The following is a 57671-nucleotide window of genomic DNA, read 5'->3' as shown; positions in this document are numbered from 1 at the left end:
CGTCTGTTTCCTGATATAAAAAATCAGACGGTGATTGTTTCAGCTCCCGTATATAGCCAGATTCATCTGGAAACACAGGGTTCTGTTCATATGATTTACAACCGGGGAAATTTTCTTTTCTTTTTAGAAAGACAGAAGGATATCTATATCTGGATGTTAATCAACTACCTGGTAATTGGTTTTATTGCCGGGATCCTTCTGTGGGTCTTCTTTGCTGTATTTACTTTTATAGGGATCAAGGAAGGCTTGAAACAACTGGATAATCCACCTGCAGGACCCTTAAGTCCTAAGAATTTTATGGCATCTCCATCGGCTTCTATCACGGCTATTTTGAAGGACGAGGTTTTTCAGGCCACAAGGAAACATGATATTGAAATAGAGGTTGAATCCAGGTCTGAATCAAAAGAAGAAAAAGATGCAAAAAAGCAGGTGGAACAACCGAAAAAGAAAGAAAGGGTTTCTTCTTCAAAACCGGGGGAAGAAAAGATAAATGGTGTTCGTGAAAAAAGTATACCTATTCCGGATGAAGGCTCTTCCGGTACTAATATTTCCGGACAAAAGAAAGAAAAAGAAGTGCTGGACGCAATATATTTAGACTAATGTTAGATCTACATACAAATGAAACTCAATCATCCAGGGTTCTGGTGATAAACTTAAAGGGAAGTCTGGATACCTCCAGTTCTAATGACTTTTATGCGTATATTTCGGGCAAGTTAAAAGAAGGTTATTCCAAGTTTATTGTAAGTTGTGAGGAATTGAATTATATTTCATCTTCAGGAATTTCCATTATTTTACGCATAAAAGCTTCCCTGGAAAAATATAATGCCAGCCTGATTTACGCTCAAATCAATAAAGAAATCAAATTATTATTTCGATTCTTTGGTCTGGATAAGAAGCTATTGATAGCAGAAAATAAATCCAGTGCAAGAAAAATGCTGGATGATATTATTGAAAAAGAATTAAAGAATACTTCAAATTTTAAAGTTTCTGAGCCGGCATCTATCGCTTTTTCTAAAAAAACAGATTCTATTTCTATTCCATCTACAGAGCCCGGGTTCGAAGCACTTTCTGGTGAAGCCGAACGTAAACCAAAAGAGAAAATAAAACTGAAGAACGAAGATGATGGAGTCTATGTAGTTATTACAGAACCTATTCTCGACACCTATTCGGAAGAACCTATTGATACACCTTTCATAGAAAATGAAAGTGTAGTAGAATTAATTGAAGAGGATTCAGTTGAACTCGAAAAATCTATCCGTAAAACGGATGATATAGAGGATAATCCTCCGGAAATTGAAGAATTTGAAGAAGAAATAGATGATAACCTGGAAATATATTCTACAGAAACGATTCAGGGTAATCTCAAAAATCGAGCTTTATTAATTGAAGATGAGTCTGAAGAAGATGAGGAAGGGGTTTTAGATGCTCTTGAGCTATCTGAAACAGACGGAGAATCTGAGGATGACGAAGATTTCGGTCTGGAAGATATTTACGAAGAAGACCTTGAAGACATCTACTCGGACGACCTGTTTGTTCACAATGTAGAGGAAAAAGCCAGAGACCTGAAGTATCTCGAAGAAGAGAGAAATCAGGGAGAGGAAGAAGGCTGGGAGTTTTCTGAAGAGGAAGAATCTGAGGATGACGAAGATTTCGGTCTGGAAGATATTTACGAAGAAGACCTTGAAGACATCTACTCGGACGACCTGTTTGTTCACAATGTAGAGGAAAAAGCCAGAGACCTGAAGTATCTCGAAGAAGAGAGAAATCAGGGAGAGGAAGAAGGCTGGGAGTTTTCTGAAGAGGAAGAATCTGAGGATGACGAAGATTTCGGTCTGGAAGATATTTACGAAGAAGACCTTGAGGACATCTACTCGGACGACCTGTTTGTTCACAATGTAGAGGAAAAAGCCAGAGACCTGAAGTATCTCGAAGAAGAGAGAAGTCAGGGAGAGGAAGAAGGCTGGGTTTTTGCAGAAGAGGAAGGATCCGAGGATGACGAATCCACTTTTTTTTACGAAGAAGATGATATTGATGAAGAAGATCTTCTGGAAAGAATTGAAGAATTAAAATGTTCTCATAGAGAACAATTACAGGGTCTTGAGGAAGGCTGGTGTTTTCATGATGATCCTCATCATGTGCACATTCATGAGAGTAGCTTAAAAGAAACGAAAAGCGAAGAAAATGAAAAAGGTGAAATTGTCCTTTTAAGTGCTGAAGAAGAACGAAGCATTCACTCCTATTGGTGGGGAAATGCGGTGGATGAAGCACAGTATGAAATTGTTGAACTCAGTGATGAAGAATTGCAAGAAAGAGTACTATCCGAAAAGCTGAAGTTTGAAACCTTTTTATTGGCAGAAAAACCTGCGCTACCAGAGAAATCTGAAGATGAATTTGTAATTGACCTGGATGAATTTTCAAATGAAAAGCCTCAGGCTAAAAAAGCTGAGGGTATTATCCTGGAAACAGTGGAATTATCTGAAGTGGAAGACGGACTGATTGATCTGGATATTATAAAATCCTCCGAAAAACTTTGAACGAAAAAAAAACTGCCAGCAGTGCGAGAAAGAGCATTGCTCTTTCCTTTTATACCTTTATGTCTCGTATCCTGGGCCTTCTGAGGGATCATTACATGGCTACTACCTTTGGTACAGGTTGGGTTGCCTCAGCTTTTTCTGTTGCATATCGTTTTCCTAATATGTTTCGTAACCTGTTGGCGGAGGGAACTCTCTCTCAGTCGTTTATGCCTTTATATTCTGAGTATACGAAAAAAAGCGAAGAAGAGGCGGCAGTTATGGCGGGTTCGGTCTTATCCTTTCTTTTCTTTTTATTATGTATCTTTGTCAGTGGTTTTATTTTATCTGCTCCTTTTTTCATTCCCTATCTGGTGGGAGGAACTGAAAAATACTCCGGGCTTGTGATTGAGTTATCTTCTATTTTGTTCTTTTTTATAATGACTTCCAGTCTTTCCTCTATTTTCATGGCGATTTCCAATACCAGGGATAAATTTTTTGTTCCCTCCCTGTCTCCTATTCTCTTAAACATTGTTTTTTTAATTATCCTGGTAATTGTATTTCTCTTTATTCAGAACAGTCTGGAAAGGATAAGAGTTTTAAGCTATGGGATTACTCTGGGAGGAGTTTTACAACTTTTACTCCAGTCTTTTTATGTAAAGAAGCTGGGTTACTCACCTGTTTTAAATTTAAACTGGAAACACCCGGCCATAAAAAAGATTTTTCAGTTAATGCTTCCGGCAGCTATTGGGGGTGGATTTTATCATATCAGCCTTTTGACAGATGTTTTTCTGGCGAATTATATTCAAAATCAGAATCCGGGACTCGGAGCTGTGGTCAGTCTGGATTATTCTCAAAGGCTTATTCAGTTTCCAACCGGAATTATTGGTGTTGCTCTTGCCACAACGATTTTACCCACTCTTTTAGGTTCTCTCAGAAGGAATGATATAAATGAGATACCGGAAGAGCTAAGTCATACTCTTTCTTTTTCTCTATTCTTGACCATACCGGCTTCCATTTGTTTTCTTTTTTTGGGAGAAATAATTCTGGATTCCATTTATTTTGGTGGTAAGTGGGATCATAAAGCTACCCAGACTGCCCTGATGGCCTTGAATTACTATTCATTCGCTATTCCTATGTATAGCATGAATAAGGTTTTAACATCCTCCTATTATGCTTTTAAAGATACACGACATCCTTTAAGAATAAATGCGATTTCTTTTAGTTTTAACATTGCATTTAACCTTTTAATCATCCATTTCATGAAACATGCCGGACTGGCCCTTTCATCGGCCCTTTCCGCGAGTCTCACCTTTATCTTACTTTTCCTGGGTTTAAAGAAGCACAGTATTCCAATTCCTGTTTCTAAGTTCTGGAAAGAAAATGTGCTTTTATTTTTTCCAATTCTCGGCTTGATCCTGGTTTTAGCCCTTTATCGCTTCTTTTTTCATTTGGAAGTTATGAATTTTATTAAATCCATCGGTTTTTCGCATGGAAATACATCGAGACTGTGTTTATCAGGAATTATGTCCTTTGCTATCCTGGTTTATCTCTTTATTTGCCACCTGAGTGGATTGGAAGCTTTTAAAGTATTGAAAGATCGATTTAGGCGGAAAGTTAAAACCTGAAATTGATACTGAAACCGAATTGTTTGCTATAAGGCTCAAATGAGGGGTTTATCGGGGTTTCGTGAAAAAACGGATTACTAAAGAGGTTTACGGAAATTTTTTTATTCCCCGAGAGTTCCTTTCCGTAGATTTCAAAGCCGTGATAGGCATAAACCAGTCCAAAGAGCCCGGCTGCTACCATATAGTTTTGTCTGTGGAAGCTGTAAGCATTGCTGGGAGAGAAGTTTTGAAAGAGATACACCTGGCTTCCTAAGGGAATAAGGTCAATATCATTTTGTTCGGCTGCAATCGCCTTACTGTAGTAGTAGGGGATGGCTGCACCAAAGATTAAAAACGAAGAAAGAAGAAATCCGCCTTTTATTTTGTTTTTTGTTTCTTCTCTTTCCAGTTCTACCCAGCCGGGAATTGTCAGCTTGAGTCCATTGTAAAGCCTTACGTACAGGGGATCTTTATAGGGGCCCTCAAATACAATTCCTTTTAGTTCTTTTTCCTTGTATTTTTTTTCTTCTAAAGTAATTTCACCGGATTCTTTGTTTACTTCTTTAAGTTCCCCTTCCTGCAGATCTTCATTTTTCAGTTGAAGCTTTAATTTTACTCCCTTGTGAAGGACTGTAGAAAGTTTTTGAGAACGATTTTCTTTTTTTGCCTGTAGTTTATAGATTTCACTGGCATTATAATCCAGAACTTCTTTCTCTCCCTTTGGAGTTTCTCCGATAAATACAGCCCTTTCAGCATCCAGAGCAAAAAGCTTGGCTTTTTGAATGGTGTTTTTATCGGAATACAGGATATATTCACTGGGTAGGCCTACGATATCAATAATGAGTTCTTTTACTTCCCTTCTTTTAAAGGTTTTCTCGTCTGTAAAATTAATATTGAATGTTATTTCTTTTTTTGTTTCTGAAATATAGACTCCTTCGTATTTTTTTCCATTTTTCAAAATTAGAGAATCAGCCTCAATACCCCGGATACAGATTAATAGGGACATAATAATAGTTGAAATGTTTAAAAAAAAATGTTTCAAAACCCTGATACCTTTGAATAAATTAGACTGATAAAGAGTATACTTTTAATAGGATAAAAGACGAAGAAAGCAGCGGATTTATTAAAAAGAAAAAATTTCCGATAATAGTAAATAAATAATGGATTAAAAGCCGGAATTGGTTTAGTGACTTTTTTGTTCATAAATGTACTTTAAAATCGCTATAAGCATATTATATGCTCTATGAAAAGTCTACTACTATTTGTTAAACGCCTTACTACGAATTCTGAGCATTTTTTAGAAAAAAGATTGAAAAAGATCGAGTTATCTGTATTAATTATTCAGCAATTTTATGAACAAGCCTTCTAAAGGAAAAATATCCCGCTCACTCAGTTTTCAGATAGGCTTACTTTATAGCTTTCTTGCAGCTGTAAATATCACTTTTTTTTCGGTGATGATATTTGAAAACCAGGCAGAGTTAATTAAGGATAAATTTATTCTCGAGTCCAATATGCTCGCAAGTAAACTTGCGACCGAGATCGAAACAGAAATATCTTCCAAGAATTATGTCGTAGATAATGATACCATCAAGACAATTGTTGAATCCAATGCCGGGAATATAAAGTATATTTCTATCGTAGAAGCACCTCCGGTCAATACGGATCCTTTGAAGAAGGATAATAAAAAGACGGAAAGCCAGGAAGGTAAACCTGAGGAACTGAAAGTTTTATATACATACGATAAAACCGAAGAAAAGAAAAATTATATAAATCAGGATTTTTTAAAGAAATCAAAACAACTTCAGAATGATAGTATCAATACTTCAAAGTATATTAAAGAAGCGGATACGGAAGATATGAAAATCCGCCTTTTATTTCCATTCAAGGGTCAGGGAGATTTTGAAGTAAAGCTACTCTTTAATGTACAGGAAAAAGAAAGAGTAGATGTTAAGAATGGAAAAAATATCTTTATCTATACGTTTATTGATTTAAAATCTATTGATGAATTACGTTACAAGCTCTGGCTACAAATTATTACAGCTTTAATCTGGGGAATTGTGTTTCACACATTATTTGCGATTTATGTCTATCGGGTTATTTTTATTCGTGTTGGGATTTTAAAACAGAGCAGTGATAAAATGGGGGAGGGAGATTTACATACCAGGGCCAAATGGAAATTTAGTCGTGGTGATGAGTTAGACGATCTCGGGCAATCCTTTAATTTTATGGCAGAGAAAATTGAGTCCAATGTTAAGGAAATTCAGGATAAAGCCAGGAAAATTGAAGAGGATTCTAAAGTTATTACTCGCTTAAATGCTGAGATAAACCAGGAATTAGAAATTGGAAAAGAAGTTCAGGAATTATTTTTATCAAAAAAAGTTAAATATAAAGCATTTAAATTAGCTATTTCGTATAGACCTATGAGGGAAGTGAGCGGTGATATTTATCATTTCTTCAAATTTCCGAAACATAAAAATAGTCCGAGAAGTTATAGTGCATTTTTCTTTGCGGATGCATCCGGTCATGGGGTTTCTGCTGCTCTTGTTACTGTAGTAATGGTCATGAGTATTGATGCAATTGTCAAGGAGAGCTTTCATCCCGGATATGTAATTCGTAAGTTAAGCGAAATGATGAGTAATAGACTTCAGGCCTCTTTTTTCGCAACGGCTGTTTTCTTTTTAATTAATGATAAAGGCGATGTATATGTGAGTAATGCCGGACATAATGCTCCCATAGTTTACAGACCAAGTACAGGAGATATGCGGTTTATAAAAAGTTCCGGACCTCCTCTCGGAATGTCAGAAGATCATCCTTATAAAACAGAAAGAATAAAGACACAGGCCGGTGATAAAATATTTATATACTCAGATGGATTGACAGAATCACCTAATGAAACAGAAGAACAATTTTCTGAAGAACGAGTGATTGAACTCATTAAAACTAATATTGATAAACCAAACAATGAAGTTCTGGAAATTCTGGCGGAAAAACTGGATGAATTTAAAATTGAATACCGGGATGATGTGTCTATGCTTCTCCTGGAGATTCCAGAATGAGAAGAATTATTCTTTTTATACTATTATTGATATTATTATTCACCTCTTTTGGTTTTGTATCCTGGTCCATTGTACGCATCAAGTTAAAAGAGTTAAAGTATTATGTAGCCAAAGATCAGCTATTAAACTTGCAATTTTCTTCCGAGTTATTACGTGATAAGTTCAAGCAATTAATGTTGTACAAAGATGATTATAAGAAAGAGATCGCTTTAAATATACAGGATTCCACAGTTTTAAATGCTTCGAAAGATGATATCAACATTGAACTGGATTATGCCGATCATACAGGCTTAATGATTGTCAATGGAGTAAGGAGACTTTCCTTTAAAGATTCATTACGATTTGTAGAGGATAAGGAAATTGTCTTGAAGCTACAATACGCCTTTTTTTTTGAGAGAGCTCATAAGTATAAGCAGGCCATAAAAAAGTATGAAGAGTTATTGAAGAATATTGATAATAAAAAAAGTGAAGAATACGCATTTACTCTTTTACATCTTGGCTTTTGCTATGCATTATTAGAAAATACTGATTTTGCACTCCAGAAATTAACTGAAACTGAAAATGATTTTCCGGGTACACACTATTCTCAGAGTGCCAGAATCATAAAAGAATTACTTTTACGCGGAAAAGAGAAGAAAGCAGAAATTGCAAAAAGTACCGTATCCGGTGCTGAAAAGATTCGCCGCTTGTATAAAAACGGATTTTATAAAGCAGTTTTAACCGAATATTCTAAGCTTCGGCCTGAAGAAAAAACGTATGCTCTCGATTATATTAAGGGAAGAAGTTTAGAAGAAACTTCTAATATTCCTCAGGCAATCAAAGAATATATCCGCCTTGTAAATCAAACTGAGGATCCGGAAGTGGCCAGACAAGCAAACCGTCGCCTTGTCATGATCAGTAATATTTATCAGAAGAACGATACTTTGGCCAACTTTTCCAAGCAGAAAGCCGAAGAATTGAAAGATGATGAAATGGTAAAAAACGTTGAGAAAGGTAAGAACCTGATAGTAGCTCCTAAAATCCTTAAGAAATTAGAAAAGGCAGTAGAGAAAGGAGATGTAAAAGCAGAGTTTGTAGAGGAGTTAAAAGAAGATAAGGTAGTAGAAGAGAAGAAAATAGAAACAGAGATCGCCGAAATTATTGAAGCTCCGGAAATAAAAAAAGTCATAGAAACCGTTGCTCCTCCAAAAGAAGTTGAAGTAAAAAAGCGTGATTTACCTCCTGCTATATCTATTACTCTTTTAGATGATAGAGTAATCCACGGAAACCAGCTACTCTTTTTAGGAAATCATGTTGAAATTAGCTCAGGTAGCTTTTCAATAAAAATTCAGGATTATATGGTGTCCGAAATTATAGCCAACGAAAATGCAGATATTACAGTAAAAATGAAAAACGGAAATACACTGAATGCCAGGCGGATTTTCTTAACCGAAAACTATATCGAAATTACAGGCCCGGACGTGAAGAAGAATTTCCCACCGGGCTCTATAAGTAAAATTAATGGTTATAGAAATTAGGATACTTCAGTCTCTGTTTGATAGATTTTAAAAAAGCTATCAAGAGAGGAAAGCCGTAGTACTGCCATAATATCATTTGTGACTGATAGTAAGGCAAAGCTTAAATCATCACTTTTCATTCTTTTCTGAAGGTTAGCAAGCATTGCAATTCCTGATGAATCCATATGTGTTACCTTTGACATATCAAGAATGAGAGACTCGATTTCTTCATCATCGATTTTTTTATTTATCTCTTTCTTGATCTTTGAGGCGGAATAGATGTCAAGATTTCCTGATAACTCAATGATCTTATGGTTCCCTTTATCTCTTTCTGTTAACTCCATGTTGATACCTTTAAGAATTTAGTTTAGTTTTAAAAAAAATACAGTTTCTTTTTCATGAACTTTGTAATATAAGTTCTCTACGGGTAAGCCCATATTTTTCATGAGGATAACCAGCATACTCAGGCCAAGTCCTCCTCCTTCCCGGGTTTTGACTTCATCGGTTAGAATTTCTGCTACCTGGGAAAATTTCCTTCCCCTTTCTAACATAAAATCAACATTTCTTACTTCTTCCCGGGTCATAACTCCCTGGTTTTTTACCATAATAAGAATGGATTTATTAATTAATTGAAAGGTAACTTCAGCAGTAAAATCAGCATGACCCTCGATTGTGAATTCATCCGGCATTGTTTCTGCGAAAGAATCTCTAAATTTTTCCAGACCTTTATCATGTTCTTTTACTAGATCGATACCACTTTGAATGTAGAAAATTCGTTTTCGAGTAGCCTTGATTGCATTTTGAACCAATTCTTTTAAGGCGGCCTGGGCAAGCTGTTGATAAGCTTCCATTTTCTGTGAAATAAGTATCTGACCGAGAACCAGATATACTTCTCCCAGTTGATCAAAGGAAAAGCGTTTCAAAATAATTTTAACAGCTTCGCCTTTGCTAAATGCTTCTATATAGTCATTAGGTTCTACAAATACCTTAATATACATTCTATGCTTCTTTGCCTAAAAGAGTTTCAATTAATTTCTTTAATATCCTTTTCCCCTGTTTTTTCAAGAAATAATTGCTGACAGGAAATTTTTTTATTAACTTTATCCCTGTTTCGTATTCTTTCAAAATATGTGGAAAAAGTTCTCTGGATCTTGTGAACCGGTGAGGTATAATAAATATCCTTACAGACGGTTCGGACCTTATAAGCCTCTCCTCTTCTTTCTAATTCATAGATTCCAAAATTATCTCTTCCTGCTGAGTGATAAATAAAAACAGCTTTTCCTTTATCCGGCAAGCCTTTTTTTACTGAATCTAAGAATAAATCAAATTGTTTTTGGCTTGTGTAGATGGTATCAATCGCATTACTTAAATATATCACCGGAATTGTATCTTTTTTTGTTGTGTAGTCACCCGAATGCAAAAAGGAAAGCTGGAGATTGATAGTCTTTATACTTCTGTACCGAGCTTGAAAAGCACTAATAAATTTTTTACATACTGAATGATGGCTTTTAAAGCATACTGTATTCAGGTTTACATCTGTTGAGGCTTCCATGGGTTTTCCATCAAATCTGGCTATCCAACCCAGTCGTAAATTGGGTAAGTCTTTTTCTATTTCTTCTTCTGTGGTAAATTTTCCTTTGAAGAATTCCTCCAAAAGCTGCCAGTGTGCCTCATGAATTCTCCAATCTGCATCTATCATATTTAGATTTTTACAATTTAGTTCCGTGTGCATGAGGTAGGGTTGAAGAAAACCTACACTATAGCAGTCCAGTTTGCCGGGAGGATATAAATAGGAAACCAGACGAAAATCTTTCTGGGGTTTCATATCATTCATTTTAAAGAAGTTCCAGCAACCTGCAATCAGTTTGGGAACCGGATGGTCCCAATATAAAAAAGGGGATTTTGAGAAGCTTTTATCAGAAAGGAACGTGCGTATAAACTCTTTTTTATAAGGAATCTGGCCCCATACCATTTTGCAAACTTTATTATGCTTCAAAAAGAGTTCCCGAAAAATATCAACCATTTCTGTTTCGGAATATATACTTTTTTGAATATCCACAAAAAAATTTCTGTGGTCCTCTGAGACTTTTAAAAATAAATTCGGTTTTTCTGCTTTAAAATAAAAGGAGGGGAAGAAGAAGCTATCTCCTTTTTTTTCTGGAGAAAAACATCGAAGAAAGAAAATTAGGCAAATGAGTATAAGGGAGATACCTCCTCTCAGATCCCGGCTCCATTTATGAAATTATGAATCACGTCTCCTTCCTCCTCATTCTTTGTATTGGAGGATTTTGCCTCCGGATATCTTTCTTCTAACTTCTCAATTTTATCCACCAGGATGGAAATGACACGGGCAATAGGGTTCGGCAAAGCATTATGATCCAGCATATGTTCTCTATCGAGGGTTTTTCCGTCAGGGTTTTTGACTATATAACCGGGAAGACCTACTACAGTACAATTTGGAGGAACATCTTTTATGACAATAGAACCGGCCCCGATTCTAACATTGCTCCCAATGGTGATATTACCGAGAATCTTAGCACCTGAACCTACAACGACATTTTCTTTTAAGGTAGGGTGCCTTTTTCCGTTTTCTTTTCCGGTACCACCGAGGGTCACTCCCTGGTAAATCAGGCAGCCTTTTCCGATTTCTGCTGTTTCTCCAATTACAACTCCCATCCCGTGGTCGATCATAATCCCGCTGGCAATATTAGCACCCGGATGTATATCCAGACCGGTTAAAAAACGCGAAAAGGTATTTATAAATCTCGGAAGTATCGGGATATGCAATTTATAAAGAAAATGTGCAATTTTATGCAGCCAGAGAGCGTGAAGACCCGGATAGCAAAGAATGATTTCAAGAGTGGATCTGGCTGCCGGGTCATTTTGTTTTATGGTTTTAATGTTTTCAAACATAAATAATCAGATTAATTTACCTTGAAAGCATTTATAAGTTCGCTTAACTTTTCAGATTGCAGGGCGAGTTCGGAAGTGGAAGCTGCCATTTCTTCTGAAGAAGAAGCTGTATTCTGAGCCACTATATTCACCTGCTCGATTGCATTGGCAATTTCTTTTGCAGATAAATCCATTTCTGTGGTTGCCCTGGATATTGCTTCAGCCATTTGAGAAAGTGTCTGTACAGATTTCATTACTTTCTCATTACTGCTGGTTTGTATTTTTGTCTGACTGGCTATATTATCAGACATACCGGCAGCTTCTTTGGACTTTTGCAGGATCTTCACCAGAGATTCTACAATCTGACCCGTGATAGATTTCCCATCATTTACTTTGGAGATACTGTCAGCAATTAACTCATCAATTTCATTAGTGGCTTTCTGGGAACGGGCGGCCAGTTTGGAGATTTCTTCTGCTACAACAGCAAAACCCCGTCCTGATTCGCCGGCCCTGGCAGCTTCTATAGCTGCATTTAAAGAAAGCAGGTTTGTCTGGGTGAATATATCGTTAATTACCACAATAATTTCGGAAATTTGCTCGGAACTTTCTTCAATAGCTCCCATACGTTTAACAGACTCGTCGACTTTCACCTGACCATCTTTGGCTTCAGAAAGCACGGAATTGGATCCATCACTTAAAGAGCGAGCGGTTTGGGAAACTTCGACTATAGAACGAGAAAGTTCCTTCATATATTTCCCGGTTTCCAGAACTTCCTTTTCCTGGTCTCTGGCACTCTGGGATACATAGGAAATCGATTCGGAAATTTCAGTTATAGCAGAAGCTGTTTCTTCCAGAGAAGAAGCCTGGTTTGTAGCTCCATCGGCCAGATTGCGAGAAGTGGCAGAAAGTTCTTCTGCGGATGAGGCGAGATGATCGGCTGTTTCTCCTATATTTTTAATCAGGGTACTTAAGTTTTTGGCGGCCTTATTTAAGGCTCTCATCAATTTACCAATTTCATCACCGGCATCATTGGCGATATTAATGGTCAAATCCCCTTCGGCAAAACGGTTTGCCATGGTCTCTGCTTCTTTAATCGGAATAGCAATGGTTCTGAGCATTACAATAGCCAGGATAATGGCAATTAGAACACAGACCCCCAGACCTCCCCACAGAACCCCTTTTACAGAGGCAGAAGTAATGCCAATGTTTTGTTTTCCATCCTGGAAAGCATCGGAGGTGTGCTTACTGAAATCATAGGCTAATTTCAAAATAATCCCGTCTAATTTGGCTTTATCTTCAAATGCTCTTGAAACTCTTCTCTCTAATTCTATTTTTCGGTAGTAACGAGTTTTGTAATCGAGAAGCTCTCGTGTGGATTTTTCGTAGATATCGGTGGTTTCTTTAAACTCTTTCAGGTTCAAATTGATTTTATCAAGAATTTCTAAAAGTTTTTTCTCCAGATCATTCTTTTTGAAAATCTTCTGGTTGGAACTTATATACGTTTGAATTCCTTTTAGATCATTTTCTATAGTGGTTTCACTTTCTTTGATAGCCTTGAAAAGTTCGTCGAGTTCTTCTTTTTTTGGCGAGTGCGTAATTTGAAGAACCTTATTGCGACGGAGAGTAACATGATACTTCATCCGGGTTAAGCGGATTTCGAGGTTCTCGTATATATCGGATATACTGGTAACTTCCTTTTCCATTCTACTCAGACCGGAAGTACCGAGAATTGCAATGATGAAGGTTAAAATTTGAAAGAAACCTACAAATACGAAGATTTTTGATTTTACACTAAGATTTTTGAGAGCAGCCATAATTTACTTATCGTATATCCATCCTTTTTTATTTATCCGACAAATATTTTTATAGGGAAGGTAGAATTTTATCAACCGATTGGATTGCTGAATTCATGCTACCCGTATCATCTCCAAGGTGTTCGCCGGCAAAAAATACCCTCCTGAAGGCGGTTCGTAGAGCCTCCCGTGCAGAAAAAGCTGCCGGGGAATAAATCGAACAGGCTCCCTTGATATAAGGCTCGTACTGCCAGCATCGGCTGGCGAATGTACTGACTTTATTCGCTTTAAATATATCATACTCTGAGGCACTAAATTCAATGATTTTTTTTGCCTTTTTGGGAGAAAGGTTATAAAAAAGTTCCGAAGTATCTCCACTGTTTACTATCGTAAGAAGTCCTTTTTTTTGCAATACATCTTCCTGTAAAATATACATCCAATTTAAAGAAGAAGTACTGATTAAAGAGAAACCTTCTGTCAACCAGATTACATCTTCCATGACGGAAACTACTTTGGACTGACGACTGTAATTGATTTGAAGAGCTGCAAATTTTAAATCTTTGGGAAGTTCCGGACTCCAGTTTATTTTATCCAGAAAATGAGCCGGAATTGTACAGATACATTTTGAGGCCTGGATTTTTTTCCCGGTGGAAGTAATAATTTCAACTCCTCTGTTATTTTGCCAGATAGCCACTACAGATTCTGACTTCAGAATATTTTCATTTCCCACTTCTTTTTCTAATTTCTGAACCAGTTGGGAACTGCCTCCTTTTATTTTAAATTGATAGTCCTGTCCACCTTTCCAGAGAAGAAGGCGGGGAAGTCCGCGAGCCGCTGAAATCCCGGTTATGCTTTCTCCGAAGAGAGTCCTGAGTTTTAACTCAACCAGCAAAAGATCTCTGCCTTTAATCCCCTGATACTTTAAATAATTATAAAGGCTAATTTTATCCAGACCTTCCAGTTGTTTTTGATTCATCCCGGAATATAAGTCCTCAAGGCGCTTGATGATTTCTGTGGTTTCTTTTGTAAGGTAGTTTTCTGCAAAAGGTAGGAATTCTTTTCCTACAGAATAAAATTCCTGCCATCTGTGTTTCTCCAGTTCAAGGCCCAGCTCTGTGCAAAGTTTTTGAATAAGAGTATGGCTTTTATCAATAAACTCACCACCTAATTCTCCAATAAAACCACTTTTTTCATCGAAATAGGTTTGAATGCGACCCCCGGCTTCTTTTCTTGCTTCGATGAGAACGACTTTATGGCCCTGTTTTTGAAGTTTATAAGCTGCATATAAGCCGGAAAGACCGGCCCCGATGATACAAAATTTTGCTTTCCGGGTTTCTCCTTTTTTGGGTGGCTCTTCCGACAGAAGAGAAGATACAGCAAAGCCTGAAGCACCCCAGATTACTGCTTTTTTTAAAAAATCCTTTCTTGTCTGTATCATAAACAGATTATAGCATTTGAAAGTATAAGGTTCGCTACAATCCTTTTTTTAATTTATCTTTTTTGATTCTTGAAAGACTTCTACCTTTCTAAAAATATTGAAGAAATGTTTTAATCGAGGAGATAAGATGAAAAAAGACGAGATCGAAGAAGTATTACGAGAAACTTTTAAACCCGATATTCTAAGTATCGTAGACTATTCTGAAGAACATTCAGGACATGCAGGAAATCCTGAAGGTAGTGGAGGCACACATTTTAGAATACGCTTATACACACCCCTTTTTAAGGGCAAATCTCTTCTCGAACAACACCGTCTTGTGTATAATTGCCTGCAGGAATTCTTTCAGACCGGTTTACATGCTTTGCACTTAGAAACGGGTTTTTTAGAGGAGAAATGAAACATTTTTTGTTGCTTTTCTGTCTATTTTTGTCCTGTTATACTTCTAAGAAACCAACGATCCCGGATTATCTGGCACTGTTGCATGAAGGAAAAACGATTCGGGTGAATATCCTGGGTGATTCTTTATCTCAGCGTTCCCGTGCGTTTGGTTTGCAGGATAAGCTCGGAAGTTCTTATTTGGTTTTTGATTATTCAGTTGAGGGGAGAAATGTAAGGGATTGGTTTTTTGATGTAAATGTGGTTTTGCAAAGTCGGGCTGATATAATCCTGATTGAACTCGGTACAAATGATGCTATGAGTTTAAGTTCAGAGGAATATAAATATTATATACTGGAACTGATTCAATATATACAGAAGAGATCTTCTGCGAAACTTGTCTTAAGTACTGCACCTCTCTCTAATATGCAGAGTCTTTGGGATGTCATCCGAACTAACAATTCTTTTATTCGTAGTTTACGAACTGATCATACAATAATCGAATTGGAGAATGTTTTGATAGATAAAGAAGGGTTCAGCTTTTATCCTCTCGATGACCCGATACACCCTTATCCTGCCGGCTATGAAGTCTTAGGTGAGGTTTTAAGAAAAGAATTATTATCACTGAGGTAAATTTCTTCTTGCTTGATTCCTACTATACTATTTTCTTTTTTTAATATGGATCTACAATCGATTAAAATCAAATTAAAAGATGTGGTAAAAGAACTTGAACCCTGCGTCAATCATTACCTGAAAAATTATTACGATCTGGGAGATGCTGCCAAAAGATTTATGAAGGCAGAAGCCCTATTACAATCCGAAATAATTCGCATTGGAGCTTATCTTCATGCCAATAAGTCTCTTCCGGTTGAAACCCTGGAAATCATGTTTTTACTTCTAAAAGAATTAGACCCGGCCTGTAAACATCCTTCTTCTATAAAGCAGGATATAGATCTGTATATTAGCAATACAAAATCGATTGGGAAAAATTTAGAAATTAGTTCATTAGAGTTACCCGTACTAATGAAAGTTGTAAGGTACTATGACTTTGATCATTTGAGCAATAAGTTTGATATAGTATCTAATTATTTATTCCAGCTTTTAAATCTCATGGTCAAATCTGATAACCGGGTTACCGATACAGAAAAATTTTTTCTGGATCATTATCGAAAAGTTTTACATGAACCCATTCCCGAGTTAGAAAAAAAATATAGGGATAGTATGCCTGACATTTCAGCGAATATTTCTTCTATCTATAATGATTTTTTTTCACCTGCCGGAGAAAAGAAAAAGCTAATTTATGTAGATGATCCGAGAGAACCTAAAAAGGAAGAACCTGTTAAGGACGAGATAAAGAATAAGGGAAATGTGGTAGAACCGGAATTAGAAGAAGAAAAATTGGAAGATCTGCTTCTTGAATTGGAAAAACTGATAGGTTTAAAAAATGTAAAAGAAGAAGTTACGAATCTTGTAAATATATTAAAAGTAGAAAAAATCCGTAAAGAGAAGAATTTGCCTATTCCTTCACGAAGTCTTCATATGGTGTTTACAGGGAATCCGGGAACCGGTAAAACTACTATAGCGAGACTCATAGCCAGAGTTTTCCGTTCTTTAGGAATATTAGAAAAAGGGCATTTAGTTGAAACGGATCGCTCCGGACTTGTCGCTGGTTTTGTAGGTCAAACTGCAACTAAGACTTTAGAAGTGTGTCAGAAGGCACTTGGTGGCGTTTTATTCATTGATGAAGCGTATGCTCTATCAGAAGGAGGAGAGAATGACTTTGGAACAGAAGCCATTAATACGCTTTTAAAATATATGGAAGATAATCGGAATAATTTTATTGCTATCGTTGCAGGATACACGAATAATATGAAACGATTTATAGAGAAAAACCCCGGTCTTCAATCCAGATTTAATAAATACATTGAGTTTCCCGACTATACCCCGGAAGAGCTATTAGAAATTTTTCATATTTTTGTAAATAAATCTAAATTAATTCTAACGAAAGATGCGAAAGAAGCAGTTCTTAAAATATTCCGAGAAGCTTATGAAAAGCGTGATGATAAATTTGGAAATGGTCGTATGGCTCGAAACTTATTTGAAAAAGTTTATTCGAGGCAGGCAAATCGTCTGGTAACTATTACTGAATTAAATGATGAAATTTTATGTACTATAGAAAAAGTTGATATAAGTGAAGAAAATAAAGAAGAGAAGAGTTCAGAGAAAAAGACAACACAAATCTCAAGCGAAATTACAGATACAGAAGTAAACGAGAATGAATAAAACAAAGTTAACAATAGCCTGTGTGGGAGCTCATCCTGATGATGTTGAGTTAAGTATGGGCGGAACAGTTCTCAGGATGAAAGAAGCCGGGCATGAAGTAATATTAGTGGATCTTTCCAACGGAGAACCAACTCCTTACGGAAGCGTAGAAACAAGGAAAACTGAAAGTGAAAATTCGGCGAATCTTTTAGGTGTGAAACGTATTCAATTAGACTTTCCAAACCGCTATATTGAAGATAGCATTAGTAATAAAAAGAGATTAGCTGAAGTTTTTCGAGAAATAAAATGTGATTATATATTTACTCACTATGAATATGATTCTCATCCTGATCATGGAGCTGCTTGTAAGTTAACCGAAGCTGCAAGGTTTTACTCCAAACTTACCAAGTCTGATATTAAAGGTGAGCCGTTTTATCCGTATCAGATTATATATTATTTTCCTAATCATATTCGCATTAATTTAAAACCTTCTTTTTGTGTGGATGTGAGTCCTTTTGTTGAAAAGAAACGTGAGGCTTTGAATTGCTACGAATCCCAATTTATAAAAAAAGGAAATGGTAAGATGATAGAGGATACTATTCTACTCAATAGTTTTTATGGTTTAAGTATCAATTGTAATTATGCCGAACCTTTTTATATTCGAGAAGCTCTGGACATCCTGAAAATTTCCAGCCTATTTCGCTGAGTGAATATGCAGGAGTATCAAAAGTTTATCTGTGAGGGTTCTATAGAAGAAGCAAAAAATGATATTCATAAATATTCTAACAATCTAAAAGATCAGACCCCTTCTTTTTTTTATCAGGAAAAATTTAATTTACTTCGAGAGAAGGCAAGAAAAAGCTGCTTTAAGAATCTCGGACTTGAATACATAGATAAACCTCTGATTTTTACGGGGCATCAACCCGGCTTTCATCATCCGGGTATTTTAATCAAAGATCTGTTTTCCCATTCACTGGCTAAAGAAGTGAATGGGTATGCCATACATATACTGGTAGAGACGGATACAGAAGAATATGAATATTCCTTTCCTCATGAACTCAAATCCGGTTTTTTAGAAAAACGAAATATTTCTTATTTGAATAAAGAAGGTTTATTCTTAAATCCCTCTATTGATTTAGATTTTTTTTCAAAGCTCTCTTCCTGTATAGAAAATTCCATAGAGCACCTTCCTTCTTTTTTTTCTCAAGAAAGAAGAAACTATATTTTAAAAAATCTTAAATTTATTTTACAGTCTCTATATAGCAAAAAAGATTTAGTATGGATCAGTGAAAAGATTAGGACTGAATTTTTGCATGAAAATGGAATCGAAGTCTATACGATTCGCAGCACAGAACTCCTTGCTTCTGAAGCATTTCAAGAGTTTATGGAATGCATATATTCCCATGGAGGAAGTTTTCGAGAAATTCATAATCAAGCTTTGAAGGATTATCGAATAGAACACAGGATTAAAAATCACGCACAGCCATTGCCAGATCTTACCGGAGCTGATTTACCTTTTTGGATTTATGAAAATGGCAATAGAAATCGTTTATCTGACAAAATGAATATACAGAAAGAAACCATATTTCCCTCGGCTATAACCTTAAGTATGTATGTTCGTATGTTTTTGGCTGAGTATTTTGTCCATGGAACCGGAGGAAAGCGTTATGAAGTGATAGGAGATAAACTATTTGAGAAATTTTTTTCTTATAAGGCATCTTCTTATTCGGTTGTCAGTTGCACTATGAACTTGCAGATACCTGAAGAAATTTTGTCTAAATGTATAGATAAAACTGAATATACGAAAATTCAGCGTGTCTATGAATTTTCTCCTGAAAAATTTTTAGAGAAAGATAACCCCCTGTATTTAAAGAAATTAGAACTTTTAGGAAAATTACAAGAAGCAGGAGCGGATAAGAAGTCTATAAATAAGAGTATTCAAGCTTTACACCAAGATATCAGGTTAATTTTACAGGATAAAAAAATACTACCTTCAGAAGAAGAGTTAAAAGAATACGAAACCACAATGAATCTACAAAAGGAAAGAACATTTCCATTTTATTATTATAATATTCAGGAAATGTTAAATATTTTTGCTTAGGTTTCCGGGTGTAGGGCTGAAGGCCGGGATATTCCAAATCCCTGCGCAAAGTCTATTCCTAATTTAATGAGTTCTTTTAGAACCTCATCATTTTCAACATATTCTGCTATTGTTTTTAAACCTATGATATGACTGATTTTATTAATTGATTCGACAATGGCGTAGTCCATCGGATCTTCCATCATATCACTGACAAAAGAACCATCGATTTTTAGAAAATCTACCGGCAGGCTTTTTAGATAACCATAGGAGCACATTCCGGAACCGAAGTCATCCAGAGCAAAACTACTTCCTTTAGAGCGTACCAGATTAATGAAGTCTATAGTTTTTTTCATATCGGAGAGCGCACTGGTTTCTGTAATCTCAAAACAGAGAAAATCCGGTGATATTTCAGAAGATTCTATCTTATCAATAACAAAATCAAAAAAAGTATCATCGCTTAAACTGGCTCCGGAAAGATTTATGAAAAATTTTACCTTACCCGGAACTATAGCCTTTTTTGCATATTCCGTTTTTATATAGATTAAAACATTTTCAATAACCCATCTATCAACAATAGGCATCAGGTTATAACGCTCTGCTGCGGGAATAAAAGCCCCCGGTAAAATTAGTTCTCCATTATTTCCCCGCATACGCAACAAAAATTCATAGAAAGTTCTCTCATCATTCTGTAAGGGAATAATTTCCTGTTTAAAAAGAACCAGGCGCTGTTTAACAATTCCCTCATTCAAGCGGCTGAGCCAGCGGAGTTCTTCCCTGCGGAAGGTCATTTCACTGTCTCCGTGGGAATAGACCTGTAGGCGATTTCGTCCCGCGTCTTTAGCAGCATAGCAGGCTATATCGGCCATACTTAACATTTCGTTAATATTCTCATAACTCGATGTTATTTCTAATGCTCCGATGCTTCCGCTTATACTGAACATTTTGTCCAACCAGTTAAAGCGAAAGTCACTTAAGATTTTTAAAATATTATAGCCGATTTTTTTTGCCTGGTTTATTTTGCAGTTTTTTAAAAGAATAGCAAATTCATCTCCACCAAGTCTTGCCAGGATTGCATTTCTTCCGATAGCCTGTTCCATAATCAAGGAAACCTGCTTTAGTAATTCATCACCAGCAATGTGTCCGCAAGTATCGTTGATGACTTTAAATTGATCGAGATCGAGATACAATAAGCAATGAGTATCCCCCGTTCTCTTTGAAGAATCCAGTATATCTTTTAAACTTCTTTCCAGTTCAAAACGATTGGTTAAGCCGGTTAAAGGGTCGTGATAGGCCATGAAGCGAATCGTTTCTTCTGCGATTCTTTGACCTTTTCTGGATTCGGCTTCGCGAAGTTCTCTTTCGATGACAGGTCCAAGTCGCATTAAATTATCTTTCATTATATAATCACTGGCTCCTGCCCTCATGGCATTGATTGCAATTTCCTCGCCGATTTCTCCGGAAACAATTATGATCGGCAAATCTTTATCATACTGCCTGACAATTTTAATTACTTCATTAGAGTCAAAGAAGTTAAGGTTATGATCGGTGATTACAATATCAGGATTAAATGATTCGAGGGTATAGGCTAAGTCCTGTATTTTTGATATACGTTTAATCTTAAAGTGAAAACCTTCTTTTTTTAATCGCCTTTGTAATAAGATAGCATCATCTTCAGAATCTTCTATTAGAAAAATTTTAATATCTGTCTCTTTCATTATACCAAGTCTCCTTGACAAAGCTTAACAGGCTATATATACGGATTATCCATATAATCGATAGTATCCGGGAGAGAAAAGAAAAAAGTGGCTCCCTTATCCGGTTCTGACTCTGCCCAAATTTTACCGGAATGTTTATTAATAATTCTGTATACTGTTGCAAGGCCGATACCCTGGCCTTCAAAATTTTCTGAATTATGTAAGCGGCTAAATGCAGTGAATAAACGGTTTGAATATTTCATATCGAAGCCAATTCCTTTATCTTTTACAAAGAATACTTGTTTATTATCCTGTGCTAAAACATTAAATTCAATAAAAATGGTACGCCGAATACCTGAATATTTCCAGGCATTATCTAAAAGATTGGATAATAAAATTTTTAAAAGCCCTTTATCACCGTAGGCAGTTAGATTTGGAGCTATAAAAATATGAAGTTCTTTTTCTTCTGAATTTGAGGTACGAAGCTTGTCTATAATTTCATTGGCCAGTTGACTTAAATTGACTTTTGTAATTTCCATAGATTTTCTACTTAAATTAGAAAGTACTAAAAGATCGGAAATCAATTCATTCATTTCTTTTACTCTGGCACGAAGCCTCTTGCAGTAAAAAAGTCCTTCTTTATCCAGAGCTTCTGTATATTCTTCTATAAGGGCTTCGCTATATCCGTCTATGGCGCGTAGAGGAGCTCTTAAGTCATGAGAAACGGAATAGGAAAAGGCTTCTAATTCCCGGTTTAAGGCTTCGAGTCCTTTTGTTCGTTGCAGTACCCTTTCTTCGAGAGATGCATTTAATTCAATAAGACTCTCTTCTTTTTCACACCTTTCAATCTCTGTAGAGATCCAGCCGGAAAAAATTGTGAGTAATTCATGAATATAGGTATGCGAGGCTAAAGGATTTTTATAGAGTGCAATGAGTATGCCAATAACCGAATTTTTCGAGTTAATCAGGGGAACGCCGATATATGCAGAAAGATCGGTGTTTGCATGAAATAGAAGTTCTGAGAAGTTCTCCGGTAGTTGTTCGGTGTATAGATAATTTTTTTTACTGATCACGGATTCACAGGGAGTGTTTTTGAGTTCATACTGAATGTTTGGAATGATTGCACCTCTGTGATATAAAGCAAGGGTTTCGATATTCGTTATTTCAGAATTTACTTTTCCTATATAGGTATAGTCAGAATGAATGGTTTCCGAAAGTGACTTTACCAGGGAAGTAAAAAAAGCTGCATTATGTTTGTGATAAATGGATGAAAAAATTTTTTTAATAGATTCTTCTGTAGTTTTAAAACCTGTTACTTCATGGGAAATACTACAAACGGATACAACTTTTCCATTTTGGTCCTGGATAGGAATTTTCTGGGTATGAAGGATATATTCCCTATTATGTAAGCGAAATCGTTCTTCTGTATTTAGGCTTAAACCTGTTTCTAAAACTTTTTTATCATTTGCTATAATGGGCTCGGTATGTAGAAAGGGAAGAATCTCAGTACAATGCTTCATTTGGTATGACTCATTCAGACCGGCTAATGAGAGAAGGCTTTTACTCAAAACCGTATATCTACCTTCCTTATTTTTTATATAAATAAAAGCTGAGGAGTTTTCAATAATTGCCTGTAGTATCATTTCATCCAAGGATAATATCCACCTGAAACTGAGTTTTCATAACATATCCTTTTCCGTTTTTCGTCTTAGGGTCAATAGCAATATTTTTGGAAGCTATTTTTTTTCTTACAGCGTGTCTTAAAATAGACTTATCTATTAAAGAAAAGCAAGCTGCAAGAGCCTGCAGCTTCATTTTCAGACAGGCTCTTATGAATTTAAAATTTTCTCCAGCTTTTTCACCTGGGCAACGCCGGGTTTGTAGGAAAGAGCTTCTTCTGCAAATTGCCTCGCTTCACGAGTTTCTCCAATTTCAAAGAGAAGAAACGAAAGACTTAAGAGGTTAGGTAGATGATCCGGTTTCATGTCGTATAAGAACCTGGATGAATTGATCGACATTGCCAGCTCGCCAATTCTTTTTTGAGAAACGGAAAGGTAGTACCATAGATCTGCCTGTTCGGAATCCTGTTCAAGGTATTCACTGAGCAGATTGGCTGCTTCTTTATATTGTTTATTTTTAAAGTATAAAAGTCCAAGAAGTCTTGCAATTTTTTTACTGGAATTCCCGTTATGATAGTTTTCTCTCAAAATTTCTATAGATCGTTCTATTTCACCGGATTCATATTTTTCCTTGGCTTCTTTATACACTTTCTCCAATACTTTGGATTTTGTAATTTCTTCACTCTCGGAAATATTATGGTATATGTTCTCTAAAGCTGTGTTTGTATTGAGTGAGTTAAGTTCGAAAGATTCTTCTTCCAGTATACCTTCTTTGAAGCCAATTCTTAATAAGGAAAGGTCATCGGTTAATTCACCCGTATTTTCAATAGAAGCCACAATTTCTTCGAGGATTCCATTGCCCTTTTCCACATGCCTTAAGAATAAAAATTCATCTTCATTTAAAGTTTTAAAAGGTTGGTTTGGACTCAGGTTTATATCGTCTCTGCCGTCCGAACCGAGAATCAGTACATCACCCGGCTTCATTCGAAAATCATATACTTGAAATTCGATTTCCGAATCCAGACCTAACTTTCTTAACTTCAAATCATTTTCAATAAAGGAGGCTTTACCATCTCGAAATAAAACAGTAAAAGGGTGTTCTGCGTTAAAATACCAGCAATCTCCTGTTTCGTCATCTACAACAAAAAATACAGCAGAGATGACCATAGTTCCGTTGAAAGATTTAAAGACAGAATGAACTTCCTGATAGGTTTTGCTTAGCCATTCAGCCGGGCTTAAGTCTAAAATCCTATCATTGGCGGCAGAGCGGGCAAGGATAGAATTCATGACTACTCCCATAACCAGAGAACCCCCGGCACCCTGCATGGATTTCCCCATTGCATCTCCATTGATAGCTACTGTGTATCGCTTATAAGACTCTTTTTTACCGAGTCGAAGATTACCGGTTAAACAGATATCACCACCTAATTCCGATTTTCGATTTCGAAATTCGAATTGCTTTTTCTGATGAATAATAAAATCCGTTTTTACAAAACCTGATTTATTGGCGTTATAAAATAAAGGTTTTGCTAATAAAGACGTTAGAAAATAATCTCCATCCTGCTGAACCTTTAGCTTATGTACTTCTTCCATTTTATCCTGGACTTCCCTGGTTCTATCCTGAACCTTATGTTCAAGATTATCTGCATAGTCCTGTAATTCTCTTCTAGCATCCCGAATCGAAACCACCATCGAGTTAAAAGAAGTAGCCAGGAAACCAATTTCATCGTGACTTTTTATAGGAACTTCGAGTTCCAGATTACCGTGGTTTACTTTTCTTACACCTTCTAAAAGATTATCAAGAGGTTCCACGAGACTGGTGCGGAAAAAGCGGGGAAAGGTAATCAGGGTAACAATACTGGCAAAGATAATAATATACCATACTTTTCTTGCTGTTCTATCGGTATGCTGTCTGTATTCATAATAGCTGTATCCAACTTCGTACAGAGTATTATCATGGATAAACAAGAAGTGTGTAAAAAGTTTACCGGCATTTCGGTATCCCCGTTTATAGGATTCAAACTTTCTCAGGTTGATTTGCTCCAAAGCCAGACGCTTGAGTTCGTCTTCACTCATACCGGAAAATTTTTTATGGATCTTTTGCTTTTGTGCTTCGAATTCTCTTTCTTTATCTGTAGCTTCAGCCTTATAGATTTCTTCCAGGCTAAGCTTGTATTCATTCTGTCTTGAAAACAGGAGTTCATATTTATCCTGAAAAACTCCTCCTTCTAAGGGCCGGGATAGAACATATTGGATGCCTTCCGGTAATACCTCAAACTCTTTTTTTAAGATATGCTCCCTGGCGTTTTTAACCTCTGTAATCCTCTGGTTGTCATAATCGGACTCGTTTACTTCAAGAGCAATTTTACCTACAAAACCCATAACCAGAAGAAGGGTTACTAGGGTGATTCCGAGAAGCTTTACCATGAAGCTGGTAGGTTCCGGTGAGTTGTTCAAATAAGTAAGAACAATATAAAAACTGACAAGGAGAGAGCCTGTAGCATACAAAAATGCATACTGGTCGTAGGTGATAACCCCGGTTTTATGAAGACTATTGATAATTCCAATACCGATTAATAAGAATAAAGCTTTCGTATAACTCTTGGTAGCTTCCGCATCCTTGCCCTTAGGAAAGAAGAATTTATATACTCCGATTAGAAATTTATTTTTGAGTTTTCCGTGATACTCGGAATAACGAATGGTTTTGCGAATTAGAATATTCAAAGATAGTATAAATTCTAATAAGATAAAGACAGCCATAATTTTTCCGGCATCAAAATTGTAATGATGGGCTTCGAAATCGTAAAATTTTTCTATATTTAGATTCTGATAAAAGAAAATAATATAAGTAGTTATTGCTATGATAAAGGCCAGACCGGTGATATATTTAAATTCCCTGGGATTCTCATTTCTTGGAAAATTATAAGAAAAGCCTACAAAACTGGCATTTCCTATGATTACCAGGGTTGTTAGATATCTATGATAAGCTCCTAATTCATGAAAGGTGGAGTAGGCCATGAAATATCCGAAGAACATTCCGGTAAAACCTAAAAAAAGGCCTGCCAGCCATTTCGTAGTATCGGATGCTCCTCTTCTGGTGCCGAGAAATATAGACATAATGAAGCTGATTAAAAAACAGGCAAATACACCGATTGAATAGTAAGAGAGCAAAAACCAATCCATAAATGTTCCTTGTAAACCGCAAACAGTATACAATCTCTTGTACAAGAAACAATAAATTTTTTAGTAAATTTTTAGGTTTTTGAGAAAGTATTCAGGAAATGAAATCCTGGATAAAATAAGCCGTGCAGAGAATTAAACTTTGAAGAAATAGATAGGCTCCCAGTTTTAAAATTATAAAAACGGGTAAAATATTCAAGCTGATAAGCATAACCACCAGGCCTGAGTAAGCACTGACAGAAAATAAAAAACCGAGGGTAAGACCTCCATAGATTCCTCTCGGAACAACAGGACGTAGAAGATCACAAAGGACCCCAATAAAAGCAACGGAAATTATATCAGCAGTAAAAATGCCGGTCCAAAAAAATCCCGGAAGGAAACGGGTCATGAGTTCATTTGCAGTATTTGTATCTGCTGAAAAAAAGAGCAGCCGTAATGGGAAGGCAATGACTTCCCATAATACAAAAATTACCGCAAAACGGACTAAATACACATGAATAGCGTTACTCCGGGATTCGTTTTCCACTATCTACCTACGATAAACACCATATTAGTTGTAGCTGAGCCACCAATATTCAGCATCAGGCCGTTTTTGGCTCCTTTCACCTGGTAGTCCCCGGCTGTTCCGGTTACCTGCTTGTAAATATCGAGCATCATCCTGACTCCGCTGGCTCCTACCGGGTGTCCGGCACCAATAAGACCACCGCTCGGATTAATCGGTTTTTTACCTTTAAAATCAATCGTTCCGTCTTCAATGGCTTCGTGTTCCTTTCCGGGTTCGGTAATGCCGAAAGCAGAAATTGCAGCGTATTCGCTCGAAGTAAAACAGTCATGAGTTTCAAAAACATCTATATCTTTTACATCGAGGTCAGCACGCTTGTAGGCATCTTTTACAGTTCTGCGGGTCCAGGGTAGTACATACTTGTCCCCTTCTGACTCAGCAACCTTGGCTTCGAAAGTAATCGGAGCAACTCTGTGTCCCCAGCCTTTCATGGTAGGAATATCATCTACTTTCAGATCTCTTTTTTTGGCATAATCTTTCGTATAATCTTTAGAAGCGAGAACCACAACAGCCGCACCGTCTGTTACCTGAGAACAGTCGGTAATGCAAAGTCTTCCCCCGACGGACATATTGTTAGGGCCACCTCTCTGCACTGCATGTTCTTTGTTCATAAACCAGGTTCTGGTTTGAGCTTTTGGGTTTCTTTTGGCATTATCATAGTTAATTCTTGAGATTTCTGCCAGTGCATCCATAAAGCGGTTTTCTTCTAATTTATATCTTTCTAAAAGGACGTCAGCCAGTTTTCCGAAAAGTTTCGGGAAGGGAAATTCCACTCCCTTGGCTTCTTTTTCATAGTAGGCAGCTGTTCCGAGAAAATCCCCACCTACAGCGGAATTGACCGTTTTCATAACTTCAATGCCGACGACAATTGCTACATCGTATTCTTCAGCACGGATTTTAGTAGCGGCTGCATCGAGGGCTATAGAACCGGAAGCACAGGCTGCTTCAAAACGACCACCCGGAACTCCGTAAAATGCAGGGTGAACTTCTGTTAAAAAGGCTCCAAGATGTCCCTGGTTTGCGTACTGTTCTGCATCGAAGTTACCTACGAAAACAGCTACACGGTTTTCTTTATTTAATTTTTTAATTTCTTCAAAATCGATGCCTACTTTTTCGAGAGAGTCATACATTACTTCTCTCATCATAGACATAAAGGTCTTGCCTTCTTTACTCCAGTTTCTCTGGAAATCAGTCTGTTCGCCGCCTAATACATATACTTTACTCATGATTTACTCCTGCACTCATTTAGACTTACGCCCTGAAAAGGCTTCTTGCATCCAGTTTATCCTGGAGTTCGTAAAAAGATTTCTTCTTCTTGGCATCAGCCAGAACCGGCGGAATTTCAATTCCGGCATTGGTTAAGAAGGTTTTTGTTTCTTCTACACCACCTAAGAAATCTACAAAAGCCGAGGCCGGCACCCAGTTAAAACCAAATCCCATAGCCGCATCTCCATTCTCTTTATTTTCTACCACTTCACCTACTATGGAGAGAGAATAGCTGATGTAACGGGCAATAAAATAACGGCAAAGTTCAGCTTCTATGCCACTGGCTTTTTTGATGGTTTCCATAGCTCCGCTGTAATCAGAACTTTGGATTTTAGACTGAGCTTCTTTTACAAAAGGAATATTAAATGCTGGTCTGGGTTCGTATTCCCCTGTAGCTATGTTGTAAACCATCAGAGAACGTTTTCCGTCCGGAGTTTTTAAGGACTTATATAAACCACCCCCGGTTTTACTTCCTAATTTACCTTCGTCTATTAATTTTTGAATATATCCGGGAAGTTTGAAGGTTTCTTTAGCACTATCGTTTGTATTGGCATAGATATTATCTACAATAGCTTTATGAATATCGAGACCTACGAAATTAACAGTTGCCAGAGGAGGCATAGCTCTACCTGTAAAGCCACCCATAATTTCGTCCATCAGGGCTATTCCACCTTTATCCTGGTGTTTTTCTGCAAAAATGGCTACCTCGTTCATCAGCTGAAAACCAATACGGTTTCCGGCAAAAGCAGGAGTGTCATTTGTATAAACAACAGCCCTTTTCAGGGTATCATCAAGGTAAGCACCTAATTGTTTGGTAACTTCCGGGTCATTACCGGGGTGGGTTACTAATTCACAAAGAATCATTTTATAAGGTGGGTTGAAGAAGTGGGTTCCATAATAGTGCTTTTGTCCATCTTCGTCAAAGCTCTTTGATAGACGAGCAATTGAGAGTCCCGAAGAAACAGTTGAAACTATGGTTCCCGGTTTTCTAACTTTTGCAATCCTCTTATTTAGAGGTTCTTTGGCTTCATAGCTTTCCGCCACAAGTTCAAAAACCCAGTCAGACTCGGCCACTGCTTTTTCTAGGTCATCTTCAATTGTTCCGGGAATCATCCTCGCTTCAATTGTGTCTGTCCTTACTGAACTGATTGCTTTTGCAATCCCTTCTTTTGCTTTTTCTACACTGCGGGCAAGCATGTAAACTTTTGCTTCTCCGAAGGATGCAATAACTCCGGCACTACCTGCACCCATAGAACCATTTGCACCGATAATGGTTACTGTTTTAATTTCTCTCATAGCCTGTTTTCCATTCTATAATTCTATTACTCAAAAAATAAAATTCGTGCTATTTGAAAAGAGATTTTTTCGAAAATAAAGCTGAGAAATATCGTATTTTAGGAGTCTCCTTTTTTAGAACTATAATAAATTCGAAGGGAAATACAATGGAAAATAAAACATTAAAAGAAGAATTTATAGCTCTCAATGGAGGAGAACGATTTTTATTGGGTACCAAAGTCGGTAAAACGGGCAATATTCCGGAGGAACTGGCTTTAAGTCGAAATGAAATTCGAAAAGGGCTTTTTTTCTGGTTTTTCCGGAGTTCTTTAACGGAAGAAGAAAGGGAAAAAGTTCTGGCAAATATTGAGAGAACCTAAGATATTTTTTAGCATCCCTCGCCAGCAAAACTTCATAGATTTATCCATTGCCCATTTCTCTATTCCCCCTTTCCTGTGGCTTGTGCTTGCTATCCTACCACTACTGAGCTATCCTCTCTCTTAAGGAAAGAACTAAGCGAAAGCCAACATCGATACTATAATAATCAGGTATCCAGTAGTAACGATCTGAAACGCGGCAACGCTCCAGACCATAGTTCGAGCCACCACCCCGAAATACGCGATAAGGAGCCTTCTTTTCGTTTTTCGGATCTTTTTCAGGGGATTTAGAGTAGTAATCCTTATCATACGTATCCTCCACCCACTCCCAGACATTCCCAATCATATCATACAGTTCGAAAGCATTGGGCTTTTTCATTCCTACCGGATGAATTTTTCTTCCTGAATTATTTCGATACCAGGCATAATCCCCTAATGTGGAAGCATCCTTTCCAAAATAATACCGTGTGGTAGTTCCTGCTCTCGCAGCATATTCCCACTCTGCTTCAGTGGGCAGTCGATACCTGTATCCCTGTAATGAATGGTCGTGACCATTCATTACTTGCTCATTTAGCTTTTTAATAAACTCCTGAACCTCAGGCCAACTCACTGTTTGTACTGGACAGTTATCTCCACAGGTATTTAATTTATTTTTACCCATGATATCTCTCCATTGTTTCTGGGTCACTTCAAATTTCCCCATATAGAAGGGCTTTGTAATTTTTACCTTATGCAAAGGCTTCTCATTTTCGTGACACTTTTCATCTCCAGGACTGCAACCCATACTGAATTCTCCGGCAGGGATCAGGACAAATTCTATGCCCGAAGAGTTGGTGAATGTTTTTCGGGACTCAGCCTTTTCTTCTTTCTTTTCTTTCTCATACTCCACCAGTCCACCGAAGACCCAGCCAACTTTCTCTCCGTAACGAACTTTCAACCACCTACCCGGAATGTCGTAGATAGTTTCCTGAAGACCTGTTGTATCATCCAATACTTCCAGCTTCTCTCCAAAGGCAATATGGCCTAATGTTTCACTTGAACGTCCTGCTTTCTTTCTGAGCTTCAGTCCGAAGTTCTTGTCGATTTCTTCTCCATCAGTTTTCTTCTCAACATACTTCGTCACCTTTGTCTTCTCGTAGCTGATAAAACCCCCGAAGGCCCAGCCAGCCTGACCTTCATAGACCAGCTCATACCAGCGGGAAGTGATACCGTATATCGTCTCTTCCGGACCTTCGAGGCTTGTGATTCTTACTGCCCCATCTACAGGAATGATGCCCAGTTGCTTTGAAGAGGTTGTGGGTTTCTCCCGAATGCGTAAACCCTGCTTTTCGGTCACCTTTCCCGTAACAATCACCCGTTCCAGCTTTGTTACCCTGCCGAGCTTCTTGGCTAACTCGGAGTAGGCCTTTACCTTTCCCACACCCACCACAGTCTGGCATGTAGTCAGTGTAAGAGTAAATATTAGAAATATAATTTTCATGAATACAATCCTTTTCTTATGGAGAATTTATTTGCAAGAATATCAATCAACTCTCTAAACCTATATAGACTTTCTTATCGGAAATAGCCTTTAGCAAAGGTAACATTAGGGCTTGATAATCAGGGATTGCCATCCTGACTCTCTTCCTTTAATATAATATTTTTAGCCAATAAGCTGAAGGTGATTATTGATACTTCTCTTTTAATGTTTTAATAAAACCTTTCAAATTGTCCAGCAATTTAGGATCTTTTCGGAGTTAGTCCCCTGAATCGTTAGGGTTTACAAAAACGGAACTCGCCAGAAAATAGTTTTGGCAAAAAAAATCAACAGGAGAGTTCCGCATGAAGAAGAATAAAACCAGCCATCATTCCAGTCAAGAGGAAATTTTACCTCTGGAAGCCTTTCGTAAAATAGCCCATAATGAGCTTTTAAGCCTGCTTCAGAAAGCCAGTATAGAAATCATTCAACAGTTTATTCAATTGGAAGTGGAAGAGTTATGTGGGAAAGTTTTTTCTCATAAGAAGAATGATTTATGCCACAGAGGCGGAAGCGAAAATGGTAGTATCTATATCCAGGGACAGAAAGTTCCTTTACGAAAACCACGAGTTCGCAAAGGAAATGAAGAGCTTCCATTAAAGAGTTATAAAAATCTCAGAAAGATGGATAATATTTCAGATAGAATATTAAATGTCTTATCAGCAGGTGTTAGTTCTCGGAAGTATGAAGAGGTAATTGAGAAGTTATCAGAAGATGCTGGTTTATCCAAAAGCTCTGTTTCGAGACAATTCATTTTAGAATCGAGAAAAAAGCTTGATGAGTTTAAGAACAGAAAATTTGAAAATCATAAATTCTTTGCAGTATTCATAGACGGAACTAATGTGGGAGGTCAATCTATAGTAACAGCTCTTGGAGTTGATATTGAAGGAAACAAGCATTTCCTTGGATTTTCAGAGGGTTCTACGGAGAACTATGAAATTACAAAAGAACTTTTAGTGTCTTTCCGGGAGAGGGGTCTGAAATTTACAGATAAAGTGATTTTTATTTTGGATGGTTCAGGCTCTTTAAAGAAAGCCATAAAAGAACAATTTGGAGATAGTGCAGTTATCCAGAGATGTACCAATTAGAATCGAGAAAAAAGCTTGATGAGTTTAAGAACAGAAAATTTGAAAATCATAAATTCTTTGCAGTATTCATAGACGGAACTAATGTGGGAGGTCAATCTATAGTAACAGCTCTTGGAGTTGATATTGAAGGAAACAAGCATTTCCTTGGATTTTCAGAGGGTTCTACGGAGAACTATGAAATTACAAAAGAACTTTTAGTGTCTTTCCGGGAGAGGGGTCTGAAATTTACAGATAAAGTGATTTTTATTTTGGATGGTTCAGGCTCTTTAAAGAAAGCCATAAAAGAACAATTTGGAGATAGTGCAGTTATCCAGAGATGTACCAATCACAAGCTCTGGAACTTACTCGCAAAGCTTCCAGAGAAACACCATGAGGAATGTAAGCTTCGTTATCGAAGAATCTTTTCTTGCAATGAATATAGTGATGCTAAAGAAGAATACCTGGGTTTTGAAACCTGGCTAAGTCGAATAAGTTATTCTGCTTCAAACAGTTTAAAAGAAGCAGAATATGATCTATTAACTATTCATAAAATACGAATGCCTGTGGAAATGCGTAAAACATTTTTAACAACGAATACAATTGAATCTGGTTTCAGTGGCCCCAAATCGTTAATGAAAAGAGTCAAGAAATGGAATCTGGGAACAGATATGATTTCAAGATGGGTATCTGTTAATTTGCTTTATCAAGAGAAAAGGTTTCGCAAGATAAATGGAGTTAATAAAATTAATATATTTTTAGCTGACTTTTTAGAACAACAGCTTGACAAAAAAGTAGCTGCATAATATCTTATATATGTTCCGTTTGAACTCTAACGGTATGTGGGACAAGCTCTCTTTTCGGGCTTCCTGAAAAAGCTCCTCCTCCTCCTCCTCCTCCTCCTCCTCTTCTTCTTTTGTCAGAGCTTCTTTACTTCCAAGATCGAACATTTGACCTTAACCATATATTCTTTAAACAAGTTGTTGTTGGTAGAATTTAGCATATTAGAAAGTTCTACTTTTTTGACTAAAGTCCTCCTAACTCTCATCTCCTTTCCTGCGCAAGCGAATTAGGAAAGAGGCCGGGTGATAGGTAAAAAGCTTGCAATGAGATATAAAGCGTTTTCCCGGCCGGATGGTTCAGCGTCCGGCTGAAAGATGCAGGAGTATGTAATTACTTGCGTCGCCCCCATGTTTGCTTGCTCCCGAACGAGCAGGCCTTCCAGCAGGCATCGATGAAGGTATACTATACTACCTGGTAATATTAGCTCTGCATAAAAGCTGTATACTTCCGGTAATTTAATCATACAGGAAGTAATGGATATTTTAAAAAGAAACTTCAAAAAAACGAATATTCTAAATTCTTTATCTTCTTTTTTTGCTTGATTTAGGGGAAGTAAATACAGAAAAGAATAAGGCACGGTGGAAATAACCTGTGCAATACATTATCAAAGAATAATATATGAAAACTTTATAAATACAAATAGTATGTATTACAGGACTCATGAATGACAATATATGCCTGATTTAATCTCTTCTCCTTGATTAGAGTAATAGCTTATTGGAAATAAATTTGGGTTGACCGAATATCTTTAATTTATTTCTTAGAATCAGAATAAATAAAAAGGTTATATATGATAAAAAAAAGAATATTAGGTTTCCTTGGTTTGCTGATAGTGGGACTCGCTGTTTTTGTCTTCTTTGTCAATCATTCGCTGAATCAACGGTTTGCAAAAAAGTACACAGTATCTAATTCAGAGGTAGCCATAAACAGGACAGAAGAAGCCCTTCAAAATGGGAAGCGACTCTTTCGCGCCAGAGGCTGTGCGGACTGTCATGGAACAGATCTCGGTGGAAAAAAGGTAATTGATGCTCTTCCGGCAGGAGTACTTTTTGGAACCAACCTTACCAAAGGAAAAGGTGGCACCGGCGGACAATTAAAGGATGAAGACATTATTCGCGCCATTCATAACGGAGTAAGTCGAGATGGATTTCCCCTGAAATGGATGCCTTCCGAAGAGTATACGGGCTTAAGTGCCGAAGAACTTTCCGATCTCACAGCCTACATCACTTCCGCAGCTTCTGTAGATAGAGAAACCCTGCCCAGTAGCTATGGCCCGATCACAAGTCTTCTTCTATTCAATGGGGAGCTAAAACTCGCTGCTGAGCTAATCGATCACAACAAAAAACCGGTAAAAGGAATTGTTCCGGAAGTAAGCAAAAATTACGGGGAATACATCGCTAACACCTGCAAGGGTTGTCATGGTTCGGATTTTTCCGGAGGACCAATTCCGGGCGTTCCTCCCAGTTTTCCGGCTGCTTCCAATATCACGAGTGATAAAGAAAAAGGAATCGGTAAATATACAGAAGCCGATTTTATTACAGCTATGACAAAAGGCAAGCGACCGGATGGGAATGAGCTGAATCCTTTCATGCCCTATAATAATTTTTCCCAGATGACAGAAACCGAACTAAAAGCCCTCTGGCTCTTCGTGAAAGAAATTCCGGCAAAAAAAGAAAGTATCCGAAAATAATTTTTAAGAAAATAGAAGAAGTTTTTTTGTAAATATTACTGGACAATTATTCTCTATAATAATAATTGGTAAGCAGGATGGGCGATTAGCTCAGCTGGGAGAGCATCTGCCTTACAAGCAGAGGGTCGGCAGTTCGATCCTGTCATCGCCCACCATCCTTTTTTCCCTCAGGAAAATTCATGCAAAGCTCCCAAAAACAAACCGATAAAAACTTAATGATTTCGGTTTCCGGTATCAGGGGCAAAATTCCTTCCGGTTTAAATTTCGAGAATATTATCCGATTCACCAGGGCTTTTTCTGCCAGTATTCCTTCTAAGAAGATAGTTATAGGTAGAGACTCAAGACCGAGTGGACAATTTTTTGAATCACTGGTGAAAGGAGTGCTTTTAGGAACCGGAAAAGATGTCATTTCTTTAGGTATTACAACGACTCCCACAGTCAAGGCTGTGGTGAATGCAAGCAAAAGCGGGGGAGGCATTATGATTTCTGCCTCTCACAACCCGATAGAGTGGAACGCTTTTAAACTCATAGGAAAGAACGGCTTCTTCTTTAATAAAGAGCAGAACGATCTGCTTATGTCTTTTTACGAGAGAGATGAACTTCCTGAACCCTTATTTAAACCCGGTTCTCAATTAGAAGAAGCCTCTGAAATCTATTTCGAACTTCACCTGAATTCTGTCTTAAAACGTATAGACGAGAAGCAGGTTCGAAAAAGGAAATTTACTGTCTTAGTAGATGCGGTGAATGGAGGAGGAAGTTTTGCCGTACCGGCACTTCTCCGAAGACTGGGTTGTACCGTTATTGAAACAAACTGTCGGCCCGATGGTTCCTTTCCGAGACCACCGGAACCTACTCCCTCCGCTCTTAAAAAAACAGCTATACTGATGAAATCCTGTGGTGCAGATATAGGCTTTGCTCTTGATCCGGATGCGGATAGGCTTGTGATCTTGAGCCCGCAGAAAGGAGCGATTCTTGAAGAATACACCCTTCCTCTTGCGATTCAATCTCTGAGTCCGTATAACTTTAAGCAGAAGAATGTAGTGGTCAATCTATCTACCAGTTTTGTTTCAGCTTCCGTTTTGGAAAAATACAACAAAAAGTTGATACGTTCAAAGGTTGGAGAGGCGAATGTAGTAGAAGAAATGATTCAGAGCAAAGCGTTTTTTGGTGGAGAAGGGAACGGCGGAGTCATTGACCCGGAGATAAACTCTTTTGGTAGAGACTCTCTTTCCGGTATTGCTCATATCTTAAATTATCTGAGCAGAGAAAAATTAACTATTGATTCCGCTCTCTCCAAACTTCCCGAAATTCACATGCACAAGGAAGCCTTTCCCCTCGGTAATATCAACCTGGTCGATGGAAAAAGCCGCCTGCTGGAGAGTTTTCCGGGTTATCATCTTGACGAAAGAGATGGAATTCATCTCGAATCGGCTGATTCCTGGGTGCATATACGACCTTCTAATACAGAACCAATTATTCGTTTGATTGCAGAAGCCAGAACAAAAAAGGATTTGAAAAACCTGCTACTTAGTTCGAAAAGAGCTATAGGGAGCCTGTGAAAAGGAAAAATGAAAGATAAAATCCAGAGAATACTTATTGATGAATCTCAAATTCCTGTTTCTATGCAGGTTAATACCCGTTATCGTTCCTTTTCCGAGCAGAAAACCGGTATTTTTAACCTTGTCGAGAGATGCAGGCTGGAATATCCCCATGCAAAGATTTATTATAAGCATCAAAACCCCTTATTCACAGCTCTTTTTTTAAAACGAAACCCGGATGGCTTTGCCCATGCAGAAGAAAACGTCGACCTGATTTTTAAACCGGAAACAGAAACTCCCTGGAACCTTTTAACCGAAATTCCGGGTCGTATAGATACGGATATTTCCCTGCACAAAGAACTAAAAAAATGGAGAAGCAAGTTTAAAGTAAAACTGGAAGAGTTTTCTGTCATAGGCAAGAAGAAGCAATTATATATTCATCCTTCAGCTAATATTTACCCCGGTGTTGTATTTGATGTAAGCTCCGGTCCTATTGTAATAGACCGTCATGTAAGAATCACTCCCTTTTCCTTTTTAGAAGGCCCTCTGTACATTGGAGAAAATTCCATGATCGATAATGCAAGAATTACCGGGGGCTGTATTATCGGACATACCTGTAGAATTGGTGGAGAAGTTGAAAACTCTATGATTGGAAACTTTTCTAATAAACACCATGAGGGTTTTTTGGGGCATTCTTTCCTCGGTTCCTGGGTGAACATAGGTGCTCTGGCCACCACCTCCGATTTGAAAAATAATTATGGTTTTATCAGGATAAAAATCGGAGAAGAACAGATCAATACAGAAACCATCAAGTTTGGTTCTATTATCGGTGATTTTTCTAAAATAGGAATCGGAACCATGTTAAACACAGGTTCTGTGGTAGACATAGCCTGTAATCTTGTAGGCCCGGGTTTTTCCGGTTATATGCCTCCTTTTAGCTGGTTACAAAAAGACAATCGTTATCGCCTGGATTACTTTTTAGAAAATACAAAAAAGGTAATGGCCAGAAGAGATTTCACTTTAAGCGAAGAAGCCGAAATACTTTTAAAGAATTTATACGAGTCCTGAGAGATGACAGAAGAATTAAACCAATTTTTCCGGGAAGGTAAGTTTGTTAATGTGGATGGTACCAACATCTTTACCATCGACAAGGGCAAAGGGGAAATTGTTCTTCTGCTTCATGGTTTTTTTTCTACTTCTTATTCTTTTCGTAAAATTATCCCGATACTCTCTCAAAATTTTCGTGTCATAGCCCCTGATCTTCCCGGTATAGGTTTTTCTGAGGAAACCGGAGAAGTTTATTCCCATCGGATGCTGGCAAAGTTCTTATATAAATTTCTTTCAAAAATTACAGAAGGGCCGGTTCATATAGTCGCTCATGACTATGGTGGCCCGATTTCGTTTTTACTGATCAACGAACACCCGGAAAAGGTGAAAACGATAACCGTTCTCTCTTCCTTTTTGAACCTGAAAAAGTTAAGTTTTTATTTTCCTTTAAATATACTCAGTGTTCGTTTTTTAGGAAACCTGTTTTCTTTCTTTCTATCCTCTTCTTTTTTAAAGACCATCTATAATACTAAACTTGTATCCAAAGATTGTAAAATTGGAGAAGAACTGGCTTCGGACTATGCCCATCTTCTTCTGGAAGGGAATAAGAAAAATAACTTCTTAAAAATGTGTCAGTGTGTAGATAGAACCCTGTATGCACAGAGAGACATGGAATCGGGCTTACAAAAAATGATAGGAGGCAGGCAGGTTATCTGGGGAAAAGAGAAACCCTCGTTTAGCGTTGCCCAGGCTGAATATATCAAGGAAAAACTACGCCTCGGTTTTACAAATTATATAGAAGGAAAACACCTTTTGATGGAAGAACACCCCGATGAACTGGCCAAACGGATAACCGTTCTGGTAGATAAATTCTCCAGGAAAGCATAATATGGATATAATTCATTCGAAGATAGACACGGATTCTCAATCCTACCAGGAAAACTATACGGAACTTTCTAAAAAAGTCCAGGAAATCCGGGAATTTTATGAAAAAATCAAGGAAGGTGGTGGGCAGGAAAATGTCCGACTGCATAAGAGTCGGAACAAGCTTACCGCAAGAGAAAGAATTCGTCACCTGATTGACCCGGGAACCGCTTTTCTGGAACTCTCTCCTTTTGCTGCGGAAGGAGTCTATGGAGACGAAGTTCCGGCTGCTGGGATTATCACCGGTATAGGTCTGGTTCATGGAATCGATTGCATGATTGTGGCCAATGATGCCACGGTAAAAGGCGGAACCTATTACCCACTTACCGTAAAAAAACACCTGCGTGCCCAGGAAGTAGCCCTACAACACCACCTGCTCTGTATTTATCTTGTGGATTCCGGCGGAGCTTTTCTTCCCCTTCAGGATGAAGTCTTCCCGGATAAGGAACATTTCGGACGAATTTTTTATAACCAGGCGGTCATGTCAGCGGAAGGAATTCCCCAGATTGCCGTTGTTATGGGAAGCTGCACGGCAGGTGGAGCCTATATCCCCGCCATGTCAGATGAGTCTGTCATTGTAAAAGGCAATGGTACTATCTTCCTGGGGGGGCCTCCCCTTGTAAAAGCGGCTACCGGAGAAGTGGTTACAGCTGAAGAGCTGGGAGGGGCCGACGTGCATTGCAGGACTTCAGGTGTAACCGATCATTATGCGGAAGATGATCCGGATGCCCTGAAAATCACGAGAAATATTGTAAAAACCCTGAATATAAAAATTTCAAAAAAAGAAATGGTATTTGAAGAGCCCCTGTATCCTGCCGAGGAAATTTACGGACTCATTAATAAAGACATCCGCAAGCCCTACGATGTAAGAGAAGTCATTGCAAGGCTGGTAGATGGTTCACGTTTCCAGGAATTTAAAAAACTCTATGCCACTACTATCATAACGGGCTTTGCCCGCATCTACGGGCAGGAACTGGGGATTATCGCCAATAACGGGGTTCTTTTTTCGGAAAGTGCTCTGAAGGCCACTCATTTTATAGAACTCTGTTGCCACAGGAAAATCCCGCTTTTATTCCTTCAGAATATTACAGGTTTTATGGTCGGAAAAAAATACGAGAATACCGGGATTGCAAAAGATGGAGCCAAAATGGTTCATGCGGTTTCCACAGCCAATGTACCCAAATATACAGTGATTATCGGTGGCTCGTACGGTGCCGGAAACTACGGGATGTGCGGAAGAAGTTTTAACCCCCGTTTTCTCTGGATGTGGCCGAACGCCAGGATTTCTGTTATGGGGGGAGAGCAGGCAGCCAATGTGTTATTAACTGTAAAACAGGACAGGCTTGCCAAGAAAGGAGAAAGCATGACGGAAGAAGAAGCTTTCCAGTTCAAAAAACCCATCCTGGAGGATTATGAAAGAAGATCTTCTTCGGTTTATAGTTCTGCCCGTCTCTGGGATGATGGAATTATCGATCCCGCCGACACAAGAAAGGTTCTGGGAATTGCCCTCAGCTTAAATCGTTACTCCAAAATAAAAGAACCCAAAACCGGAATATTCAGGATGTAAAATGAAGATTTTAATAATTTTATTCTTTAGCTTATTAATTGGATTTTCCTGCCAAACAACCGGAGGGAAAGAAGAAACCGAAAAGAAAAAAGAGTTTCTTGTGAAATCTGCTGTGGCTCCGGAGCTTGAAATAAAAGAAAAAATCTTGTTCTGCTACCGAAAGCTTTCCTCCTCCGGAGAACTTTCAGGAATGGAGGGTTTTCTATGCCCGGATTACCTCCTCACCGACCCGGCTCCCTTTCCCGGCGGTGGTTTATCGGGTAGAACTATCTTTAGCCTTGCCTTAAAGATACTGGGAAAGGAAAAGCATTCTGCTATCGAAATTCGCTCTTACAGTAAGGGAGACAACGCCTACGAACCGAAGCTTCCGGTTTCAAAGCTTAGCGTAGATAACTCGGATAGTGAATTTTACAATGAATATATAGTTGAAAGCGAAGAAGCGATAAAAGCTGTATTTGTTGATATTCGATTGAAATAAAAGTATTTTCTTGCTTCATTTCCTTCAATAAACCGAATAGAAGTCGGAACAAAAGACCGGCTTATGTCGTAAAAATTCGATAATAGGTTTGACGATTTCTTCCGAGTAAACTAGAGATAAGATGCACATGAAAACAATTAGAAAGACCTTCTTGCCCTTTGCCCTTCCCAGTATTTCTGAAGATGCTATTGAGGAAGTGAGTAAAGTCCTGCGCTCCGGCTGGGTAACCTCAGGCCCCAAAGTTCAGGAATTTGAATCTCTTTTTGCTGAGTATACTTCAGCACCGGAAGCCATAGCCCTGAATTCAGCTACAGCCGGACTTCATCTCTGCCTGGAAGCCATCGGACTTACCGAAAAAGATGCGGTTTTTGTCCCGGCAGTTACCTTCACCGCAACAGCTGAGGTAGCCTGCTATTTTAAGGCCAGGCCGGTTTTAACCGATGTAGATCCTGTTCATAACCTCATGAGTCCTAAGACTCTCGAAGAAGCAATTGAACGAGAATGTGTGCAAAAAGAAGGAAGGCTTTACCATAGAGAAACGGGAAAACTTTTAAAAGCTGTTCTTCCCGTACATCTGGCCGGCTACACCTGTGATATGGAAGGAATCATGGAAATTGCGAGAAGATACCAACTTTTCGTAATTGAGGACGCTGCCCATGCTTTTCCGGCGATTCACAAAGGGAAAATGATAGGTACCTGGGGAGATTTTACGGTCTTTAGTTTTTATGCTACCAAAGGAATTACTACCGGGGAAGGGGGAATGGTGACAAGCCCTCATGCAGATTATGCAAGAAGAATTCGTCTGATGCGCCTGCACGGGATGAACCGGGATAGCTACAATCGTCCGGGCTGGTACTACGAAATTGTAGAGGCAGGCTTTAAATACAATTTGACCGATATTGCAGCGGCTATCGGCATTACCCAACTTAAAGAATCCGATAGATTCTGGACAAGACGAACCGAAATCGCTCATACCTATATAGAGGCTTTTTCTAATATACCGGGACTCAAACTCCCTTCTGACGATGAAAATGGGGTTCATTCCTGGCATTTATTTCGAATTGAATTAGACCCGGAAGTTTCGGGTGTTTCAAGAGATGAACTTTGTGAAGAATTAAGAAAACGTAATATTGGATGCAGTCTGCATTTTATCCCCCTGTATGAACATCCCTATTATCGAAGAGAATTCGGGTTTAATCGAAATGACTATCCGAATGCCGGTGCCATGTATGAAAAAGCTCTTTCTTTGCCTCTTTTTGCCGGGATGAACGGAGAAGATGTGGAAGATGTTATTTCAGCCGTTCGAGAAATTTTACTCGCTTAAATATTCGAATGCAAAAGTTAAAGGTCTTATCCGGGAGTTTGAAAGGCAGGGTTTTAAGTACACCTCCGGCTATTAAAGGAAATCAAAACTTTACTCCTTCCCTTATCAAGGAAGCTGTTTTCTCGATTCTGGATTCCCTGGAAATGGAGGGCAAGTTGAATAAGCAAACTTCTGTATTTGTGGACCTTTTTGCCGCATCAGGACAAATGGGGCTTGAAGCCTTCAGTCGGGGTTTTTCCCGTTCTGTACTTTTTGAACTTTCTTCCGAAAGGTTTCGGGTTTTAAAGAAAAATATGCAGGACATTGCTCCTGATTTAGAAGTGTATCACAGGGATGCTTTCCGTTTTTACAAAGAGATAAACTGTGAAAATGTGGAGACACTGGTTTATTTCTTAGATTTACCTTATTCTTTTTGGAATGGTTCTTCTAAAGAGAAGATTTATAAACTTACCGAGAACATTTTAAACTCTTCCCTGCCGGGAAAAAAGATGCTTATCTTGCAAGCCGGGGAAAACCCGAATTGGGAAAACTTTGAAGTGAAACGCTACAGGAATAATTACCTTTTAATTAAAACAGATGCTACATTTACTTAGAACCTATCGTAAAGAATTATTTTCGCAAGTATACCTGCCCTTTTTATTTTCCTTATTCTTTTTTGTTTCATCGATTGCCCTGAACGCATCCTTTCGTTTAATGGGGGTTGACTTAAGCGAGGAACTCGGTTCTATTTTAAATAAGGACTATGCGGGATATTTCATCCTTACCTCAGCCAAAGTTTTCCTGATTTATTTTTTAATTCTCCATTTTTTATTATTTCCTTTTAAACTTCGATTCCAAAAAACAAATAAATCCACTTTTTTTCTTTCCTTTTTTTATCTGAGCATACTGCTCGGTTTGGGTTTTTTGGGTTCGGTCTGTATGTATCCGCAGCTCTACGGAGACTTCTTTTACTTACAGCATCCCTACCTGCTTTCTTTTTTATATTTTATAACGAACTATTTTTCTCCACATTTGTATTATTCCCTTTTCGTATTCGTATACGGAAGTAGTTTTTTGTTTTTGTTTTACTCGGCTTTCAAGAAAGGAGAAGAGCAAATTTTATCTTATGTTGTGTATCTCAGTCTGTTTCTTCTGCTCTATATTTATTCTTCTCTCATCCCATTAGTTGTATTATTTTTATTATTCCCCTTATATAAGATGTTTCAATTATCCAACAAAAAACAAGTAGCCGTATTATTTTTGATTTTCATTTCCTTTCTTTCATTTTATTATTATGATAACCGTAGTACAGAAACTAAAATAACAGCTTTAAATAAAGCTCCTCTGATATGGATAGTCGCGGACAGTTTGCGCGCAGATAGAATTTCTTTTTTGTATAAAGGAAAAAGTATTACCCCGAACCTGGATCGTTTCAAAAAAGAAAGCCTGAGTTTTGAAGACCACCACGTAACTATTGCCAGAACTTTTCCGAGCTGGGCGGATATGCTGAGCGGTGAATATTCTATGAGTCATAAAATTCGACACATGTTTCCTTCTAAAGAAGAGAAAAATAATTTAGGCTCCGGTTTTTTCCCGACTCTTCCGCAGATATTAAAAGAACATGGTTTTCATACAGCTGTATTTTCTAACTTTGCCGGAGACATTTTTCCGAGGGCTAACTTTGGTTTTGATAAAACAGAAGCTCCAAATTTTTCTGCTCTTGTTATACTTGTACAGAAGGTTTTAGAACCCCAGGTTTTTCTTATGCCTTTTTTAACCGGAGAGTTTTTGGGCGGAGGAAAGTTTTTTAAGGAAGTGGATGGGCTTCCCGGCCTCGGGGACGGAAGACGAATTCTTCCTGAGATTCGAAAGTATATTCGAAAGAACAAAAATTCTCCTTTTTTCCTGACGACTTTTTTTTCCGTTACCCACTTTCCCTATTCCCCGCCTTACCCGTATTATAAACAATTCGGAGACCCAAATTATCGGGGTCAGTATAAGTTTTTTAAGTTTGTAGATCCTTCAAAGTCCACTAAACCCTCAAAAAAAGATATGGAACAAATCCGAAATGTTTTTAATGCAGCTGTTCATACTTTTGACCAGGAATTTGGTGAACTTATCCGCTACTTAAAAGAAGAAGGTATTTATGATTCTTCCTTTATTCTTGTAACAGGTGATCACGGGGAAGCTCTGTATGAAGGAGTTCATGGGCAGGGACATGGAGAACATCTTCGCGGAGAAAACATCAGCCGTGTTCCTTTATTTATAAAATACCCCTCTTCCTATACAGGTTTAAAAAAAGGACAAATAGAAGAAATGAGTTCTTCTATCGATCTACTTCCTACTATCTTAGATTATTATAAAATACCTACTCATAAGAATTTTCCGGGTCTTTCTTTAAATAGACTACCAAATCAAAAAAGTAAGTTTACCGATAGAAAAGTGTATACCGAAACCGGAATCTGGTTTTCCGATAAGGGGGAACATTTTTTTCAAAAAGAAAGAATCATGTATCCGAATATACTAAAACTTCATACTATCATTCCCTCTGAAGGTTTTCAAATTATGATTACCAAACCCGAATATAAAGATAAAATTGCCTTTGCCAAACACAGGGGCTTAATCGGAAAACAATACAAATTGATTTATATACCAACTTCTGATGGAGTCCATTTTGAGCTATTTGACAGACTAAAAGATCCCCTAAACACCCAGAATTTATGGAATAGCCTGCCGGTAGTGGGAAAAGCGTATAAAGATGAGTTATTTGAACTGTGTAAAAAGGCTGAAAATGCAGAAATTATTAATGATTATATCTTTATCCCGCCTATTACAAAATAAAACCTCTTCGGCTAAAATAATAAAAAATAATTGATTGGAATGAATTGCAAAAATAGGTTATAAAAACGATAAAAAAGGAGTCTATATAGTTTCGGAATATGCTTTAGAAACTATAAAAATTAGAGGTATGAAATTGCAAAAAAGAAATATTCTGGCGAAAATTTTAATATCCTTTCTGGTTCTTTTTCTGGCTTATAATTGTGCCGAACCTCAGAAAGTAGAAACAAAAAAAGAACCAACCGTTGACGACGCAAATGAAGTTTTAAAAAGACTGACCTTCTTTGGGGGTCCAAATGGTTATGATCCTCATGTCACTTCTTTCAAAGATGAAGATTTCAATCAATGGGCTATTTCCAGCCTTACCACCCTTGTTCAATATGTAGATCAATTCGGACCGGGTAATTATATTCTCGAAATAAAAGGTCATGCAGACAGTGCTGTTGGAAAAAAACCCAATCAATGGTTATCCGAGCAAAGAGCAAAATATTTCTATGATAAGCTTGTAAAAGCTAAAATCCCTCAGGACAGAATGAAATATGTAGGTGTTTCTGCCAATGAACCCATGATTCCTTCCGAGCCGGATGCCAGAAAAAACCGTAGAATTTCCTTCCGTTTAATCAAGAAGTAAGCTTACTCCAACGGATACAGGCATAAAATCTGTATCCCTTATTTCTGCTTGAAGATAAGGCATATTTCAAAAAAACTGTTTTTTTAATATGCCTCAGAGAAAAGACCTCTCATCCGTACTCATCATTGGTTCCGGCCCTATAGTAATAGGCCAGGCAAGTGAATTTGACTATTCAGGAACACAGGCCACAAAAGCCCTAAAAGAAAAGGGCATCCGGGTAATCCTTGTAAATTCTAACCCTGCAACCATCATGACAGACCCGATTCTGGCAGATGCAACCTATATCGAACCCTTAACCGTTCCGGTTTTAACCAAAATCCTGGAAAAAGAAAGGCCCGATGCAATCCTGCCCACAGTAGGAGGGCAAACTGCATTAAATCTCGCCATGAACCTTCATAAAGAAGGTATTCTGGATCGCTTTAATGTAAAGCTGATAGGGGCTCAAACAGATGCGATTCGAAGAGCAGAAGATAGGGACCTTTTTAAAAAAACCATGCTATCTATAGGGGTACGGGTTCCCCGTTCCGGCCTCGCTTCCAATATGGAAGAAGCCAGGCAGATTGTAGAGGAAATCGGGATTCCTGTGATTATTCGTCCGGCTTTCACACTTGCCGGTACGGGCGGCGGTCATTGTCATTCAAGGGATACTTTTGATGAAGTAGCCATGAGAGGACTCAGTAGCTCTCCTATCAACCAGATCCTCATTGAAGAATCCGTTCTGGGTTGGAAAGAATACGAACTTGAGGTCATGCGGGATAATGCTGATAACGTAGTAATTATTTGTTCTATTGAAAATATTGACCCGATGGGGGTTCATACAGGTGATTCTATAACCGTAGCTCCCCAGCAGACCCTTTCCGACAAGCAATACCAGGAAATGAGGGATATGGCTTTGAAAATTATTCGGGCTATCGGGGTCGAAACGGGTGGTTCCAATATTCAATTTGCCGTAAATCCGCAAAATGGAGAAATCATTGTAATTGAGATGAATCCGAGGGTTTCCCGTTCTTCTGCTCTTGCTTCCAAGGCAACCGGCTTTCCAATAGCCAAAATTGCGGCTCTTCTTGCGATTGGTTATACCCTGGATGAAGTAAAAAATGATATTACAAGGGTAACTCCTGCCAGTTTTGAACCTTCTATTGATTATGTAGTAACCAAAATTCCCCGTTTTTCGTTTGAGAAATTCCAGGATTCAGATGATACCCTCGGAGTTCAGATGAAGGCAGTAGGGGAAGCAATGGCCATAGGTCGAACCTTCAAAGAAAGTTTTCAGAAAGCTCTGCGTTCCCTGGAAAATGATCGTCATGGTTTTGGTGCTGATGGTTATTTAAAGGAACTGATAGAATTTAGAGGAAAAACAGCGGAAGAAAAAAAAGCAATTTTAGAAAGTCGTCTGAAAAAACCTACGGATAAGCGTATTTTTTATATTAAGCTGGCTTTTGAAAATGGCCTGAGTATCGAAGAAGTTTGTAAGCTGAGCCTGATGGATTTCTGGTTTGTGCGCCAGATGTATGAAATTCATGAGTTAGGAGAGCGTTACATCAAGGAAGGAAACTCCATCCTGAAAAAAATGAAACAGGCAGGTTTTTCTAACCGTCAGTTGGCTTTTTTAAGAAACCGTAAACAGATTCTGGAAATTATTCAATCTGATGAATCTTTAAGTAAAATTAAGTCCAGAATAAATTCCATTTTAAATAAGGCTGAAAAAGAACTGGATGAAGAAGTTTCAAAAGCAGAAGGAGTCAACCGGGTTTATAAACGGATTGATACCTGTGCGGGAGAATTTGAGGCCTATACACCTTATTTATATTCCAGCTATGAAGAGGAAGATGAAGCCGGGGTTACAGACAAAAAGTCGGTAATGATTTTGGGAGGGGGCCCGAACCGAATCGGACAGGGAATTGAGTTTGACTACTGTTGCTGCCATGCCTCTTTTGCACTACAGGAAGCCGGAATCGAATCTATTATGGTGAATTCAAACCCCGAAACAGTGTCTACTGACTATGATACCTCAGATAGACTTTACTTCGAACCTCTTTCCTTAGAAGATGTAATCGCTATTCATAATCGGGAAAAACCTTATGGGGTGATTGTTCAATTTGGAGGTCAAACCCCATTAAAACTCGCTATGGACCTGGAAAAACGGGGAGTAAATATTTTAGGAACTTCTCCGGATTCTATTGACCGGGCCGAAGACAGGAAGCGTTTTATAGAAGTTCTGGATAAGCTAAAACTCAAACAACCAGCCAACGGCATGGCGGTTACCCGTGAAGAAGCGAGGGAAATTGCGAGACGGATTTCCTTCCCGGTTCTGGTAAGACCGAGTTATGTACTCGGCGGTCGGGCTATGGCAATTATTACCGATGAAAAAGAACTGGATAAATACGTAGATGATGCAGAAGAGATTTCAGAAGAAAGACCTATCCTGATAGATTCCTTTCTGGAAGATGCAATAGAAGTCGATGTAGATGCCCTTTCCGATGGAAAAGATGTTTTCATCGCCGGGATTATGGAGCACATCGAAGAAGCCGGGATCCACTCCGGTGACTCGGCCTGTGTTCTTCCTCCCCAGAGTATTTCCAAAAAAGTTCTAGCTGAAATCAAGGAAGCCACGAGAAATCTGGCCCTTGAACTGGAAGTGAAAGGGCTGATTAACATCCAGTTTGCTATCAAGAAAGAAGAACTCTATATTTTAGAAGTAAACCCCAGGGCTTCGAGAACCGTTCCTTTTGTTTCCAAGTCCATTGGTATTCCGGTAGTAAAATATGCGACAAGAATCATGCTCGGAGAGAGTCTGAAAAGCCTTATCCCGGTTCCTGAATTGATTCCTGCTCTTGTAAACGTAAAAGAAGCAGTCTTACCCTTTAATAAGTTTCCGGGTGTGGATACCATTCTCGGCCCGGAAATGCGTTCTACAGGTGAGGTGATGGGAATCGCTGAAACTGCCGGAGAAGCTTACTTGAAAGCCCAGATTATGGCCGGAGATGAACCACCACAGAGAGGAATGATTTTCGTGAGTATTAACGATAAAACGAAACCCGAGCTTCTTCCTTATATCTCTAAGCTTTCTTCTATGGGCTATCATATTATGGCAACCAAAGGAACCCATGAATTTTTATCCGAAAATGGGGTTCTCTCTTCCGCTATCAACAAGAACTATGAACGTTCTTTTCCGAATGTTTTACACTTCATCGAAGCAAAGAAAATAGACCTGATTATCAATACACCGATGAACCGGGTACAGAGAGATGATGCCTACATCATTCGTCAATCTGCCATTAAATATAAAATACCCTGTTTGACAACAGCCCAGGCGGCTAAGGCTTTGATTAACGGACTCGGTGAAATGTTAAATAAGGGCTTTTCGATTCGGAGTTTACAGGAAATTCACAAAGAAATCGGCAATTAATAGGAGTCCGGTTTCTTTGAAGAAGGCTCTCTTTCTCAGGCATATGGCAATTGGAGACCTGGTCTTTATTTTGCCTTTTGTGCAGGAGTTTTTAAAAGCAGAGCCTTCTTATTCGCCTGAGCTTTTAACAGACATAGACCTTTTTAAACCCGGTCTATTTCATAAAATTCATCTGTTTCGAAATTTAAACTCCAGCCTTCCTGAATTTGAATACGAGAAACTTTTTTTATTTCATTACGAGGATCATCCGAATCTTCATATACAGGATGCTTATTCTCTTTCGACAGGAATCCGGGTACAAAAACAACTGCTTCCCTTTTCCTTCAGCTCCTTTTCAAAACTACAGGCCAAACGTTATCTTTTTAAATTTGGCCATAACGGAAAAAAAATCATTTCAGTTCAGCTTGAATCTGCCTCAGAACTAAGAAACTATCCGCTTAAAAAATATTATGAATTCCTGAATATTCTAAAAAAGAAACATCCGGAATTTAGCATTCTTGTATTTTCTTCCAATCCGCATACCTTAGATCCGGAGTATGTTAATTTCTGCGGTCGTATTCCGGATTTAAATGTGCTTTCCTATATACTTTCCCTTTCTTCCTTTTTTATAGGTCCCGATTCCGGTTTATTACATATTGCCCGGGCTTTTTCAGTTCCCTCGATTGCCTTATTTGGACCCACTCTGCCGGAACTCAGACTCTGCGGAACTTCTAATATACGGCTCCCCTTACATCCCTCTATTGATTGTTTTGGTTGTTACCACGAACAATCGAAGGGTAAAGAAGAAATGCATCTCTGTCAAAAAGGTAGAAGAGCCTGTCTTTTAGATCTTGAACCGGAATTAATATATAAAGAGTTTATAAAATTATTAGAAGGTAAAGAAGATCTTAATTTACTCGAAAGAATGCAGCGTTATGAGATATATAAAGAAAAATATTTGTCTGATAAAGATCCGGAAGAAGAAAGGGTTCGCTTGCACGAATTATACTTGAAGCGTATTGAAATATTCTTTCAAAACAAGTATATTCAATCTAAAAGAAATCGAATAAGAGAAGAACTTTTAAATCTCAAAAGGATAATTTTTCTATGAAGATAGGACTGGATGCTTTTGTTTTACAGTATGAATTGAGCGGGATCGGAAATTATACCCTGCAAATGATTTTAAATCTCCAAAAGTATTTTCCTGAACACGAATATGGTCTATACATAGAAAAAGATACTCTCTCTGAGACTTTATATGCCGATTTAATTACCAAGAAATTTACTTTTGAAAATTTAGAAATAACCAAATTTAGTTCGTTTTTTTTTCTCAATAAATTCTACAAGTATACAAGGGACAGGCTTCTACCCATTCCTTTCGTAAAAGAACATTTGCAGTTTGCCCTGCGCTATCCTTCTCTATATTCAATACACGAAAGTAAAAAAGATTCTCCAGATGTTTTTCATGCTGTAGACTGGCTTTTTATTCCGAATAAAAAAGCCAAAAAAAATGTAATTACTATATTTGATTTAACTGCCCGACTATTTCCAAACCTGCACGATGAACTCTCTATTTTAAAAGAAAAAGAAAAACAAAAAGAATTAAAATATTTTGATACATTTATTTGTATTTCGGAATCTACACGTAATGATCTCATCCATTATTATTCGATACCGAAAGACAGAACCCTCGTATCTTATCCCTGTGTCCATCCGATATATGAAACAGAAAGCTATCTGCCTGAAATCGAAATAAGAAAAAAATATGCAATTCCTGAAGATTCACCCTATTTTCTTTCTGTTTCCACTATTGAACCCAGAAAAAATTTGAAACGGGTTTTGGAAGCTTTTGCTCTTTTTACAGAAAAACATGCAAAAGAAAAAACTTATCTTGTGCTTGTCGGTGCCTGGGCCTGGAAAAATGAAATATTTAAGAAGTTCCTGGAATCCTATTCCTACAGGGATAGACTCATTTTTACCGGTTATGCCTCTCTTTCTGACTTACCTTCTCTTTACCATTACGCCACCTGCTTTTTGTATTTATCTCTGTACGAGGGTTTCGGTCTTCCGGTATTAGAAGCTATGCACTCTAAGACTCCCGTAATTGCTTCTAATATTTCTTCTATACCGGAAATTCTTTCAGGTGCAGGAATATTAGTTTCACCGGCAAATACGGAGGAAGTTTTCACGGCTATGGAAACGATTTTCCATAAAGAAGAATATAGAAAACAGCTAATACAACTGGGAAAAGAAAAAGCAAAAACTTTCAATTCCAAGAAGTCGAGTGAAGAAATCATAAGGGCTTATTGCGAATGAAAGAACTTCTTATAGTTTTATTAAATTGGAATTCGAATGATAAAACTCTTCATTGTATACAATCCTTGCTTCAGAGCTCTTATTCTGAATTTGATATAATTGTAGTAGATAATGCGTCAAAAGATGGATCCCGAGAGCAAATTGAATTAGTATATCCAGATATTCAAATAATTAAGAATACCTATAATGCAGGATTCTGTCATGCAAACAACCAGGCCCTCCAATATGGATTAATAAGAGAATATAAGTATTTCCTTTTATTAAATAATGATTTACTTGTAGATAAAGACTTATTGCATAATCTTATCTTACAGGCAAAACAAAAAGCAAAAGCGGGGATTATAGGGGGCAAAATTCATTTTTTAGAGAATAGGAATATTCTGAATTCCACAGGGATAGAAATGAATTTTTATGGCTATGCCTGGGATAGAGATTTTGGTATTCCCGTTGAAAAATTATCTCGCAAAGAGGGCCCCTGTCTGGCTGTATCCGGTGCCTGTATGCTGATTAAAAGAGAAACTCTGGAAACAATAGGTTTTTTAGATGAAACCTTCTTTGCCTATTTTGAGGATCTGGAGTATTGCTGTCGTTTACAAAAAAAAACGGACTTTGAAGTCTGGTATATCGATTCAGCAATAGCGTATCACGAGTTTTCTGCTTCCACAAAAAAACTTCCTTTTCTTAAATACCGCTTACTCAATCGAAATTATTGGATAAATATGAGTAAAACATTTCCCATGCGTTTACTTTGTAAATATACCATTCCTATTATCTACACACGTCTTCGTTATGAAGCCTATCACAGGCTAAAAACAGGCTCATGGTTATACTTCTGTACTGAAATATTCTACTTACTAATGTTTCCATATTATTTTTTTCGATACTCCCTGAAAGAATCTTTTCAAAAAAATTCCTATTCTTATATTCGATATCTATACAGAGAAAGAACCTTTCACCGACACAAAGAGGTACAAAGTGAAACTTGCTAACTTAAATCCAGAAGAACTAATTAAAGGAATACGTAAAGAAGTTGAAAGACGAAAACTACAAAATCGAAGCCATATCTGGTTTCAGATGAGCAAAGAAAACTGGGAAAATCCCGGTATAGAAATAAAACAGGAATATGACATTTCAGAACTACTCTCTTTTGAAGACTATGAATTTATCTCCAACCTTTATCGTTCTATTTTACAAAGAGATGCTACTGAAGAAGAAATCCTTCCCCTTCTGGAAAAATTACGAAGCGGTAAAACACATAAAGTTCTTCTTATATACAAATTTACTCGGAGTGAAGAAGGAAGAAATAAGGGAGTTATCATCAGGCGTTTAAAGTTTTTTTTCCTGAGCCATATTGTATTTTTTATCCCTTATCTTCGTTTTCCTTTTCTTTTTATCATTTCCCTGTATCAGCTTCCCGGCTTAGTTCGTCGATTAGAACGAATTGAGTTTGAAGCCAGAAAAAGAGACAGCCTGCTGAGAGATTTTATTAATGAAGAGTTAAAAAAAACAGAAAATTTTTTGCACCAGGTTTATACACTTTGTTCTGAAAAAGAAAAGAAAAATTAATCCCAGCGATAAATCCTAAGTCCCAGAAGAAACGTGAATAAGCCATATAAAAATAGAAGAACTGTTGGAATGATAATTACAACAAGTCCGGCTCCTTCTACAAATACCATCCTCAAGGCATCCGTGAAAACAGTAAGAGGCAGGTATTGTATGACAGGGATTATCCAATCAGGGAAATTATGATAGCTAAAAAAGATACCCGAAAGAATCATCATGGGAAAACCTACCGCATTTATCAGGCCATTGGCAATCTGTGTATTGGCTGTACGGGAAGAAATCAAGACCCCGAAACCGGCAAAACAAAAATTCCCGGCCAAAAAAAGTAAGAAAAAACTTCCCCAGGATAGAGGCATTTGAACTTTAAAATAGAAACCGGCAAAAAGTAATAGAACCACATTTTCTGCAAAGGTAATAGTGAGTCGATTCAAAAAGTGAGAAAGCAAAAAGTCTGATTTACGAACAGGGCTGGCTATAATTCTTCTTAGAAGTTTTTTCATTCGAAACTCAATAAGGTTCCAACCTATTCCCCAGAGGCAGGAATTCATGATTCCCATAGTAATAAGCCCCGGAATAAAAAAATCGATATACCTTTCTCCCTTTGAAGTTAAAGGGATGATATTTGCTTCACCGGATCGATTCTGTAGTTTTAAATAGGCAAGATAACTTTCTGAGTTTCCGGGATCAAAGTAATAACGATACGTATTAGTTGGTTCAGATTTTACATAGAGTAAAATCTTTCCTCTTTTCAATGAAAGTTTAGCTTCTTCTTCTGTCATAGATAGAATTTCAAAGTTTTTATTCTTCTGTAAAATTTTTAATTCACCGAGTTTGTCTTCAGTTCCTATATAGGCAATTTTTCCTAACAAATTTTTTTTGGTATCAAAAGCCGTTCCGAGAATAAAGGCCATCATGATAGGAAAACCAAAAGCCCAGAAGAGAATACCGGGTTCTCGAAAAAAGACTTTAAGCTGGGAAATGTAGAGTTGTAAAAGAGGCCTATTCATCCAGATTTCTCCCGGTCATGGCAAGAAAAAGATCATCCAAATTCATCTTCCTGCATTCAAGATTTTTAATTTTAATGCCGGATAGTTCCAGCTCTTTTAGTAAAAAAGGTAATGTTTGCATAATTTCTTTAACATGAAGGGTGTAACTATTTTTACGTGAATCAATCTGTAAAGATTCGAATCCGGGTAAGGAATAAAGTTTTTCTTCGGGAAGAAAGGATTGTGGAATAAAACGAATCAATTCATGCATTCCATGATTTTCTAATAACTCTTGCATACTTCCCCTGGCCAGGAATTTTCCCTTATCCATAATTAAAATCCTATCGCAGAGAAATTCGGCTTCTTCCAGATAGTGTGTAGTCAAAATAAGTGTGGTTCCTGCTTTTTTCTGTTCCAGTATCAAGTTCCAAATATCTCTTCTGGCAGAAGGATCCAGACCTGTAGTAGGTTCATCTAAAAGAAGAATCTTCGGAGAATGTATCAGGGCTATGCAGAGAGCTAACTTCTGTTTTTGTCCCCCGGAGAGCTTTGATGTATAGGTATCTTTCTTAGTTTGAAGGCCGGTGAGTTCCAGTAAAGGCTCTGCTTCGGAAATAGCAAGACCGTAGAAACTACAAAAAAGTTTGAGTGTTTCGTAAACACTCAGGCGGTCAATAAACCTGGTTTCCTGTAAAGAAAAGCCGATGAGCTTGCGAAGCTCTTTTTCATCCTTTCCCCAATTTTTATTGAAAATAATAATTTCACCGGAATCCGGCTTTTGTATTCCTTCAATCATTTCTACGAGGGTGGTTTTCCCGGCTCCATTCGGACCCAGTAGACCAATGTACTCTCCCTCGTAAATAGTTTCTGTCAGGTTATCGTTGGCTTTAAGATTTTTAAAAGAACGACAGACCTGTTTGAGTTCAATAGCTTTTTGGAGCATTATCGACGGGTATTTTGTCCACCGTGTACGTATTCTCCGGCCCGAATATCATGATTTCTGGTTTTACTATAACTGAACTTACCTGAGTAATTCCGAAACTCTTTGAAATAAGAAACCGGGTAAAGCATACCATTTGCAAAATCTTTTAATTTACCTTCCGGTAATCCGGGTTCGTCAATCACAAGTAAGATTTCCTCTCCCTCAAGGGAAATGCCTAAAACCTTATTATTGCCGTTGTAATTTTTGATTTTTTTTTCCATGAGTTCTCGCATAATCTTCTCCTGAGGTATAAAGGCTTGTTTAAAGGGATTCTACGTCAAACACTTTTCCATATTTTCCCGATGGCTTTGTAAAAGCAGACTCCGATTAAAAAAGAATAATAATATGGTCTATTCCAGTTTAAAGCTGGAACTATAAGAACCCCAATCTGAACTTTTTACACCGTTTCTTTCCTTACCGGAGTAACTATTTTGTCCGGGTAAAAGTGTAACTTTTAGACTGCCGCCTTTTTCTCTATCCAGCAAACCGGTATGAAGCCCGGCCTTGCAGATAGCAGAGTCAGTAGTATAAATATCCGTTCCCCATAAAAGCCCCCCTCCACAGTTTTGAGGGCAACTGGCTATAAAAGATTGTGAATCCAGAAGTTTCAGCGTTTTGGGAGAGTCCGTGCAGGAAACTGTAATCTCTTTTTGACACTTGAGTATAACTATCAGACTAAAAGTAATTAAGATGAAATGAATATACTTCATTATACCTCCGAAACATAGTATATTAGTTGAAAAACTAATGAAAAAGAAGATTTAAAAAAACAAAATACAAGAAAGGTATTATATACTATTAATGGATCATGCCCGATATAACATTGGTTAAAGAAAGCAGGGCACCCCCCAGTATAGCATAACCGAAACCGGGAACTTCGAGATAGTCCGGCATAAGCTTTTGAACCAGGAGTAGTACGAGAGCATTTATAAAAATCCCGGCGATTCCGAGTGTAAGGTAATAAAAGATAACTCCCAATCCGAGGCTTAGAATTGCTAATCCGTACCGAATCATTGCATTTAATACAAAGAAAACAAGGGCAACCACCAGGGAATTCTGAAACTCCCCTTTAATTTTCATATCTTTATGTAAGGCAGGAAAAACAAACATAATCACCAGGGCCAACAAGACAATATTAATAACAAATCCAATCACATACGACTCCTCAGGAAAAGTTTAAAAAAATGAGAAGATTTGTATAGAAATTTATTTTTACATCTTCTCATAAAATTAGTACTTGTGAAATTTTTTCGTCTCATAAATAGTACTGTAAGGGTTTTATTCTTACTCTACGAGAAAAAGTGTATGTCAGAAGGAAAGTTACTATTTTTTAAAGAAAATGAAAATTCATATGTAATGTTTATTCCTCCTGATATGGATGCTACTAAAACTTTTCGTAAAGAACTTAAATTTTCGCTCGAACAGAACCGTTTTTCGGATGATGACATCTCCAGTATAGTTTTAGCCTCCGATGAAGCCCTTACAAACTCTATTTCTGCCAACCTCGCCCAGGCCAGTAAGGAAATTATTATTTGTAGATGGAGGATTCAGGGACCAAAATTTGTATTATTCATTATGGATTATGGAAAAGGCTTTGTACCAACAGAAGCTGATAAGAAATCCTACAGGAAAATACATGACTTTTTGAAAGATATTCAATGCCATCAGGATGGTAAACCGGGGAAACTGCCTTTTAAGGGAATTCATAAAATCCATAGAAATATGGGTCAGGGAATTCGGATTATGCGAAAACTGATGGACACTGTAAAGGTCTTATATCACGCTAATGGAGAAATTACAGAAACCCTACCGGAAAAAAATGTCTACGGTTCTATTCTGGAGATTGCATTTACTGCGAATAAATTAAAACAATAATGGCTTTTATACATTCTATCGCTTCCTCAGTTCCTGCTCAGATCCTGAAACAGGAAGAGATTAAAAATTTTTCTTCGAGAGTTTTTGACCCGGGGAACCGCCTTTATCCCGGACTTATCAAGGTTTTCGACACAGCTCAAATTGAGAATAGACCTGTTTTAGAGAATTTGAACTGGTATGAAACAGGCCACAGTTTCAAAGAGAAAAATGAGCTTTTTTTAAGCCATGCCCTTTCCCTGGCACAACTTGCCGGAGAAAAGGCCCTACAAGAAGCAAGCCTGAAACCTGAAGAAATCGAAATACTGCTGGTAGTGACAAGCTCCGGTTTTGTAACTCCGAGCCTTGATGCAAGACTCATGGATCTTTTAGGTTTGAAAGAAGATTGTATTCGCCTGCCCATTACCGGTCTGGGCTGCGCGGGAGGAGCTTATGGCCTTTCCCGTGCGAGAGATTTTGCAAAAGCTTATCCCGGTAAAAAGATTCTTTTGATAGCTGTAGAAACCTGTACTCTTACTTTTCGACCGGGGGATAAACGAAAAGCTAATTATATTGCTCTTTCGCTTTTTTCCGATGGAGCAGCCGCAACTATAATTTCTTCAGAACCGAAAATCAATAGTATCGAACTCCAATCTTCCTATTCATATAAATGGAGAGATTCTTTAAATGTTATGGGTTGGGATGTTGAAGACGATGGGCTTCAGGTAATCTTTGACAAAAGCATCCCTTTCTTGATAATGGAAAACTATGGAGAGATTATGGATGCTTTTTTTAATAGGGAAAAGCTTTCCTTTTCCGATATACAACATTTCTTATTTCATCCCGGTGGTGCAAAAGTAATAGATGCGTTTTCGTCGGTTTTAAAAATAGAAAGAGAAAGATTTTATTACACGATAGAAATCCTGAGAAAATATGGGAATATGTCATCTCCAACTTTGCTTTTTGTTATCGAGGAATTTCTAAAAGATGGAAAGTTTTCTAAAGGGGAAGAGGGACTCATGACGGCAATGGGGCCCGGTTTTAGCTGTGAAGCACTGCTTTTTAAAACGAGTTAAATTTGATATTACATATTAATACATCTAAAACCTGGAGAGGTGGCGAACAACAACTCTTCTATCTGGCAGAAGGTCTGGAGAAATGGAAGATACCCCAGATTGTGGCCGGTAAAGTCGGTTCTGAACTGGAAAAAAGGGCACAGGGTGTTTTTCCTTTCTTTCCTCTTTCTATACGCGGAGAATACGACATTTTTGCTGCAAAGAAATTGGCGAGACTGGTAGAAGAAATGAGAGTTCGAGTTATACATACCCACACCGCTGCTGCACATTCCCTCGGTTTATTAGTGAAACGGCGTTGCCCTTCGGTAAAGCTTGTAGTTTCACGAAGGGTAGACTTTCATATCAAGCAAAACTATTTAAGTAAACGCAAATATTATAGCGAAAAGAATGATTTGTTTCTTTGTGTATCAGATAAGGTAAAAGAAATTTTATATGAAGATGGCATCCCGGCAGAGAAATTACTTACGGTAAGAAGTGGTGTTGACTTAAATCGTTTTGTATCTCTGCCTGATAGTAAATATCTGAGAGAAGAATTCAGGATAAAGGATAATACAGTTCTCATTGGTAATGTAGCAGCACTTGTAG

The 57671-nt window shown here is 37.8% G+C and carries 53 protein-coding genes and 1 tRNA gene (2 of these 54 cut by a window edge); 32 read left to right on the top strand and 22 right to left on the bottom strand.

Annotated features, from left to right (window positions below; translation table 11 throughout):
• The 3 genes in view from H7A25_02185 to murJ are tightly spaced (at most 59 nt apart) and all read left to right on the top strand, a layout consistent with a single transcriptional unit that may run on beyond the window.
• Positions 1 to 600, top strand: partial view of a hypothetical protein gene (locus tag H7A25_02185; protein MCP5498685.1) — the 3' portion only. 486 nt of this gene lie to the left of the window's left edge; the window shows 600 of its 1086 coding nt (coding positions 487–1086); its start codon lies off the left edge, out of view; its stop codon occupies positions 598 to 600.
• A complete protein-coding gene (locus H7A25_02180; protein ID MCP5498684.1) occupies positions 600 to 2534 on the top strand; it encodes an STAS domain-containing protein in 1935 nt (644 codons plus the stop codon). The genes H7A25_02185 and H7A25_02180 overlap by 1 nt, the downstream gene beginning before the upstream one ends.
• A gap of 59 nt (positions 2535 to 2593) precedes the next feature.
• Positions 2594 to 4138 carry a murein biosynthesis integral membrane protein MurJ gene (murJ, locus tag H7A25_02175; GenBank protein ID MCP5498683.1) on the top strand — a complete coding sequence of 515 codons (1545 nt, stop codon included), beginning with the start codon at positions 2594 to 2596 and terminating at the stop codon, positions 4136 to 4138.
• On the opposite strand, the gene H7A25_02170 is transcribed toward murJ, so the two are convergent.
• Entirely contained in the window at positions 4128 to 5159 is a 1032-nt protein-coding gene (locus H7A25_02170) for a hypothetical protein (GenBank protein ID MCP5498682.1), read from the bottom strand. The two genes, murJ and H7A25_02170, sit on opposite strands and share 11 nt — an antisense overlap.
• A 310-nt stretch (positions 5160 to 5469) precedes the next feature.
• Here H7A25_02170 and H7A25_02165 point away from each other — a divergent pair, with 310 nt between their 5' ends.
• Together H7A25_02165 and H7A25_02160 are read left to right on the top strand one after the other, a co-directional pair.
• Positions 5470 to 7173 (top strand): SpoIIE family protein phosphatase, encoded by a 1704-nt coding sequence (locus tag H7A25_02165; protein ID MCP5498681.1) that lies wholly within the window; start codon positions 5470 to 5472, stop codon positions 7171 to 7173.
• The gene (locus H7A25_02160; protein MCP5498680.1) at positions 7170 to 8690 is read left to right on the top strand and encodes a tetratricopeptide repeat protein; all 1521 of its coding nucleotides are present in this window, start codon (positions 7170 to 7172) and stop codon (positions 8688 to 8690) included. Before H7A25_02165 ends, H7A25_02160 begins: the two co-directional genes overlap by 4 nt.
• On the opposite strand, the gene H7A25_02155 is transcribed toward H7A25_02160, so the two are convergent.
• From H7A25_02155 to H7A25_02130, 6 genes are all read right to left on the bottom strand, one after another.
• Positions 8687 to 9013 carry an STAS domain-containing protein gene (locus H7A25_02155; protein ID MCP5498679.1) on the bottom strand — a complete coding sequence of 109 codons (327 nt, stop codon included), beginning with the start codon at positions 9011 to 9013 and terminating at the stop codon, positions 8687 to 8689. The genes H7A25_02160 and H7A25_02155 overlap by 4 nt on opposite strands.
• An 18-nt stretch (positions 9014 to 9031) precedes the next feature.
• Complete coding sequence (locus H7A25_02150) at positions 9032 to 9667, bottom strand: hypothetical protein (protein ID MCP5498678.1); 636 nt, start codon at positions 9665 to 9667, stop codon at positions 9032 to 9034.
• Positions 9668 to 9693: 26 nt separating this feature from the next.
• Complete coding sequence (locus tag H7A25_02145; GenBank protein ID MCP5498677.1) at positions 9694 to 10503, bottom strand: hypothetical protein; 810 nt, start codon at positions 10501 to 10503, stop codon at positions 9694 to 9696.
• A 383-nt stretch (positions 10504 to 10886) separates the two neighbouring features.
• Positions 10887 to 11582, bottom strand: coding sequence for a serine O-acetyltransferase (gene cysE / locus H7A25_02140; protein ID MCP5498676.1), 696 nt, complete (start codon positions 11580 to 11582; stop codon positions 10887 to 10889).
• 11 nt (positions 11583 to 11593) lie between these two features.
• Positions 11594 to 13375: a methyl-accepting chemotaxis protein gene (locus H7A25_02135; protein ID MCP5498675.1), complete on the bottom strand. Its 1782-nt coding sequence runs from the start codon at positions 13373 to 13375 to the stop codon at positions 11594 to 11596.
• A gap of 49 nt (positions 13376 to 13424) precedes the next feature.
• The gene (locus tag H7A25_02130; protein MCP5498674.1) at positions 13425 to 14792 is read right to left on the bottom strand and encodes an FAD-dependent oxidoreductase; all 1368 of its coding nucleotides are present in this window, start codon (positions 14790 to 14792) and stop codon (positions 13425 to 13427) included.
• A gap of 127 nt (positions 14793 to 14919) precedes the next feature.
• Here H7A25_02130 and H7A25_02125 point away from each other — a divergent pair, with 127 nt between their 5' ends.
• The 5 genes from H7A25_02125 to H7A25_02105 are packed head-to-tail and all read left to right on the top strand — an operon-like array spanning position 14920 to position 19530.
• A complete protein-coding gene (locus H7A25_02125; GenBank protein MCP5498673.1) occupies positions 14920 to 15189 on the top strand; it encodes a BolA family transcriptional regulator in 270 nt (89 codons plus the stop codon).
• Positions 15186 to 15800, top strand: coding sequence for an SGNH/GDSL hydrolase family protein (locus H7A25_02120; protein MCP5498672.1), 615 nt, complete (start codon positions 15186 to 15188; stop codon positions 15798 to 15800). Before H7A25_02125 ends, H7A25_02120 begins: the two co-directional genes overlap by 4 nt.
• A gap of 45 nt (positions 15801 to 15845) precedes the next feature.
• Entirely contained in the window at positions 15846 to 17450 is a 1605-nt protein-coding gene (locus tag H7A25_02115; GenBank protein MCP5498671.1) for an AAA family ATPase, read from the top strand.
• On the top strand, positions 17443 to 18135 hold the full coding sequence (locus tag H7A25_02110) for a PIG-L family deacetylase (GenBank protein ID MCP5498670.1): 693 nt from the start codon (positions 17443 to 17445) through the stop codon (positions 18133 to 18135). The genes H7A25_02115 and H7A25_02110 overlap by 8 nt, the downstream gene beginning before the upstream one ends.
• A gap of 6 nt (positions 18136 to 18141) precedes the next feature.
• Positions 18142 to 19530 (top strand): hypothetical protein, encoded by a 1389-nt coding sequence (locus tag H7A25_02105; GenBank protein ID MCP5498669.1) that lies wholly within the window; start codon positions 18142 to 18144, stop codon positions 19528 to 19530.
• Here the strand turns inward: H7A25_02105 and H7A25_02100 are convergent.
• The 7 genes from H7A25_02100 to H7A25_02070 form a co-directional block, all read right to left on the bottom strand.
• Positions 19527 to 21227, bottom strand: coding sequence for an EAL domain-containing protein (locus H7A25_02100; protein MCP5498668.1), 1701 nt, complete (start codon positions 21225 to 21227; stop codon positions 19527 to 19529). The genes H7A25_02105 and H7A25_02100 overlap by 4 nt on opposite strands.
• A 32-nt stretch (positions 21228 to 21259) precedes the next feature.
• Entirely contained in the window at positions 21260 to 22858 is a 1599-nt protein-coding gene (locus tag H7A25_02095) for a PAS domain-containing protein (protein ID MCP5498667.1), read from the bottom strand.
• Positions 22851 to 23021 (bottom strand): hypothetical protein, encoded by a 171-nt coding sequence (locus H7A25_02090; GenBank protein ID MCP5498666.1) that lies wholly within the window; start codon positions 23019 to 23021, stop codon positions 22851 to 22853. Before H7A25_02090 ends, H7A25_02095 begins: the two co-directional genes overlap by 8 nt.
• Positions 23022 to 23035: 14 nt before the next feature.
• On the bottom strand, positions 23036 to 26008 hold the full coding sequence (locus H7A25_02085) for a SpoIIE family protein phosphatase (GenBank protein MCP5498665.1): 2973 nt from the start codon (positions 26006 to 26008) through the stop codon (positions 23036 to 23038).
• A 91-nt stretch (positions 26009 to 26099) separates the two neighbouring features.
• Positions 26100 to 26531, bottom strand: coding sequence for a hypothetical protein (locus tag H7A25_02080; GenBank protein ID MCP5498664.1), 432 nt, complete (start codon positions 26529 to 26531; stop codon positions 26100 to 26102).
• The gene (locus H7A25_02075) at positions 26531 to 27796 is read right to left on the bottom strand and encodes a thiolase domain-containing protein (GenBank protein ID MCP5498663.1); all 1266 of its coding nucleotides are present in this window, start codon (positions 27794 to 27796) and stop codon (positions 26531 to 26533) included. Before H7A25_02075 ends, H7A25_02080 begins: the two co-directional genes overlap by 1 nt.
• 22 nt (positions 27797 to 27818) lie before the next feature.
• Complete coding sequence (locus tag H7A25_02070) at positions 27819 to 29129, bottom strand: 3-hydroxyacyl-CoA dehydrogenase family protein (GenBank protein ID MCP5498662.1); 1311 nt, start codon at positions 29127 to 29129, stop codon at positions 27819 to 27821.
• Between the two features lie 146 nt (positions 29130 to 29275).
• Between H7A25_02070 and H7A25_02065 the strand changes: the two genes are divergently transcribed.
• Positions 29276 to 29488 carry a hypothetical protein gene (locus H7A25_02065; GenBank protein MCP5498661.1) on the top strand — a complete coding sequence of 71 codons (213 nt, stop codon included), beginning with the start codon at positions 29276 to 29278 and terminating at the stop codon, positions 29486 to 29488.
• A gap of 100 nt (positions 29489 to 29588) precedes the next feature.
• Here the strand turns inward: H7A25_02065 and H7A25_02060 are convergent, their stop codons facing one another.
• Positions 29589 to 30965: an SUMF1/EgtB/PvdO family nonheme iron enzyme gene (locus H7A25_02060; GenBank protein MCP5498660.1), complete on the bottom strand. Its 1377-nt coding sequence runs from the start codon at positions 30963 to 30965 to the stop codon at positions 29589 to 29591.
• Positions 30966 to 31306: 341 nt separating this feature from the next.
• On the opposite strand from H7A25_02060, the gene H7A25_02055 reads away from it, so the two are divergent.
• Positions 31307 to 32089 (top strand): transposase, encoded by a 783-nt coding sequence (locus H7A25_02055; GenBank protein ID MCP5498659.1) that lies wholly within the window; start codon positions 31307 to 31309, stop codon positions 32087 to 32089.
• The gene (locus tag H7A25_02050; GenBank protein ID MCP5498658.1) at positions 32077 to 32871 is read left to right on the top strand and encodes a transposase; all 795 of its coding nucleotides are present in this window, start codon (positions 32077 to 32079) and stop codon (positions 32869 to 32871) included. The genes H7A25_02055 and H7A25_02050 overlap by 13 nt, the downstream gene beginning before the upstream one ends.
• On the opposite strand, the gene H7A25_02045 is transcribed toward H7A25_02050, so the two are convergent.
• Together H7A25_02045 and H7A25_02040 are read right to left on the bottom strand one after the other, a co-directional pair.
• Positions 32836 to 33015 (bottom strand): hypothetical protein, encoded by a 180-nt coding sequence (locus H7A25_02045; protein MCP5498657.1) that lies wholly within the window; start codon positions 33013 to 33015, stop codon positions 32836 to 32838. The two genes, H7A25_02050 and H7A25_02045, sit on opposite strands and share 36 nt — an antisense overlap.
• Before the next feature lie 119 nt (positions 33016 to 33134).
• Positions 33135 to 33371: a hypothetical protein gene (locus H7A25_02040; GenBank protein MCP5498656.1), complete on the bottom strand. Its 237-nt coding sequence runs from the start codon at positions 33369 to 33371 to the stop codon at positions 33135 to 33137.
• 327 nt (positions 33372 to 33698) lie between these two features.
• Between H7A25_02040 and H7A25_02035 the strand changes: the two genes are divergently transcribed.
• The 16 genes from H7A25_02035 (at position 33699) to H7A25_01960 (ending at position 52194) form a co-directional block, all read left to right on the top strand.
• Positions 33699 to 34598 (top strand): c-type cytochrome, encoded by a 900-nt coding sequence (locus H7A25_02035; GenBank protein ID MCP5498655.1) that lies wholly within the window; start codon positions 33699 to 33701, stop codon positions 34596 to 34598.
• A 79-nt stretch (positions 34599 to 34677) separates the two neighbouring features.
• Positions 34678 to 34753, top strand: a tRNA-Val gene (locus H7A25_02030).
• Positions 34754 to 34813: 60 nt separating this feature from the next.
• On the top strand, positions 34814 to 36157 hold the full coding sequence (gene glmM / locus H7A25_02025; protein MCP5498654.1) for a phosphoglucosamine mutase: 1344 nt from the start codon (positions 34814 to 34816) through the stop codon (positions 36155 to 36157).
• Positions 36158 to 36166: 9 nt separating this feature from the next.
• The gene (locus tag H7A25_02020) at positions 36167 to 37204 is read left to right on the top strand and encodes a glucose-1-phosphate thymidylyltransferase (GenBank protein ID MCP5498653.1); all 1038 of its coding nucleotides are present in this window, start codon (positions 36167 to 36169) and stop codon (positions 37202 to 37204) included.
• A 3-nt stretch (positions 37205 to 37207) separates the two neighbouring features.
• On the top strand, positions 37208 to 38071 hold the full coding sequence (locus H7A25_02015; GenBank protein ID MCP5498652.1) for an alpha/beta hydrolase: 864 nt from the start codon (positions 37208 to 37210) through the stop codon (positions 38069 to 38071).
• 1 nt (position 38072) lies between these two features.
• Positions 38073 to 39674: a methylcrotonoyl-CoA carboxylase gene (locus tag H7A25_02010; protein MCP5498651.1), complete on the top strand. Its 1602-nt coding sequence runs from the start codon at positions 38073 to 38075 to the stop codon at positions 39672 to 39674.
• A gap of 1 nt (position 39675) precedes the next feature.
• Positions 39676 to 40152 carry a hypothetical protein gene (locus H7A25_02005; protein ID MCP5498650.1) on the top strand — a complete coding sequence of 159 codons (477 nt, stop codon included), beginning with the start codon at positions 39676 to 39678 and terminating at the stop codon, positions 40150 to 40152.
• A gap of 127 nt (positions 40153 to 40279) precedes the next feature.
• On the top strand, positions 40280 to 41476 hold the full coding sequence (locus H7A25_02000; protein MCP5498649.1) for a DegT/DnrJ/EryC1/StrS aminotransferase family protein: 1197 nt from the start codon (positions 40280 to 40282) through the stop codon (positions 41474 to 41476).
• Positions 41477 to 41484: 8 nt separating this feature from the next.
• Positions 41485 to 42069, top strand: coding sequence for an RsmD family RNA methyltransferase (locus H7A25_01995; protein MCP5498648.1), 585 nt, complete (start codon positions 41485 to 41487; stop codon positions 42067 to 42069).
• Positions 42053 to 44296, top strand: coding sequence for a sulfatase (locus H7A25_01990; protein MCP5498647.1), 2244 nt, complete (start codon positions 42053 to 42055; stop codon positions 44294 to 44296). The genes H7A25_01995 and H7A25_01990 overlap by 17 nt, the downstream gene beginning before the upstream one ends.
• 127 nt (positions 44297 to 44423) lie before the next feature.
• Positions 44424 to 44924: an OmpA family protein gene (locus H7A25_01985; protein MCP5498646.1), complete on the top strand. Its 501-nt coding sequence runs from the start codon at positions 44424 to 44426 to the stop codon at positions 44922 to 44924.
• Positions 44925 to 45012: 88 nt separating this feature from the next.
• The gene (carB, locus tag H7A25_01980) at positions 45013 to 48333 is read left to right on the top strand and encodes a carbamoyl-phosphate synthase large subunit (protein ID MCP5498645.1); all 3321 of its coding nucleotides are present in this window, start codon (positions 45013 to 45015) and stop codon (positions 48331 to 48333) included.
• A gap of 16 nt (positions 48334 to 48349) precedes the next feature.
• Complete coding sequence (locus H7A25_01975; protein MCP5498644.1) at positions 48350 to 49423, top strand: hypothetical protein; 1074 nt, start codon at positions 48350 to 48352, stop codon at positions 49421 to 49423.
• A complete protein-coding gene (locus H7A25_01970) occupies positions 49420 to 50628 on the top strand; it encodes a glycosyltransferase family 4 protein (protein ID MCP5498643.1) in 1209 nt (402 codons plus the stop codon). Before H7A25_01975 ends, H7A25_01970 begins: the two co-directional genes overlap by 4 nt.
• On the top strand, positions 50625 to 51617 hold the full coding sequence (locus tag H7A25_01965; GenBank protein MCP5498642.1) for a glycosyltransferase family 2 protein: 993 nt from the start codon (positions 50625 to 50627) through the stop codon (positions 51615 to 51617). Before H7A25_01970 ends, H7A25_01965 begins: the two co-directional genes overlap by 4 nt.
• Positions 51604 to 52194 carry a hypothetical protein gene (locus H7A25_01960; GenBank protein MCP5498641.1) on the top strand — a complete coding sequence of 197 codons (591 nt, stop codon included), beginning with the start codon at positions 51604 to 51606 and terminating at the stop codon, positions 52192 to 52194. The genes H7A25_01965 and H7A25_01960 overlap by 14 nt, the downstream gene beginning before the upstream one ends.
• On the opposite strand, the gene H7A25_01955 is transcribed toward H7A25_01960, so the two are convergent.
• The 5 genes from H7A25_01955 to H7A25_01935 form a co-directional block, all read right to left on the bottom strand.
• Positions 52191 to 53198, bottom strand: coding sequence for an ABC transporter permease (locus H7A25_01955; GenBank protein MCP5498640.1), 1008 nt, complete (start codon positions 53196 to 53198; stop codon positions 52191 to 52193). The genes H7A25_01960 and H7A25_01955 overlap by 4 nt on opposite strands.
• Positions 53191 to 54120, bottom strand: coding sequence for an ABC transporter ATP-binding protein (locus H7A25_01950; protein ID MCP5498639.1), 930 nt, complete (start codon positions 54118 to 54120; stop codon positions 53191 to 53193). The genes H7A25_01955 and H7A25_01950 overlap by 8 nt, the downstream gene beginning before the upstream one ends.
• Positions 54120 to 54392 carry a hypothetical protein gene (locus H7A25_01945; GenBank protein ID MCP5498638.1) on the bottom strand — a complete coding sequence of 91 codons (273 nt, stop codon included), beginning with the start codon at positions 54390 to 54392 and terminating at the stop codon, positions 54120 to 54122. The genes H7A25_01950 and H7A25_01945 overlap by 1 nt, the downstream gene beginning before the upstream one ends.
• A 117-nt stretch (positions 54393 to 54509) precedes the next feature.
• Positions 54510 to 54869 carry a hypothetical protein gene (locus tag H7A25_01940; GenBank protein MCP5498637.1) on the bottom strand — a complete coding sequence of 120 codons (360 nt, stop codon included), beginning with the start codon at positions 54867 to 54869 and terminating at the stop codon, positions 54510 to 54512.
• An 88-nt stretch (positions 54870 to 54957) separates the two neighbouring features.
• Positions 54958 to 55314 carry a phage holin family protein gene (locus H7A25_01935; GenBank protein ID MCP5498636.1) on the bottom strand — a complete coding sequence of 119 codons (357 nt, stop codon included), beginning with the start codon at positions 55312 to 55314 and terminating at the stop codon, positions 54958 to 54960.
• 150 nt (positions 55315 to 55464) lie between these two features.
• Here H7A25_01935 and H7A25_01930 point away from each other — a divergent pair, with 150 nt between their 5' ends.
• The 3 genes in view from H7A25_01930 to H7A25_01920 are tightly spaced (at most 2 nt apart) and all read left to right on the top strand, a layout consistent with a single transcriptional unit that may run on beyond the window.
• The gene (locus H7A25_01930; GenBank protein MCP5498635.1) at positions 55465 to 56034 is read left to right on the top strand and encodes an ATP-binding protein; all 570 of its coding nucleotides are present in this window, start codon (positions 55465 to 55467) and stop codon (positions 56032 to 56034) included.
• The gene (locus tag H7A25_01925) at positions 56034 to 57086 is read left to right on the top strand and encodes a type III polyketide synthase (GenBank protein MCP5498634.1); all 1053 of its coding nucleotides are present in this window, start codon (positions 56034 to 56036) and stop codon (positions 57084 to 57086) included. The genes H7A25_01930 and H7A25_01925 overlap by 1 nt, the downstream gene beginning before the upstream one ends.
• A gap of 2 nt (positions 57087 to 57088) precedes the next feature.
• On the top strand, positions 57089 to 57671 hold the 5' portion of the coding sequence (locus H7A25_01920; GenBank protein ID MCP5498633.1) for a glycosyltransferase. The gene runs 503 nt beyond the window's last position; 583 of the gene's 1086 nt are visible here — the first part of the coding sequence; its start codon is at positions 57089 to 57091; its stop codon lies off the right edge, out of view.

Source organism: Leptospiraceae bacterium, from assembly GCA_024233835.1.
Taxonomy (GTDB): domain Bacteria; phylum Spirochaetota; class Leptospiria; order Leptospirales; family Leptospiraceae; genus JACKPC01.
Note: the sequence above shows the minus strand (reverse complement) of the source record. Positions and strands in the feature narration are given on the sequence as shown.

Coding starts and splice junctions, on each gene's coding strand:
- murJ (MCP5498683.1), top strand. CDS start 2,594: ATGTCTCGTATCCTGGGCCTTCTGAGGGATCATTACATGGCTACTACC.
- H7A25_02135 (MCP5498675.1), bottom strand. CDS start 13,375: ATGGCTGCTCTCAAAAATCTTAGTGTAAAATCAAAAATCTTCGTATTT.
- H7A25_02155 (MCP5498679.1), bottom strand. CDS start 9,013: ATGGAGTTAACAGAAAGAGATAAAGGGAACCATAAGATCATTGAGTTA.
- H7A25_02045 (MCP5498657.1), bottom strand. CDS start 33,015: ATGTTCGATCTTGGAAGTAAAGAAGCTCTGACAAAAGAAGAAGAGGAG.
- H7A25_02005 (MCP5498650.1), top strand. CDS start 39,676: ATGAAGATTTTAATAATTTTATTCTTTAGCTTATTAATTGGATTTTCC.
- H7A25_01940 (MCP5498637.1), bottom strand. CDS start 54,869: ATGAAGTATATTCATTTCATCTTAATTACTTTTAGTCTGATAGTTATA.
- H7A25_02100 (MCP5498668.1), bottom strand. CDS start 21,227: ATGAAAGAGACAGATATTAAAATTTTTCTAATAGAAGATTCTGAAGAT.
- H7A25_01950 (MCP5498639.1), bottom strand. CDS start 54,120: ATGCTCCAAAAAGCTATTGAACTCAAACAGGTCTGTCGTTCTTTTAAA.
- H7A25_02010 (MCP5498651.1), top strand. CDS start 38,073: ATGGATATAATTCATTCGAAGATAGACACGGATTCTCAATCCTACCAG.
- H7A25_01965 (MCP5498642.1), top strand. CDS start 50,625: ATGAAAGAACTTCTTATAGTTTTATTAAATTGGAATTCGAATGATAAA.
- H7A25_02015 (MCP5498652.1), top strand. CDS start 37,208: ATGACAGAAGAATTAAACCAATTTTTCCGGGAAGGTAAGTTTGTTAAT.
- H7A25_01970 (MCP5498643.1), top strand. CDS start 49,420: ATGAAGATAGGACTGGATGCTTTTGTTTTACAGTATGAATTGAGCGGG.
- H7A25_02130 (MCP5498674.1), bottom strand. CDS start 14,792: ATGATACAGACAAGAAAGGATTTTTTAAAAAAAGCAGTAATCTGGGGT.
- H7A25_02110 (MCP5498670.1), top strand. CDS start 17,443: ATGAATAAAACAAAGTTAACAATAGCCTGTGTGGGAGCTCATCCTGAT.
- carB (MCP5498645.1), top strand. CDS start 45,013: ATGCCTCAGAGAAAAGACCTCTCATCCGTACTCATCATTGGTTCCGGC.
- H7A25_01995 (MCP5498648.1), top strand. CDS start 41,485: ATGCAAAAGTTAAAGGTCTTATCCGGGAGTTTGAAAGGCAGGGTTTTA.
- H7A25_01925 (MCP5498634.1), top strand. CDS start 56,034: ATGGCTTTTATACATTCTATCGCTTCCTCAGTTCCTGCTCAGATCCTG.
- H7A25_02020 (MCP5498653.1), top strand. CDS start 36,167: ATGAAAGATAAAATCCAGAGAATACTTATTGATGAATCTCAAATTCCT.
- H7A25_02125 (MCP5498673.1), top strand. CDS start 14,920: ATGAAAAAAGACGAGATCGAAGAAGTATTACGAGAAACTTTTAAACCC.
- H7A25_02035 (MCP5498655.1), top strand. CDS start 33,699: ATGATAAAAAAAAGAATATTAGGTTTCCTTGGTTTGCTGATAGTGGGA.
- glmM (MCP5498654.1), top strand. CDS start 34,814: ATGATTTCGGTTTCCGGTATCAGGGGCAAAATTCCTTCCGGTTTAAAT.
- H7A25_02070 (MCP5498662.1), bottom strand. CDS start 29,129: ATGAGAGAAATTAAAACAGTAACCATTATCGGTGCAAATGGTTCTATG.
- H7A25_01955 (MCP5498640.1), bottom strand. CDS start 53,198: ATGAATAGGCCTCTTTTACAACTCTACATTTCCCAGCTTAAAGTCTTT.
- H7A25_02115 (MCP5498671.1), top strand. CDS start 15,846: ATGGATCTACAATCGATTAAAATCAAATTAAAAGATGTGGTAAAAGAA.
- H7A25_02060 (MCP5498660.1), bottom strand. CDS start 30,965: ATGAAAATTATATTTCTAATATTTACTCTTACACTGACTACATGCCAG.
- H7A25_02065 (MCP5498661.1), top strand. CDS start 29,276: ATGGAAAATAAAACATTAAAAGAAGAATTTATAGCTCTCAATGGAGGA.
- H7A25_02040 (MCP5498656.1), bottom strand. CDS start 33,371: ATGATTAAATTACCGGAAGTATACAGCTTTTATGCAGAGCTAATATTA.
- H7A25_02090 (MCP5498666.1), bottom strand. CDS start 23,021: ATGAAGCTGCAGGCTCTTGCAGCTTGCTTTTCTTTAATAGATAAGTCT.
- H7A25_02120 (MCP5498672.1), top strand. CDS start 15,186: ATGAAACATTTTTTGTTGCTTTTCTGTCTATTTTTGTCCTGTTATACT.
- H7A25_02085 (MCP5498665.1), bottom strand. CDS start 26,008: ATGGATTGGTTTTTGCTCTCTTACTATTCAATCGGTGTATTTGCCTGT.
- H7A25_02160 (MCP5498680.1), top strand. CDS start 7,170: ATGAGAAGAATTATTCTTTTTATACTATTATTGATATTATTATTCACC.
- H7A25_02055 (MCP5498659.1), top strand. CDS start 31,307: ATGAAGAAGAATAAAACCAGCCATCATTCCAGTCAAGAGGAAATTTTA.
- H7A25_01985 (MCP5498646.1), top strand. CDS start 44,424: ATGAAATTGCAAAAAAGAAATATTCTGGCGAAAATTTTAATATCCTTT.
- H7A25_01945 (MCP5498638.1), bottom strand. CDS start 54,392: ATGCGAGAACTCATGGAAAAAAAAATCAAAAATTACAACGGCAATAAT.
- H7A25_02180 (MCP5498684.1), top strand. CDS start 600: ATGTTAGATCTACATACAAATGAAACTCAATCATCCAGGGTTCTGGTG.
- cysE (MCP5498676.1), bottom strand. CDS start 11,582: ATGTTTGAAAACATTAAAACCATAAAACAAAATGACCCGGCAGCCAGA.
- H7A25_01930 (MCP5498635.1), top strand. CDS start 55,465: ATGTCAGAAGGAAAGTTACTATTTTTTAAAGAAAATGAAAATTCATAT.
- H7A25_02000 (MCP5498649.1), top strand. CDS start 40,280: ATGAAAACAATTAGAAAGACCTTCTTGCCCTTTGCCCTTCCCAGTATT.
- H7A25_01990 (MCP5498647.1), top strand. CDS start 42,053: ATGCTACATTTACTTAGAACCTATCGTAAAGAATTATTTTCGCAAGTA.
- H7A25_02050 (MCP5498658.1), top strand. CDS start 32,077: ATGTACCAATTAGAATCGAGAAAAAAGCTTGATGAGTTTAAGAACAGA.
- H7A25_02105 (MCP5498669.1), top strand. CDS start 18,142: ATGCAGGAGTATCAAAAGTTTATCTGTGAGGGTTCTATAGAAGAAGCA.
- H7A25_02150 (MCP5498678.1), bottom strand. CDS start 9,667: ATGTATATTAAGGTATTTGTAGAACCTAATGACTATATAGAAGCATTT.
- H7A25_02145 (MCP5498677.1), bottom strand. CDS start 10,503: ATGAATGATATGAAACCCCAGAAAGATTTTCGTCTGGTTTCCTATTTA.
- H7A25_02165 (MCP5498681.1), top strand. CDS start 5,470: ATGAACAAGCCTTCTAAAGGAAAAATATCCCGCTCACTCAGTTTTCAG.